The sequence below is a fragment of the Pseudomonas sp. P4_C8 genome (assembly GCF_056401975.1).
On record NZ_JBFUIH010000044.1, the window covers coordinates 1 to 45,216 of the forward strand.

The 45,216-nt window shown below is 57.3% G+C and carries 38 protein-coding genes and 3 pseudogenes; 18 read left to right on the forward strand and 23 right to left on the reverse strand.

Annotation, left to right across the window (positions count from 1 at the left end):
- Positions 1 to 137 precede the first annotated feature (137 nt).
- The gene (locus AC1DWM_RS23795) at positions 138 to 767 is read right to left on the reverse strand and encodes a DUF2238 domain-containing protein (RefSeq protein WP_223517589.1); all 630 of its coding nucleotides are present in this window, start codon (positions 765 to 767) and stop codon (positions 138 to 140) included.
- 480 nt (positions 768 to 1,247) lie between these two features.
- Here AC1DWM_RS23795 and katG point away from each other — a divergent pair, with 480 nt between their 5' ends.
- Both katG and AC1DWM_RS23805 read left to right on the forward strand, forming a co-directional pair.
- Positions 1,248 to 3,503, forward strand: coding sequence for a catalase/peroxidase HPI (gene katG / locus AC1DWM_RS23800; protein ID WP_477796280.1), 2,256 nt, complete (start codon positions 1,248 to 1,250; stop codon positions 3,501 to 3,503).
- 166 nt (positions 3,504 to 3,669) lie between these two features.
- Positions 3,670 to 3,939, forward strand: coding sequence for a hypothetical protein (locus AC1DWM_RS23805; RefSeq protein ID WP_223517586.1), 270 nt, complete (start codon positions 3,670 to 3,672; stop codon positions 3,937 to 3,939).
- A gap of 60 nt (positions 3,940 to 3,999) precedes the next feature.
- Here the strand turns inward: AC1DWM_RS23805 and AC1DWM_RS23810 are convergent, their stop codons facing one another.
- On the reverse strand, positions 4,000 to 4,884 hold the full coding sequence (locus tag AC1DWM_RS23810) for a LysR family transcriptional regulator (RefSeq protein WP_223517584.1): 885 nt from the start codon (positions 4,882 to 4,884) through the stop codon (positions 4,000 to 4,002).
- A gap of 147 nt (positions 4,885 to 5,031) precedes the next feature.
- Here AC1DWM_RS23810 and AC1DWM_RS23815 point away from each other — a divergent pair, with 147 nt between their 5' ends.
- The 5 genes from AC1DWM_RS23815 to AC1DWM_RS23835 all read left to right on the forward strand — a co-directional run bounded on the left by AC1DWM_RS23815 (position 5,032) and on the right by AC1DWM_RS23835 (position 9,810).
- A complete protein-coding gene (locus AC1DWM_RS23815; RefSeq protein ID WP_223517582.1) occupies positions 5,032 to 6,132 on the forward strand; it encodes an alkene reductase in 1,101 nt (366 codons plus the stop codon).
- Between the two features lie 160 nt (positions 6,133 to 6,292).
- The gene (locus AC1DWM_RS23820) at positions 6,293 to 7,195 is read left to right on the forward strand and encodes a LysR family transcriptional regulator (RefSeq protein WP_223517580.1); all 903 of its coding nucleotides are present in this window, start codon (positions 6,293 to 6,295) and stop codon (positions 7,193 to 7,195) included.
- 179 nt (positions 7,196 to 7,374) lie between these two features.
- On the forward strand, positions 7,375 to 8,133 hold the full coding sequence (locus AC1DWM_RS23825; protein WP_477796281.1) for an SDR family oxidoreductase: 759 nt from the start codon (positions 7,375 to 7,377) through the stop codon (positions 8,131 to 8,133).
- 77 nt (positions 8,134 to 8,210) lie between these two features.
- The gene (locus tag AC1DWM_RS23830) at positions 8,211 to 9,332 is read left to right on the forward strand and encodes an alkene reductase (RefSeq protein ID WP_223517577.1); all 1,122 of its coding nucleotides are present in this window, start codon (positions 8,211 to 8,213) and stop codon (positions 9,330 to 9,332) included.
- A 67-nt stretch (positions 9,333 to 9,399) separates the two neighbouring features.
- Entirely contained in the window at positions 9,400 to 9,810 is a 411-nt protein-coding gene (locus tag AC1DWM_RS23835) for a nuclear transport factor 2 family protein (protein ID WP_223517576.1), read from the forward strand.
- Between the two features lie 26 nt (positions 9,811 to 9,836).
- Here the strand turns inward: AC1DWM_RS23835 and AC1DWM_RS23840 are convergent.
- Positions 9,837 to 9,953, reverse strand: a pseudogene (locus AC1DWM_RS23840) (metallophosphoesterase family protein); the annotation flags it as partial.
- A gap of 34 nt (positions 9,954 to 9,987) precedes the next feature.
- A complete protein-coding gene (locus tag AC1DWM_RS23845) occupies positions 9,988 to 10,986 on the reverse strand; it encodes a bile acid:sodium symporter family protein (RefSeq protein WP_477796282.1) in 999 nt (332 codons plus the stop codon).
- 195 nt (positions 10,987 to 11,181) lie between these two features.
- Here AC1DWM_RS23845 and AC1DWM_RS23850 point away from each other — a divergent pair, with 195 nt between their 5' ends.
- Entirely contained in the window at positions 11,182 to 12,201 is a 1,020-nt protein-coding gene (locus AC1DWM_RS23850) for an AbrB family transcriptional regulator (protein WP_223517574.1), read from the forward strand.
- A gap of 282 nt (positions 12,202 to 12,483) precedes the next feature.
- Here the strand turns inward: AC1DWM_RS23850 and AC1DWM_RS23855 are convergent, their stop codons facing one another.
- The 10 genes from AC1DWM_RS23855 to AC1DWM_RS23900 form a co-directional block, all read right to left on the reverse strand.
- Positions 12,484 to 13,893 (reverse strand): MFS transporter, encoded by a 1,410-nt coding sequence (locus AC1DWM_RS23855; RefSeq protein ID WP_477796283.1) that lies wholly within the window; start codon positions 13,891 to 13,893, stop codon positions 12,484 to 12,486.
- Positions 13,894 to 14,559: 666 nt separating this feature from the next.
- Complete coding sequence (locus AC1DWM_RS23860) at positions 14,560 to 15,942, reverse strand: LLM class flavin-dependent oxidoreductase (RefSeq protein WP_223517566.1); 1,383 nt, start codon at positions 15,940 to 15,942, stop codon at positions 14,560 to 14,562.
- Between the two features lie 59 nt (positions 15,943 to 16,001).
- Entirely contained in the window at positions 16,002 to 16,766 is a 765-nt protein-coding gene (locus tag AC1DWM_RS23865; RefSeq protein ID WP_477796284.1) for an ABC transporter ATP-binding protein, read from the reverse strand.
- A 25-nt stretch (positions 16,767 to 16,791) separates the two neighbouring features.
- Positions 16,792 to 17,577 carry an ABC transporter permease gene (locus AC1DWM_RS23870; protein WP_477796285.1) on the reverse strand — a complete coding sequence of 262 codons (786 nt, stop codon included), beginning with the start codon at positions 17,575 to 17,577 and terminating at the stop codon, positions 16,792 to 16,794.
- Entirely contained in the window at positions 17,574 to 18,479 is a 906-nt protein-coding gene (locus AC1DWM_RS23875) for an ABC transporter permease (RefSeq protein WP_223517561.1), read from the reverse strand. The genes AC1DWM_RS23870 and AC1DWM_RS23875 overlap by 4 nt, the downstream gene beginning before the upstream one ends.
- Before the next feature lie 4 nt (positions 18,480 to 18,483).
- Positions 18,484 to 19,593 carry an ABC transporter substrate-binding protein gene (locus tag AC1DWM_RS23880; RefSeq protein ID WP_477796286.1) on the reverse strand — a complete coding sequence of 370 codons (1,110 nt, stop codon included), beginning with the start codon at positions 19,591 to 19,593 and terminating at the stop codon, positions 18,484 to 18,486.
- 34 nt (positions 19,594 to 19,627) lie between these two features.
- Positions 19,628 to 20,539: a TauD/TfdA dioxygenase family protein gene (locus AC1DWM_RS23885; protein ID WP_477796287.1), complete on the reverse strand. Its 912-nt coding sequence runs from the start codon at positions 20,537 to 20,539 to the stop codon at positions 19,628 to 19,630.
- Positions 20,540 to 21,085: 546 nt separating this feature from the next.
- Positions 21,086 to 21,583, reverse strand: coding sequence for an RES family NAD+ phosphorylase (locus AC1DWM_RS23890; protein WP_477796288.1), 498 nt, complete (start codon positions 21,581 to 21,583; stop codon positions 21,086 to 21,088).
- Positions 21,583 to 22,158 carry a type II RES/Xre toxin-antitoxin system antitoxin gene (gene parS, locus AC1DWM_RS23895; protein ID WP_477796289.1) on the reverse strand — a complete coding sequence of 192 codons (576 nt, stop codon included), beginning with the start codon at positions 22,156 to 22,158 and terminating at the stop codon, positions 21,583 to 21,585. Before parS ends, AC1DWM_RS23890 begins: the two co-directional genes overlap by 1 nt.
- Before the next feature lie 237 nt (positions 22,159 to 22,395).
- Positions 22,396 to 22,755: a DUF6124 family protein gene (locus tag AC1DWM_RS23900; RefSeq protein WP_477796303.1), complete on the reverse strand. Its 360-nt coding sequence runs from the start codon at positions 22,753 to 22,755 to the stop codon at positions 22,396 to 22,398.
- A 674-nt stretch (positions 22,756 to 23,429) separates the two neighbouring features.
- On the opposite strand from AC1DWM_RS23900, the gene AC1DWM_RS23905 reads away from it, so the two are divergent.
- From AC1DWM_RS23905 to AC1DWM_RS23935, 7 genes are all read left to right on the forward strand, one after another.
- Entirely contained in the window at positions 23,430 to 27,455 is a 4,026-nt protein-coding gene (locus AC1DWM_RS23905) for an NACHT domain-containing protein (RefSeq protein ID WP_477796290.1), read from the forward strand.
- 928 nt (positions 27,456 to 28,383) lie between these two features.
- Entirely contained in the window at positions 28,384 to 29,160 is a 777-nt protein-coding gene (locus AC1DWM_RS23910) for an ABC transporter substrate-binding protein (protein ID WP_477796291.1), read from the forward strand.
- 105 nt (positions 29,161 to 29,265) lie between these two features.
- On the forward strand, positions 29,266 to 29,955 hold the full coding sequence (locus AC1DWM_RS23915; protein WP_223466891.1) for an ABC transporter permease: 690 nt from the start codon (positions 29,266 to 29,268) through the stop codon (positions 29,953 to 29,955).
- A 13-nt stretch (positions 29,956 to 29,968) separates the two neighbouring features.
- The gene (locus tag AC1DWM_RS23920; protein WP_477796292.1) at positions 29,969 to 30,667 is read left to right on the forward strand and encodes an ABC transporter permease; all 699 of its coding nucleotides are present in this window, start codon (positions 29,969 to 29,971) and stop codon (positions 30,665 to 30,667) included.
- 9 nt (positions 30,668 to 30,676) lie between these two features.
- The gene (locus AC1DWM_RS23925; RefSeq protein ID WP_477796293.1) at positions 30,677 to 31,789 is read left to right on the forward strand and encodes a succinylglutamate desuccinylase/aspartoacylase family protein; all 1,113 of its coding nucleotides are present in this window, start codon (positions 30,677 to 30,679) and stop codon (positions 31,787 to 31,789) included.
- 18 nt (positions 31,790 to 31,807) lie between these two features.
- Positions 31,808 to 32,572, forward strand: coding sequence for an ABC transporter ATP-binding protein (locus AC1DWM_RS23930; RefSeq protein ID WP_223517537.1), 765 nt, complete (start codon positions 31,808 to 31,810; stop codon positions 32,570 to 32,572).
- A gap of 127 nt (positions 32,573 to 32,699) precedes the next feature.
- Positions 32,700 to 33,608 (forward strand): MurR/RpiR family transcriptional regulator, encoded by a 909-nt coding sequence (locus tag AC1DWM_RS23935; RefSeq protein WP_223517535.1) that lies wholly within the window; start codon positions 32,700 to 32,702, stop codon positions 33,606 to 33,608.
- 33 nt (positions 33,609 to 33,641) lie between these two features.
- Here the strand turns inward: AC1DWM_RS23935 and AC1DWM_RS23940 are convergent, their stop codons facing one another.
- The 6 genes from AC1DWM_RS23940 to AC1DWM_RS23965 all read right to left on the reverse strand — a co-directional run bounded on the left by AC1DWM_RS23940 (position 33,642) and on the right by AC1DWM_RS23965 (position 40,037).
- The gene (locus tag AC1DWM_RS23940) at positions 33,642 to 34,406 is read right to left on the reverse strand and encodes a tetratricopeptide repeat protein (RefSeq protein ID WP_477796294.1); all 765 of its coding nucleotides are present in this window, start codon (positions 34,404 to 34,406) and stop codon (positions 33,642 to 33,644) included.
- A 141-nt stretch (positions 34,407 to 34,547) separates the two neighbouring features.
- Positions 34,548 to 35,171, reverse strand: a complete 624-nt coding sequence (locus AC1DWM_RS23945) for an NIPSNAP family protein (protein WP_477796295.1) — start codon at positions 35,169 to 35,171, stop codon at positions 34,548 to 34,550.
- Between the two features lie 222 nt (positions 35,172 to 35,393).
- Entirely contained in the window at positions 35,394 to 36,221 is an 828-nt protein-coding gene (locus AC1DWM_RS23950) for an Nmad3 family putative nucleotide modification protein (protein ID WP_477796296.1), read from the reverse strand.
- 126 nt (positions 36,222 to 36,347) lie between these two features.
- Entirely contained in the window at positions 36,348 to 38,348 is a 2,001-nt protein-coding gene (locus AC1DWM_RS23955; protein ID WP_477796297.1) for a peptidase U32 family protein, read from the reverse strand.
- Between the two features lie 147 nt (positions 38,349 to 38,495).
- Entirely contained in the window at positions 38,496 to 39,092 is a 597-nt protein-coding gene (locus tag AC1DWM_RS23960; protein WP_477796298.1) for a LysE family translocator, read from the reverse strand.
- 108 nt (positions 39,093 to 39,200) lie between these two features.
- Entirely contained in the window at positions 39,201 to 40,037 is an 837-nt protein-coding gene (locus AC1DWM_RS23965) for an AraC family ligand binding domain-containing protein (protein ID WP_477796299.1), read from the reverse strand.
- 367 nt (positions 40,038 to 40,404) lie between these two features.
- Between AC1DWM_RS23965 and AC1DWM_RS23970 the strand changes: the two genes are divergently transcribed.
- Positions 40,405 to 41,727, forward strand: coding sequence for a DUF1329 domain-containing protein (locus AC1DWM_RS23970; RefSeq protein ID WP_477796300.1), 1,323 nt, complete (start codon positions 40,405 to 40,407; stop codon positions 41,725 to 41,727).
- A gap of 201 nt (positions 41,728 to 41,928) precedes the next feature.
- On the opposite strand, the pseudogene AC1DWM_RS23975 reads toward AC1DWM_RS23970, so the two are convergent.
- From AC1DWM_RS23975 to merR, 3 genes and pseudogenes are all read right to left on the reverse strand, one after another.
- A pseudogene (locus AC1DWM_RS23975) lies at positions 41,929 to 42,165 on the reverse strand (transposase); the annotation flags it as partial.
- A 172-nt stretch (positions 42,166 to 42,337) separates the two neighbouring features.
- Entirely contained in the window at positions 42,338 to 43,768 is a 1,431-nt protein-coding gene (locus AC1DWM_RS23980; protein WP_477796301.1) for an IS1182 family transposase, read from the reverse strand.
- A gap of 169 nt (positions 43,769 to 43,937) precedes the next feature.
- Positions 43,938 to 44,336 (reverse strand): Hg(II)-responsive transcriptional regulator, encoded by a 399-nt coding sequence (gene merR, locus AC1DWM_RS23985; RefSeq protein ID WP_223517523.1) that lies wholly within the window; start codon positions 44,334 to 44,336, stop codon positions 43,938 to 43,940.
- A gap of 165 nt (positions 44,337 to 44,501) precedes the next feature.
- Here merR and AC1DWM_RS23990 point away from each other — a divergent pair, with 165 nt between their 5' ends.
- The gene (locus AC1DWM_RS23990) at positions 44,502 to 44,720 is read left to right on the forward strand and encodes a GDCCVxC domain-containing (seleno)protein (protein WP_477796302.1); all 219 of its coding nucleotides are present in this window, start codon (positions 44,502 to 44,504) and stop codon (positions 44,718 to 44,720) included.
- A gap of 268 nt (positions 44,721 to 44,988) precedes the next feature.
- Positions 44,989 to 45,216 (forward strand): annotated as a pseudogene (locus tag AC1DWM_RS23995) (hypothetical protein); the annotation flags it as partial.

A 45,216-nucleotide genomic window follows, 5' to 3' on the forward strand; every position in this document is an offset into this window, starting at 1 on the left:
ATGCAGTGTTTCAGGAAGACCGATGCAGTGTTTCAGGAAGACCGCAAACTCAGGTTTTACGACTGCTGCGCAGCCGAACGCAGGCTTCGCCAGCTGCTACGGATCGCGTTATGGCTTAACTGATCGGCATTACGCGCTCATGCCTTCTTTAGTTTGATCAGGAACATCACCGACAGACTGACACAGGCGCCGGTGACCGCCAGCGCCATGTCTTTCTGCGAATCCCACGGGTCGTTTTGTGCGCCGATAAACGCGCGTGAAGTGTCGTCTCCCAGATACGCCCCGCCGATCCATTCCACCAGTTCATATATAGCCGACGTCGACAGCATGATGTTCAACGCGATAAAAACCACCCAAAAACCCCGCAATGGGGTTAGTCGCAACAGCACTTCCCGCACGGGATAAACCATAAACAGCCCGTAACTCAAATGGACCAGTCGATCAAAGTGATTGCGATGCAGCCCGAGTGCCTTATTGAGGCCGACCCCGGTCAAGGCTGAGCACCAACGGTCATAAGGCACTTCGGCATAGGTGTAGTGAGCACCCAATTCGTGAATACACAGGAACACGAAAATCAGGGTGATGGACACAGCAGACAAACGAAACCAGCGTGCGACCGCCACCAACGTGCCGACGAGCAATAGCGCCAACAGGTTTTCCAGCGCCCAATCGATCCGGCTGTGCGGCGAATAGCCCAGCACCACGGCGATCAATACCAGCAGACTCAACAACGTCAGGTCGTATCGCGCATCTGCCTTGGGCTGCATGCTCTGGTCTCCTGGCCTGACGCGTTTCCTTCCAGCCTCAGGGTGATTCGGGTTGTCGACACTCCGGGCAAATGATGTCCCTACAAATCAAATTGATTCGCCTGGGCGGCAGGGGTTCCGAAGTCGTGGCGGCCGGCGGGGCAACTCAAGGGCTGCGGCAAAAGCTTTTGCCTATGAGCCCCGAATACTCCACCTATTAGCTGACTTGCGGATAGGCGTCTAACCTTATCCCTGCGCTGGCGTCAGCCGGCCGGATTTGAGCTGATAAGGAGACAGGAATGAGTCAGAAACATGACTAAGCCTGCCGTGGGCCACCGTGATTGCACCTCGTTTTCTGCTGTACCGATTTCCGTGTAATCAAAACAATCAGTGAATCGAACTGCTGGCCCAGCAGCCTGTGTCATTGCTTTCGCTCGTCGCTATTTAGAGCCCACAACGGGCCGGATAGCCCGGATGATCACGACCAAAGGTAGCTCGCACATGGCAAATGAATCGAAATGCCCGTTTAACCACGCCGCTGGCGGTGGCACGACGAACCGCGATTGGTGGCCGAACCAACTGAATCTGAAAATCCTGCACCAGCACTCATCCCTGTCCGATCCCCTGGACGAGGGTTTCAACTACACCGAAGCGTACAAAAAACTGGACTTTGCAGCGGTCAAGCGAGACCTCACAGCGCTGATGACCGATTCGCAAGACTGGTGGCCAGCGGACTTTGGTCACTATGGGCCACTCTTCATTCGCATGGCCTGGCACGCCGCAGGCACCTATCGTACCGGTGACGGTCGGGGTGGCGCTGGCTCCGGTCAGCAACGCTTTGCACCGCTCAACAGCTGGCCGGACAACGTCAGCCTCGACAAGGCGCGCCGGCTGCTCTGGCCGATCAAGCAAAAATACGGTCGCAACATTTCCTGGGCTGACCTGATCGTGCTCACCGGCAACGTTGCACTGGAGTCGATGGGCTTTAAAACGTTTGGTTTTTCCGGTGGTCGTCCGGACGTTTGGGAGCCGGACGAAGACGTTTACTGGGGCGCAGAAAACAAATGGCTGGGCGGCGATATCCGCTATGGCAAAGAAAACAAGCCCATGCAAGAGCCCGGCGACGGCCCGCTGGTTGCTGAACCAGGGGCAAACGAGGAGAGCCGCACCGAACAGGGCCGCAATCTGGAAAACCCGCTCGGCGCCGTGCAAATGGGCCTCATCTACGTCAACCCCGAGGGCCCTGAAGGCAATCCCGATCCCGTCGCTGCAGCCACGGACATCCGCGAGACCTTCGCCCGCATGGCGATGAACGACGAAGAAACCGTGGCGCTGATCGCTGGCGGTCACGCGTTCGGTAAAACCCACGGCGCCGGACCTGCCGACAATGTCGGTGCCGAGCCCGAAGCTGCTGGTCTCGAACAGCAAGGCTTGGGCTGGAAAAGCAGTTTTGGTACCGGCAAAGGCGCGGACGCCATCACCAGTGGTCTGGAAGTGACCTGGACCAACACGCCGACAAAATGGAGCAACAACTACCTGGAAAACCTGTTCGGCTTCGACTGGGAACTGAGCAAAAGCCCAGCTGGGGCGCACCAGTGGGTCGCAAAAAACGGCGCCGGTGCCGGCACCATTCCGGATGCCCACGACCCGTCCAAACGGCGTAATCCCACCATGCTGACCACGGACCTGTCCCTGCGCTTCGACCCGATCTATGAGCCGATTTCACGACGCTTCCTGGCCAATCCCGATCAACTGGCCGACGCCTTCGCCCGCGCCTGGTTCAAACTGATCCACCGCGACATGGGCCCCCTCTCCCGCTACCTCGGCCCGGAATTGCCGAACGAAGAACTGCTGTGGCAAGACCCCATCCCGGCGGTCGATCATCCCCTGGTCAACGACAGCGACGTTGCTGCACTCAAGGGCAAAATCCTTGCCTGCGGCCTGTCGGTCTCGCAGCTGGTATCGACTGCCTGGGCAGCCGCTTCCACCTTCCGCGGCTCCGACAAGCGCGGCGGCGCCAACGGCGGACGCCTGCGTCTGGCCCCGCAGAAATCCTGGCAAGCCAACCAGCCTGAACAACTGGCGAACGTACTGGCGAAACTCGAAAGCATCCAGAGCGAGTTCAACGCCGGCGGCAAGAAAATCTCGCTGGCCGACCTGATCGTGCTGGCTGGTAATGCGGGTGTCGAACAAGCGGCAAAAAACGCCGGCCAAAACGTCACAGTGCCGTTCACGCCAGGACGGACGGACGCATCGCAAGAGCAAACGGACGTGGTTTCCTTCGGCTTCCTCGAACCGATTGCCGATGGCTTCCGCAACTACCTGAAAACCCGCTACCGCGTGCCGGCCGAGCAACTGTTGATCGACAAGGCGCAACTGCTGACGCTCACCGCGCCAGAAATGACCGCGCTGATCGGTGGCCTACGCGTGCTGAACACCAACGTCGGACAAACCCGACACGGCGTCTTCACCCAACAACCGGAAGCGCTGACCAACGACTTCTTCACCAACCTGCTCGACATGGGCGTGGAATGGAAACCCACCTCCGAGGCCGCTGAAGAGTTCGAAGGACGTGATCGCAAAACCGGTGCAGTGAAGTGGACCGGGACGCGTGTGGATCTGGTTTTTGGTTCGAATGCGCAGTTGCGGGCGCTGGCTGAGGTTTATGCGAGCAGTGACGCGAAGGAGAAGTTTGTTAAAGACTTCGTGGCGGCATGGACCAAGGTGATGAACCTGGATCGGTTTGATGTGAAGTGATGCGATTGTTGAATCTGTGAGGCATTGAATGGGCCACCTCGACCCGGTTGTAGGGGGTGGGGTTGGGGTGGCCCAATATGCCCCCCCTCCAGGTCAAACTCGAAAAAGTCTTTTTGCTTGGTATGGGCGTGTTGACGCAACATGGTGTCGATGAAGGCAACGTCGATTGAACCCGGATTATCGCTACGTGCGCGACCTGTTGCAGGACGGCTACATCGGGGAACTGCGTTCAGTGCGGCTGCATATCAGCGTTGAATATTTCCAGCGCGAGCGCAAAGCCGCCCTGCACTTCACCATTCCACCGGAGAACTTCTCCAGCCTGCTCTCCATCTATGGCGGTCATTATTTCGATGCGGTGCTGCCTACGCCAAGGATGTGCGCGACGGTACCCACTTGGCACCTACCTTGGCAGATGCCATGCGCATGCATGAATTGATCGATGCCATCGAGATCTCCAACCGCGACGGCGTGCGCCTGAAGCTACAGGCGTAAGCAATCAGATGCGCAAGTGCGCACTCATGTAGTCAATAAAAACGCGCAACTTGGGCGAGGCATAACGGCTGGCTGGCCACAGCATCCAGAAGACGACCTGGCGGTCAATGTAATCGTCCAGCACAGTGACCAGCTGGCCACTTTCCAGCGCTTCGTGCACCAGGAAAGCCGGCAGAAAGGCAATCCCCCTGCCCTGGATTGCGGAGTAGGCAAGAGGCTCGATCGTGTTCGACGTCATCGTGGCGGGCAGCACCAATTCAGCCTCGGATGCTTCGAGCCGCAACGGCCAACGCTCCAGCTTTCCCGTCGCAGGGAATTTGTGCTGCAGGCAAGAATGGCGTTCCAGTTCACGCGGATTAGCAGGTACGCCATACCGCTTGAGATACGTCGGCGACGCCACCAGCACATGTGCACAGGAACCGAGGCGGCGCGCGGTCAAGCGAGAATCGGTTTGCTCGCCGGTCCGAATCACGGCGTCGAACCCTTCCTCGATCACATCGACCATGCGGTCGCAAAAATCGATATCCAGTTCGACTTCCGGATACTGCTCCATGAACCCGTCAAAGGCCGGCATCATCAGGTCGCCCAGTAGAGGTGTGCCCACGCGAAGCCGCCCACGTGGACTGCCGGCCAGGCCTGAAAGCTCGGACTCGGCAGCGGTGACCTCGCTGAGGATGCGGCGGCAGCGCTCAAGGAACAGAGTCCCCTCGGCCGTCAGCGTGATGCTGCGTGTGCTGCGATGAAACAGCCGCACATGCAAGCGTTCCTCCATTCGAGCGATGGTTTTGCCCACTGTCGAGGACGACACCCCCAACTGGCGGGCGGACTCGGTAAAGCTGCGCGTTTCGGCAACCTGCACGAACACTGAGATGCCACTCAGACTTTCCATCACTCTTCCTGCTTGCACCAGTAGAACTCCACCAACAAGGCGGGATTACGGAAAAACCATCCGAAATGTTCGGCATCGCGGGATATTTTTCTCCGCGAATCTTACGCCTACATTGCGCCCATCCCACCACTGATAGGTATCGATGTCATGTCCAAACTGCATACGAGCATCCAGATAGGCCCATACCAGATTTCCCATCGCGTCGTTCTGGCGCCACTTACCCGCATGCGTGCCGAGCCGGGCGCCATCCCTGGCCAGTTGATGGCCGAGTACTACGCCCAACGTACCACCGCCGGTGGCCTGCTGATCGGCGAAGCCACTATCGCCGCAGCCAATGGTAATGGCTACCTCGGTGCTCCCGGTCTGTATGACGACAGCCAGATCGCCGGCTGGAAGCTCGTGACCGACGCCGTTCATGCCAAGGGTGGCAAAATCTTTCTGCAGCTCTATCATGCGGGGCGCCAGTCCAATAGCCTCCTGCAGCCGGGCGGCGCCCAGCCCGTGGCCCCTTCCGTCGTGGAGCACGGCGGCCTTGCCTTCACCGAGACCGGCTGGACCCCGGGCTCCCCGGCGCGCGAACTGACCATCGCTGAAATCCGCGGGCTGGTAGACAGCTTCCGCGCCGCGGCCGAACGCGGTATCGCAGCCGGATTCGACGGTGTGGAATTGCACTCGGCCAACGGCTACCTGTTCGATCAATTCCTCCAGGACGGCAGCAACAAACGTACGGATATCTACGGTGGCTCGTTCGAAAACCGCAGCCGGTTCCTGCTCGAAGCGGTAGGGGCGGTGATCTCCGTCTGGGGCAGCAATCGAGTGGCGGTGCGTCTGGGGCCGAGCGGCAATTTCGGCGACATGTCCGACAGCGACCCCATTGGCCTGTTCACCTATGTCGCGCGCGAACTGAACAAGCTGGACCTCGCCTATCTGCACCTGATCGAGCCACGCATCCTGGGTCTCGTCGAAGACGAGCGCCGGGACCAGAATCCGGTGGCGTCCCAACTCATCCGCCAGCACTACAAGGGCACCCTTATCGCGGCGGGCGGCTTCTCCGGTGAATCGGCCAACGCGATCCTCGAGGCCGGCGATGCAGACCTGGTCGCATTCGGCCGCCACTTCATCGCCAACCCTGACTTGCCAGAGCGCCTGCGCAACGGCTGGCCGCTGAACCCGTACGACCGCGAGTCGTTCTTCGGCGGCACGCAAGTGGGTTACACGGACTATCCTTTCCACACTGAAGTTGCGTGATAATTTTCACCACTGGTAACTGGGGTCATAGTGCCCCAGCTACCTCCCCGCAAAAAAAATCAATCACCCAAGCAGCGATGCGCCAGCTTACTGCCCCGTTTCACCGTAGCTTCTTCCAGCGGACTCAAGGTGCATGCTGGCTGATGGAAGGTGCTAACGCATGAAGGACCTTTTCTCCTACAGGCTTTTCACAAGGGTGGCGCGACTGGGCAGCTTTTCGGCCGCGGCACGCGAAGTGGGTCTTTCTCAATCCCAGGTCTCCAGGATTGTTGCCGAACTCGAAGCCGATCTCGGCACCCTGCTACTGGCGAGATCGACACGTGCAGTCGTTCCCACTGAGGCAGGGGCAGATTTTCTGGCGCGCATGGAGCCCATCCTCGCCGCGGTGGAAGAAGCAGAGCAAAGCGTTCGCGGGGGTGGAGAGCTACGTGGCGTTGTCCGGATCAGCATGCCAACGAGCATCGGCGTACGGGAAATCATTCCGCGTATGGCGTCGTTTGCAGCGATACACCCCAACCTTCATATCCAAGTCCTGCTCGCCGATCATTGGCAGGATCTGGTGCGCGAAAATATCGATGTAGCGATAAGGTTGGGACGGCTGTTGGATTCCAGTGCTACGAGCCGTCAGATCATGACGATCTCCAGATTTATCCTCGCCTCACCGTCCTACTTGCACGCCGCCGGGGAGCCCACTACGCCTGAGGATCTGCAATCGCATCGAATCATCGCGGGGCCAGCCTCGACTGTCCCGAGTGGCTGGATGTTCAAACGCGATGGCGAGACCAGGACAATTCAGCTTGAGGCTCACTTCTCGACCGACGAAAACGAAGGCGCTGTCGCAGCGGCAACTGCTGGTTTAGGGATTACTTCGACAACGGCATGGGCGTGCCGACGGGAGCTTGAAAGCGGTGAACTCGTCGCACTGCTCACCGATTGGGAGACCGAATCCGTACCTGTTCATGCCTACTTCCCCCATGGCTCGCGTACTCGCAGTGCCGGCCGCGCCTTGATCGAGCACCTTATAGCTAGCCTGGCTGGCGAGGGAAGTGGCATTTCAAGCTAGCGTCAGGTCGGCATAGTGCAGCAATGCCTATGCATCCTTTACATAAATGATAGCGAAAAAGAGTGGCTACTCCGTTCATGCCGAAGCTGCCAACTTAGCGCCACTGCCTGCACGACACATCGGTCGACTTGTTCGTTCGTGGCGGGATTTCCTTACTTCATCTCTCCAGGAGAAGTGTGATGCGTATGACCGGCAATACTATTTTCATCACTGGCGGCGGGTCCGGTATCGGCCAGGGCCTGGCCGAAGCCTTCCACAGGCTCGGCAATAAAGTGATCATCTCCGGACGGCGCAAGGAGCGACTGCAGCAGACGCTCGACGCCAACCCCGGCATGGCCGCCATCGAGCTCGACATCACCGACACGGCCAGCATCCAGGCAGCAGCTCAGCACCTCATCGCCAATTACCCTGAGCTCAACGTGCTGATCAACAATGCCGGCATCATGCTGGTTGATCATGCAGAAGGTCCGGTGGACGATGCGCTTGCCCTCTCGACAGTCACCACAAATCTGCTGGGTCCGATCCGGATGACTTCGGTGCTGGTCGAGCATCTGAAGTCCAAACCTGATGCGGTCATCGTCAACGTCTCCTCGGTGCTCGGCTTCGTGCCAATGGCCGTGACGGCGGTCTATTCGGCGACCAAGGCAGCGCTGCACTCCTACACCTTGTCGCAGCGCTATCTGCTACGCGAACACGGCATCCAATTGGTCGAGATCGCACCACCGTGGGTACGCACCGAGCTGCTCAACAGCAGCGAGGAGGAACGCGCCATTCCCCTCGACCAATTCATTACAGAAGCGATGAAACAGTTCGAAAGCGGTGCCAACGAAATCCTCGTCGCTCCGGCCGATGCCATGCGCGCCAATCCTGGTCCGAACGAGCATGCCTGGGTCAACGGGTTCAACGACATGATTGCAAACGGACCGGCTTTTAATTGATCGCGACTGCATCGCAATGGCCGGCCCCCCGTGAAACAAGTGACATTGCAGGCATAATTTTCCAGGAGGCGGGTCTCATGATCGATACCACTTCAAGCAAGGCGCCCTTGTTCCAGCCGACCCTCATGGGCGACCTCGAACTTCCCAACCGCATCGTCATGTCACCACTGACGCGGATGCGGGCTGCCAACCCGGGGTTGGTGCCGACTGAACTGCATGCCGAGTATTACGCGCAGCGTGCATCGGCGGGACTGATCATTTCCGAAGGCGCATCCATCAGTCCGGAGGCTGTTGGCTGGGCCGACACACCTGGCCTGTGGAGCAAGGAGCAACTGCAAGGCTGGTCTCACGTGCTTGAGGCCGTGCATGCAAAAGGTGGTCGCATGGTCGCTCAGCTTTGGCACACAGGGGCGATTTCACATCCCGATTTTGGCGCTGCTCCGATGTCCGCGTCCGATGTGAATATCGGCTATGAAAGCACCACGCCACTTGGTCGAAAACCCACTGTAGCGCCACGTCCGATGACTCTTTCGGACATTCACCGAACCGTCTCCGATTATGCGAAAGCGGCTCGCAACGCCATGAGCGTCGGCTTCGATGGTGTGCAAATTCAGGCCAACTATTTGTATCTCATTGCGCAGTTTCTGAACCGCACAACCAACCTGCGAACCGATGAATATGGTGGAAGCATTGAGAAGCGGGCGCGCTTTTTGTTCGAAGTGATTGAGGCGGTTCTACAAGAGGTCGATCCCCGCCGGGTCGGCGTCCGAATTGGCCCGATGAACGAGGTTGGCGCCTTCGCTGCAAATGACGAAACATTGCCCATGGCCGAATACGCGATTCGCGAACTCAGTGACTACGGTCTTTCCCACGCCTTGATCATGGGAGCAACGACGGATTTCGCTGGCACATCTCTAGAGCCTCTCGCGGGTGATGCCATGTTTCGGCACTTGCGCTCCATTTTCAAGGGGACATTGATCGCCAATGTCGGGATGGATGCTGAACGCGGTAACCGACTCATTGCTGAAGGCAGCGCCGATCTGATCGCCTTCGGGCGGCCCTTCATTTCCAATCCGGATCTGGTTGAACGACTCGCAGTCGGAGCACCGCTCGCGGAGATAGATTGGAACACCGTCTACGCATCCGGAGCCCGGGGCTACACCGATTATCCGCGCCACATTTCTACCGCTGTCGCCTGACACAACAAGGCAACTTTGGGCGGCCCTTCAGCCACCAACCCTTTACATCAATAGCAGGAACCCGACCATGACTTCACGTACCCCCGCCGAGAACAAGGCCATTGTCCTCGAAGGCTTCGCAACCCTTTTCAATCGCAAGGATCTGGCGACGGCCGAACGCTTCTGGTCACCCTCCTATATCCAGCACAGTGCCCATGTGCCGCCCGGTCGCGAGGGTCTGTTCGAGCTGGTCGCCGCAGGATCGCCCGATATGCGCTACGAATGCCAGCTGGCAGTCGCTGAAGATGACTTCGTCATGTTGCACGGTCGGTTCACTGGAATCGGCCAACCGGCAAACTGGGTCGTGGTCGATATCCTGCGTCTTGAGGACGGTGTGATGGTCGAACACTGGGATGTAATCCAGGATGAGGCGACGCTCGAAGGTTCCGCCGGCGGGTACCCTATGTTTGGGGATCAGTTCCCGGATCGACGTTCCTGAGCCACTCATTCGGTCGCATTTGATTAGAGTAGCAACGCTGCAGTAACGCTCTGCGCATGAATGATCCGCTCACACCCCTCCAGCGCCGCAAGGGCTTCGGCGCGGAGCAAGCCATGGGTATCGGAAATCACGCCAACCTTCATGCATCACTCCAGATGAGGTTCGGAACTCAGGCGATCAAGGATCTACTTGCGCCATCAGTTCAGCAACCGATTCCTGGCGATTGGCGTAGCGCTGGGCCAGCACGGCACAGACCATCAACTGAATTTGATGGAACAGCATGAGCGGCAGGATCAACACGCCAATGGTGCTGCCGGCGAACAGTACCTGGGCCATCGGCACACCGGTGGCCAGGCTTTTCTTCGAACCGCAGAACAGGATGGTGATGCGGTCTTCCACATTAAAACCAAAGGCTTTGCCCAGCACCGTAGAGGCCACCAACACCAACCCCAGCAATACGCAGCACGCCACCACCAGCCCGGCCAGTTCCCACAACGGGATTTGATGCCAGATTCCTTCATTCACCGCTTCGCTGAACGCGCCGAAGACTACCAACAGAATCGAGCCCTGATCCACGAACTTCAGCCAACTTTTGTTGCGCCCGACCCAGGCGCCGATCCAGCGCCGCGCGATCTGCCCGGCAATGAACGGCAGCAGCAGTTGCACACTGATCTTCACAATCGCATCAAGGGTCGAACCGCCATCGCCCTGCACATTCAGCAGCAGCGTCACCAGCAAGGGCGTGATGAAGATCCCGAACAGACTGGACGCCGCCGCACTGCAAATCGCCGCCGGAATGTTGCCTCGCGCCAGAGAGGTAAAGGCAATGGCCGACTGCACTGTTGCGGGCAACGCGCAGAGGTAGAGCATGCCCATGTACAGATCGTCACCGATCAGCGGCGACAACACCGGTTTGAGTGCCAGGCCGAGCAGCGGAAACAGTACAAAGGTCAGACTGAACACCAGCACATGCAGGCGCCAATGCCCGGCACCGGCAATGATCGACTCGCGTGACAGTTTGGCGCCATGCAGAAAAAACAGCAGGGCGATGGCGATGTTAGTCAGCCACCCGAAGCCCACTGCGACCTGACCACTGACCGGCAACACGCTGGCAAGCAGCACGACGCCGATCAGGGTCAGGGTGAAGTTGTCGGGTAAGAAACGAGGGCGCGTCATCAGGGTCATCCGGGTTTGCCAGGAACGTGATCACGACTCTAACCCGTCCGCAGATTACCGACTAACGCTAGTAAGCCAGGAGATGTCGCCTAAAGGACAGGATGACCAGCGTTGTTGACGCATCATGCCGTTAGGTGGGAAAACAGGGGCGGCCCGGATTTAAGCGTCGGGGAATTCAAGAATCAAGGAAGGCTCATGAAAACCCTACTGTGTTTACTGATCGCCACCGGCGTCGGCGCCGCGTTGCAATACGCCGGCATCCCCCACGGCCTGTTGCTGGGCTCGATACTCGCGAGCGCAATGATCGCCAGTAACCTGCGCTTCTCCCCTACCCTGCGCTTCGGCCTCGGCTATGTGCAAATCGTCTTGGGGATCGCGACCGGTTTGATGTTTACGTCGTGGGACAGCCACACGGTCGCTGCCATCTTGCCCAGCCTGGGCGTCATGCTGTTGTGCCTGATGGTTCAAAGCACGGTGGCCGGTTTTGCGCTGCTGAAAATCGCCGGATGGAACCGCAAGGATACCCTGCTGGCCGTCTACCCCGGCGCACTCGCGGCGGTATTCGACTTGCTCGAATCCGAACGCGCGTCCAGCAAGGTGATCGTCGTGCATCTGGTGCGACTGCTCTCCATCACCCTCCTCGTCAGCTTTTGCATTCCCGGACAGGCAGACGTGGCGATTGCCCAAAGCAGCCCGTTGGACTTGAGCCTGGCGCCGAGCCTGCTGTCGCTGATCGCCCTGTGCCTGTTGCTCGGTCGTTTGCTGTTGAACGTTGGCGTGCCGGCACCGTTCATGCTCACCGCCATCGTGCTCACCGGCGTCTACGTCAAGTCCGGCTACTTGCAGGGCTTTCACATGCCGTCATGGAGTGTCGACTCCGCGGCCATCCTGCTCGGTGTACTGATCGGCTCGAAATTCAAGGACATCCGCTTCGCCGAACTTGTTCGCCACGGGCGTGCTGCGCTGATGTCCGTTGGCCTGATGCTGCTGATCGCCGCAGCGTTTGCCAGCGTGGCCGGGCGGGTTGGGGGCAGCGATCCTTGGTCGTTATGGCTGGCCTACATGCCGGGCGCCATCGAGACCATCTCCATGGTCGCCTTCAGTGGCGGGCTGAACGTTGTGTTCATCCTGACTCATCATCTGGTGCGCATGGTTGTGCTGCACTTTGCGCCGGCATTGGTGGTTCAGGCGCGGCGGTGGCGGGAAGATGTTTGATCGGCATTAAGCATCGGCGTATCGGAGGAAAGGATTAAACGGGAGAGATCGTGGCCAGGGCACCAATCAAAATGGTCAGCACCAGAAATCCACCCAGGAAAATTGCCATCTTGCCCATTGGGGCCTCCTACATTATGAGTTCGCTGTGTGCCGCCATTGTGAGCCTCCATCTGAGTGCATTACAGAGGCAGATAGCACGCGAAAATACGGATCAGATGCTTGAAACGAAAAAGCCCCGCCCCACTCAAGTGGGACGGGGCTTTCTACTGCATTGACCGTTGTTTACAGATCAGTGATTTCCTTGTGGCGTGGCACCAGCATCTTCATCACGCTCCATGCCACCAGATAGGCTACCGAACAGATAGCGAACATGATCATGTAGCCGGTGTGAATATCGTTGATCGATTTGTAGTAGTCGAACACATAACCGCCAACCTTGGTCATCACGACACCACCCAAACCACCCGCCATGCCGCCAATGCCGACCACCGAAGCGATGGTTTTTTGCGGGAACATATCGGACACCGTCGTGAAAATATTGCACGACCACGCCTGGTGCGCCGATGCGCCAACGCCAATCAGCAACACAGGGACCCAAAAGCTGATGTAACCGAATGGCTGAGCCAGCAGCACCACCAACGGGAACAGCGCGATCACCAGCATGGCTTTCATGCGACCGTCGTATGGCTTGTCGCCGCGGGACATGAAGTAGCTCGGGAACCAGCCGCCACCAATACTGCCGATCATAGTCAAGCTGTACAACACGGCCAGCGGCGCCACGATGGCCGCTCCCTTCATGCCGTATTGCGCCGACAGGTAGGTCGGAAGCCAGAACAGGAAGAACCACCACACGCCATCGGTCATGAACTTGCCGAAGGCAAACGCCCAAGTCTGGCGGTAAGTCAGCAACTTGAACCACGATACTTTTTTGGCAGCGACACCCGACACTTCCGGGGTGGCTACTTGCACAGGTTCATCGCTACGGATGTATGCCAGTTCCTCTGCCGACAGACGCTTTTGATGATCCGGCTTCTGGTAGAGCGCAATCCATACGGCGACCCAGACGAAGCCCAGCATACCGATCGCGATAAAGGCCGCTTCCCAGCCCCAAATACCGGCAATCAGCGGTACGCAGATCGGCGCCAGGACCGCGCCCACGTTGGCACCGGAGTTGAAGATGCCGGTAGCGAAGGAGCGTTCCTTCTTCGGGAAGTACTCCGCGGTGGCCTTGATCGCAATCGGGAAGTTACCCGCTTCACCAATCGCCAGAACCGCGCGAGACAGCATGAAACCGGCAATCGAGACCGGAATGACGGCAAGGCCGAGCGCGCTGCTCAGGGCGCCAATGCCCTCACCCATCGGCACCGCGAAGGCGTGCATGACCGCACCGGTGGACCAGATGCCAATCGCCCAGATATACGCTTTCTTGGTGCCGATCTTGTCGACGAAGCGACCGGCGAACAGCATGGAAATCGCGTACACAAACTGGAAAACCGAGGCGATGTTGGCGTAGTCAGTGTTACTCCAGCCAAACTGCGTCGACAGTTGCGGCGCCAACAGACTCAGTACCTGGCGGTCCAGGTAGTTGACGGTAGTGGCGAAAAACAACAGCGCACAGATCGTCCAGCGGTATTTGCCGACCGTTTGGCCGACGCGTTGCGCGTTCGCATTGATGGGCTCGTTCAGATTCATGGCATCACTTTATTATTGGATTATGGTGATGATCTCTCGGTTTCAAGCGAGATCAATTGTGTCGTAGAGCATTGCCAAGACGCAAAGAGTCCGCGTCAAGGCTGGTCAGATTCAGCCGGGTCTTGCGATCAACTTATGCTGTACCCCGCCGCCGGTTGCATCACGCGCAGTGCGATTGCTGGTGGCTGGAGCTGGGCGTGTAGCGAGTACTAGCAGGGGTTTGGCGGGACCGTCGCCTGCGACGGAACTGACTGTGCGGGCGCGCAAGCAGACAAGATCAGGCCAGAGGAAGCGACGTTGAGGGGGATGAGTTCGCAAGTTGAATTCATGATGGGGCCGACACTCTTTTTATTTTTTGGCATGAACAGTCGATGCATCGTCTGTCGTCGTACAACTGTGCCTTTTATATCGAGTTCGAGGGTGGGCTGTCAATATCAAAGATAGCCGTTGGTCTTGACGAAGATTGCTTGGGAAAATTTCGGTTTGTTATAGAACTCGCTGGGTACAGCGATCATTAGCCGTGTGAATTGTCGGGCATTGACGAGGGGATGTGGGGACTCGGAGCGATGAACCATGTTGTACGACGACGCATGTTTACATGTACAAAAGCGAGTCAGATAGTCGGTGTATGGACCGCCTGCCTGACTCGAATCGCCCTGAATGAGATCAAACAGGGTCTGGAATCGATTGCACTGCGCTGCGCAATGGCAAGGTCGCTGAAGCGGACTTCAGGGCAAAACGCGACACCGGGCGACTCAGACCATAATGCTCGCGTAGCGTACTGCCCGCATATTCATGGCGGAACAGCCCGCGCTTGCGCAGGATCGGCAGCACTTCATCGAGGAACACTTCAAAGCCCTCGGGGAACGCTGGCGGCATCACATTGAAACCATCGGCAGCGCTACTGCGGAACCACTGTTCAATCAGGTCGGCAATCTGCACCGGCGTACCGACCGGTACCCAATGCCCTCGAGCACCGGCCAGGCGATTAATCAGCTGACGCAGCGTCGGTTTCTCGCGGTCGACGATGTCGAGGATCAATTTGAAGCGACTGGACTGGCTCTCGCTGCTGTCGAAATTGACCAGGTGGCGCGGGAATGGCGCATCCAGATCGTGACCGGACAGGTCGACACCCAACATGCGGCGCAGTTGGCCTAGTGAAACATGCGGCAGCACCAAGTCGTTGAGTTCATCGAACTTGCGCTGGGCTTCGGCTTCGGTGCTGCCAATGTACGGGCTGATGCCCGGGAGGATTTTCAGCTGGCGAGGATCGCGCCCCACCGCTTTCACCCGAGCACGGATATCGTTGGCGAATTCGGTCGCGCTTTGCAGGGTCTGGTGCGCGGTGAAAATCGCTTCGGCATGCCTGGAGGCGAAATCACGGCCATCTTCGGAAGACCCGGCCTGCACCTGCACCGGTCGCCCCTGTGGGGAGCGTGGCGAGTTGAATGGGCCTTTGACTTTGTAGTGAGTGCCCACATGGTTGATCGAATGCACTTTGTCACTGTCGGCAAACACCCCGGAATTCTTGTCCAGCACCAGCGCGTCGTCCTCCCAGCTGTCCCACAGGTCACCGACCACCTGCACGAATTCTTCGGCCTGGGCATAGCGATCATGAGCCGACGGATGTTGGTCCAGGCCAAAATTGGCGGCTGCAGCCGCCATGGAAGTGGTGACGATGTTCCAACCGGCGCGACCCTTGCTGAGGTGATCCAGCGCACTGAACGAGCGGGCCAGATTGTAAGGCTCGCTGTAGGTCGTGCTGGCCGTGGCGATCAGGCCTATGCGTTGGGTCACCGCAGCAATTCCCGCCAGCCAGGTAACGGGTTCGAAACGAATGCGCAGACCTTCACGCCCGCTTTCGGCCAGTGATGGCGAATCAGCGAAGAAAATCGCATCAAGCTTCTCGCGTTCAGCGCGTAGCGCCAGTTGCTGGTAATAGCCGATATCCATGGAAGCTTCCGGCACCGACTGCGGGTGACGCCAGGCGGCTTCGTGATGGCCGTTCGGGTAGATGAATAGGTTGAGGCTGAGCTGACGTTCGGACATTTCCCGTTCCCTGAAAAAAACAAGCATGAAAAATATGTGCTTGCGCGCGGTGCAGAGGCTCAGTGCAGCTCGGCGAAATCGCTCAGCACATCGTCGCGCAGGGCGATGAAGCAGCCGTCACTGCGGTTGCGCGGGCGCGGCAGATCGATGTCGAGAATGCGCCGGATGCGGCCAGGATTCGGTTGCATCACCACCACTCGATCACCGAGGAATACCGCCTCATCAACATCGTGGGTGACCAGGATCATGGTGATTTTTTCCTTGGCCCAGATGTTTTGCAGCTCGCCTTGCAGGCGCGCACGGGTCAAGGCATCGAGCGCACCCAGCGGTTCATCCAGCAAGAGCACGCTCGGTCGATTGACCAGGCCGCGGGCTATCGCCACGCGTTGCGCCATGCCGCCGGATATCTGATGCGGGTAGGCATCGATAAAGTCTTGCAGGCCGACCAGTTCAATGTGCTCGCGCACGGTCTCGCGTTTCTGCGCAGCGCTCAGGGGTGAATTCTTGAGCCCGACAGCGACGTTCTGCTCGACGTTGAGCCAAGGGAACAAACGGTGATCCTGAAACACGATGCCGCGTTCCAGACCAGTGCCTTCGATGGGTTTGCCATCCAGCAGGATGCGCCCGTCGTATTCTTCGTCCAGGCCAAGAATCAGGCGCAGCAGCGTGGATTTGCCGCAGCCGCTGGCGCCGACGATGCTGATGAACTCGCCAGGCGCAATGTCGAGCTGGATGTTGTCGAGTACTTGCAGTTGCGTCGAACTGCCCGGTCGGGAAGCGAAACGCTTGCTGATGTTTTCCAGGGTCAGGCTGTTGTTGAGCATGTCGCAATCCTTTTGAAAGTGCCAATCAACGAGGAGCGATGCCATATAGGCGCTGCATCCGCCGCTCAAGTGTCCGGGCCACTGCGTTGAGGCCCCATCCCACCAGGCCGATAATCACCATTCCAAACAACACCAGGTCCATCATGAAATGTTCGCTGCCATCAATCAGCGTGTTGCCGATCCCCTCCCCCGATACCAGCAAGTATTCAGCGCCGATGGTCGCCAGCCAGGAATAGACCAGCGCCAGGTAAAGCCCGGTAAAAATCGACGGCAAGGCGGCGGGCAGCATCACCCCGACGATGGTTTGCCAACGGGTGAAGCCGTACACCCGCGCCACTTCCAACAGGTTGGGCGGGACGTTGCGCAAACCGTCACAGGTATTGACCACCACAGGCACCAGTGCTGCCAATGACAGGAACACCACCTTGGCCACATCGCCCAGGCCGAACCACACCGAGATCAACGGAATCCAGGCGAACAGCGATATTTGCTTGAAGGTATTGAAGCTCGACCCGACCACGCGTTCGAAATTCCGCGACAGGCCCAGCAGGCAACCCAGTACCAGGCCGAGCGTAGTACCGATAAAAAAACCACTGAGGTTGCGCGCCAGGCTGGCAGAAATGGCCCGCCAGAATTTGCCCGAGGCGATTTGATCCCAGGCCGTTGCAGCCACTTTTTCTGGCGAAACGAACAACCCCGAATGACTCCAGCCCTGGTTCGAAGCCAACCACCACACGGCAATGACCGAAATGGGCAAGACCCAACCGCGATATCGGCGGCTACCGCTACCGACTGACAAGATCGCGCTCATGACAGACGCCCCCCGGCAGTTGGCCGACCACGATTGAGGCGTTTCTCCGCGTAATCAAAACCGCGGTCTATCAGCAGACCGAGCGCACCCACCACCACAACGGCTGCCATCACCAAGTCCAGTTGAAACAGCTGACGGCCATAGACGATCAGGTAACCCAACCCCTCACTCGATGCCACCAGCTCGACCACCACCAGCGATAACCAGGCTTTGGTGAACCCCAGACGCAAACCGGTAAACAGCGTCGGGATAGCCGCAGGCAAGACGATGGAAGTGACGCTTTGCCGACGACTGAAACCGTAGGCCCGGCCGACTTCCAACAACCCTTTGGGCGCCTGGCGGAAAGCTTGCAAGGTGCACAGCGTGATCGGCACCAAGGCTGCCTTGGCAATCAGCACATACTTGAGCGTCTCGCCGATGCCGAACAGCAACAGGGCAAACGGTAACCAGCCCAGTACCGGTATTTGCACCAGTGCGTTGAAGGTGGGTAAGAGATAATCCTCTAGCGTCCTGGACAGTCCCATGGCCAGGCCCAGCGCTATGCCGGTGAAGGCGCCCAATGTAAATCCGACGACAACCCGCTGCAGGCTGGCGGACGCGTTCAGCCAGAGATCACCGCTGGTGACCAGGTCCGACAAGGTCTGGTAGACGTAGACTGGCGGGGGTAGCACCTGCTCTGAAAGCCAGCCGCGTTCCACCCCCAGGTACCATAAGCCCAGCAATACCAGCGGCAACAGCCAGGGCAAGGCCTTGTCAACCAGACTGACGGGCCAGGCTGACTGGCGCGACACTTCAATCTTGCGAACTGGGCGGGCCGGTGACGGTGGAAAACGTTTGACGTTATCGCCCGCAAATCCCGGTGCCGCGTACTGCTCTAGTTTGACGGTCTGTGCCCTGGCCATTTGCCTAGCTCCCTTGCTTGCTGGTCGCGGCCGCTACTGCATTACCCGCCGGCTGTTTGCCATCCGGACCGTAGGGCGTCCAGTAGTTCTCAAGGCCCTTGGTTTTGAGGGATTTTTGCAAATAGCTGGTCTCGAACCAGCCATCGATACTGACGGGGCGACGGATCAGCTTTTCTTCCTTGGCTTGATCCGCCACGGCCTGATAGCGGCCAAGCAGGAAGTTGTCGACCAGAGGCGAGGCTCTGTCCCTGATGCTGACCCCGGTAAAGTCGGCGCGTAGTGATTCTGCCGGTTCATTACTCTTGGCCCATTCAGTGAAGACCGCGTCACGATTGCTCTCTTCCGACGCCCATTTCGCCGCGTCCACCAGCGTGTCGACGACTTTTTGCACGTTGTCCGGATGTTCTTTTTCATAGGCACCCCGAACGACCAGTGCGGTCTGTCGGGTGTAGCGCACATCCTGAGTGGGATTGTCGTAAACGATGTCGATCAGGCCTTTATCGCGCAGCTTGAACAACTCGCGACCGCCGAATGCGGCATCTACCCCATTGGATACCAATGCAGCCTGAGTGCTGCCGGTATCGAGGTTGATGACCTTGATATCGCGTTCGGTAAGACCCTGCTCCGCCAAAAGATTGATCGTCACCAGATGGCCGTTGGTTCCACGAAAGATCGCCACCTTCTTGCCTTTCAGTTCAGCGATGCCTTTGACGTCAGATCCCTTGGGAACGGCCAGGTAAAGATTGGCACGTACGCCCAGTGCGGCCAGCAGTTTGGTGTCCAGTCCATTGGAGCGCCCGACGACGGCGGGCAGATCGCCCTGGTAGGCGAAGTCAAGTTGCTGGTTTGACAAGGCTTCGTTTACCGCGGGACCAGCCCCCTTGAAAAAGAACCATTGCACTTCGGTCCCGGTCCCGGCGAAGGCTTTTTCCAGCAGTTGCTGATTGCGCACGATGCCCAGGGGCGACCCACTGAACGTCACCGGGTCACCGCCGCCAGCTGTCGCTACACCAATGCGCAATACATCGGCCTGGGCCAGGGGTATTGCAAAAAACGCCGCCAGTGCTGCAGCGATGCTGCGTTTGTGAAACAGGGCAATACCTTTGAGTTCCATATGCAACCTTCCTTGTGTCCGTGAGACTCGCTTGTCAGGCGGCGCGATGTTTTTTGTCGGCTTCGGTTTTCGGCGAGCGGGTATCCGGGCTTGGCTTGAGCGCTTGACTCAAGCGACCATCCACCCCGACCGGCACATCACCGTCGATGGTGGTTCGGCGCACGATGCGCGGGGCATCGCCGTAGTCGTTGATCGCGATGTGCTGCGTGGCGCGGTTATCCCAGATCACCACATCGCCCTCCTCCCAGCGCCAGCGCACGGTGTTGTCGACATGGGTAATACGGTCGTGGAACAGGCGAATCAGTTGTTTCGAATCGCTATTGCTTACTCCCTGTATCTGTTTGACAAAGTGCCCCAACAACAAACTTCTTTCACCCGACTCCGGGTGCACCCGCACTAAGGGATGTTCGGTTTCGTAGACTTCAGCGGTAAACTGTTCGCGATAACGTTTGAGACCTGACTCATTGGTATTACGCGGCGCCGCATAGTCATATAAGTTGGTATGCAAGGCGCGTAGATTATCGGCCAGTTGTTTTAATGGCTCGGGCAAATCGGCGTAGGCCGCCGCAGTATTGGCCCACACCGTATCACCGCCATAAGGTGGAATAACCACACCGCGCAAGATGGATATTTTCGGGTAATTGGCAACAAAGGTGACATCGGTGTGCCAGGAATTGGCTCGGGTTTCCTTGGCGTCCAGATGCAATATGGCGGCGCTTTGTTCAGCAGAACGCACGGTCGGATGCGGCACCTGATCCCCGAAGTGCCGGGAAAAAGCTTCGTGCCCGGCGTCATCCAGATGTTGGTTGCGAAAGAACAGCACTTTATATTTCAACAGTGCTTGATTAATAAATTCGAAATGCTCAGCACTGATGTCTCCACCTAATTTCACGCCTTCCAGTTGCGCACCAATTCGACCAGCGACCGGTTTAATTTGAATGGCCATCGAGCTACCTCCTGTCTCACGAGTAGTTGTGGGACAGATCATAAAGACATAAAAGCGGCCCTGACCAATCACAAATTATTCTAAAGATATAAGAACAGCCATATAGCAAATTTTTTACGAAGCCCGAAGAAAAGCTATAAGCCAAGTGTTATTAGCTCATAACTTTTTAGTTGGTTTAACGAACGAGTTTGATCCACATCGAAACAGACGTAGACGAGGTGGCTAAAATCCATTAAACATTCAGCCTGAGCGCTTCAGTGATTTTCTGGAATTAAGCTCTTTCGATAAAATTGGCTGAAAGGCTGCACAGCAGATGTCTTCAGCATTCGACAGAGAGTGCGGATCATTGGCCTGTTTTTCTACTTTCGCGGCGGCGGGGTTTTCTTTTCCAGCAGGAAAGTTTATTGACCTTCAGATTGGCCACCTGCAAGCGCTGGTCAGTGCCTTCTCATCGAAAACAAACTGTCTGTAGCTAATGGCAAAAGGCATTAAGCAGCCAGACATTCGAAGGTAGGCGGACACAGATCCAGAGGGGCTGAACCATCTTCAGGGCAACGGCTTATTAAGCCGCCCATCAAGGGCGAAACGCTCCTGCAACACCAGCTCGTACAACCCAAGAGCCAGTTGCGGGTTCATCAGCAAATTCCAGCTATGCGGCGAAACACTAGAAGGGACCAGCACAAAGGGATGCTGGCTCAACAAGTCCGCACCGAACTGCTGCTGGCTGCGGCTTGGGGTACCCGGTACCAGCCAATTCGGGTTCGCAATACTCTCCGGCTGCACCACATAAATCTTCGACGGGTCCAGCACCCGGGCCTGCGTCAGACAATGGGGCTTGCAATCCAGTGCATCGAAATCCTTATGCACCGCCACCTCAAGGATGGCCGTAGAGGCGTCCAGGGCGGCATAAACCGTGGCCATACCCCTAGGGTTCCAGCGCCCGCCCACCTTTTCAGCCCCCACGCCCGAATTCCAGGTGGTGGCATACTCAGCAGGATCAAGGCGCCAGAAATGAATCTCACTGTTCAAAGGGTCTTTAGCCATCAATAGACCCCGTATTCAATGCGCGTCAGGAAGTCAGTCACCAACTCATACCCGACCGAATTTGAAATCAGGTCGATAGGCGTCTCACCATCCAGACCCCGCGCAGGTTTGACCATCCACTGTTCGGCAAGCTCACGTGAACCCAGCACATCCGTGGCCTTTTCCAACACCTCGGCATAGTTGAGCGCTCGCGTGCTTTGCTCCGGGGTCAACGCTTCATTGGGCGTTTTCAGTCGCCGCGCAAGCGTACGATCAGACGCACCTACGATCTTCGACAACACCCCGCATTGCTTATACACAGTGCTGTTTTCGATCATATCCAGCACCGACTGCAGCGGGAAACCGTGTTTAACGGCCCTATAGATCGCCATACGATCATCACCCAAATCTCCTGCGAGCAGGATCGTAACCAGTTGTGGTGCAGCAATCGAATCCTTCCCTGTCACTGTAAGCGCCTGCCGACCGTCTTCCAAAACGGTGACGGAAACCTTGGGGGCGCGTGATTTAACCGTTCTCTTAAGGCTGTCAACTTTGACAAGCTCACCACCTACAACATCTTTTTTCTTGGCGCTCATGGCCGCCTCCGTCGCTCCGACATATGGCATTGAATATAGTGCCAAATGGCAGAAAACCCAACCCGACAGTTTTTGAGTTCGAACACCCTGACGTTCAAGCCAAAATACCAGCCAGCGAGCAGATACAAACACCGAGAAACCTGTGGCGAGGGAGCTTGTCGGAACGCCGCATCGGCCCCAAAAAAGGCACCACTGCACAGCCCAACTCTATTACTCACTCACCACAGCAGAGCGCACCTACGCAGGTGGATCAATCGTATCCAACACCCGGTTCGCCGTGATCTCGGCCACCATGATGCTGTTGGAAATACCCAGCAGGGCGTAGCGCGACTCACCCTCCAGATGATCCACCAACTGATGGACCATCACATCGACCGAGGCCAGCGTCTCGACCAAAAAAACCGCCAGGGTTTCGGTCGTGGCTTCTGGGTCCACGGAAAACAGGGTACTGCGTGTTCGCTTGGTTGCCTTGATGTCGGCATTCGACGGGAAGTGGAAGTTCAGAGCCCGCTCGGCGGCCTCATTGAGCTTTTTTGAATCGGGTTCGTACGGGGATACCGGATCGGTGTCCGGCGGATTTGGCGTTACCTTGAACATCATTTGGGTCCTTAAAGTGAGAGCTACGACCGCTTCTCTACTAATAAGGAGAGGTGGTAGCTGTGCGCAGGTTAGTAGACCGGGGACCCAAGGAGCCGGCGCGCCCGAGGGCGCCCTACGCACAGCCACCATAAAGTGCAGGGACGAGATCCCCGACTGTTTGATGCGCTATGCGCCTTGAGTAAACCACGGGCTACTAAACCCGATCACTGATGGGCAGTGACACGAATCAAGTTACCGAGTGGCCCCAAGGCGCACAAGCCGGCGGATTCTGGCGCAGCCGTAGGCAACGGCGCAAGGTTTTGTAGCTTTCAGGACGTAACCTTGATGGTTTTTAAACAAGCCACTTTGGCGATGTTGAACGTGCTGGGAGTGCATGTGATGCACGGTGTGATACGTTGAGCAATCATGGAGGTTTCTAATGGTATTAAACGTCGTAAACGTGCTGGGAATTGAGCACTAACAAGGACTCGGTGCGATTGACTATCACCACTCTGGAATGAGCTGACTAGGTCAATGATCATCCACTGCCAGAATCGTTGGAAAGACACCCCCGTCTGATAGTGAAATGGCGTACTATCGCCAGAAGGAAGAGCCAGTGAAGCGGTCTGACTCAAATAAAATGGCGCCGAAAATCCGGTGCAGTTCATCACACAATATTTTGATTTTTCCCTATGAGTTCAACTTTCTATCTTCCACGCAGACTCTCCAGCAATGACAGCATCTACACTGAAGAAGCGCTGCTGGCCGCTTCGAATTACGTCGTTGTCTTGGCTGAACCAGGGGGAGGTAAAACTGAACTTATGGGAAGCATTGCCCAACGGTTGGGCACTACTACTGTAACCGCGAACAAATTTAGGTACGTGGGTGCCGATGTAGAGAATTGTCCACTCGTGATAGATGCGTTTGATGAGCTGTCAAAAATAGATCAAACGGGCATTCACAGCCTTCTCGCTAACGCTAAAAAAGCTAAACCTACGCATGTCATTATTTCGAGTCGGTCCAGTGAGTGGAATAGCGCAGCTACAAACTCATTTAACGACTTCCTCGGACGCCCACCTCTGGTGGTTAGGCTGAGCGAGTTTGACGAGACGGAACAGCGGACGATCTTTGATCATCATGTGCACGGTGAGAATTTCTCAGCGTTCCAGGCCGAAGTCGCTCGATTTGATTTAGTGGCGCTACTTCCAAATCCTCAGTTTCTGAAACTGTTTGCTGATGCCTATATCGAGAGCGAAAGACACTTCACTGACAAACGATCTATTTTTTCACTAGCCGTCGATCGTTTGGCCAAGGAAGCAAACGTTAATGTAGTAAAAACCAATCTGACGCTTTCAGTCACTCAAAAAGTTGACTTGTCATCAGAAGTTTTTGCCAAACTCTTGTTGTCTGGTACTGAAGGCATTGGCACGAACGAAGCCATTGAAGACCGATTGTATCCTTTGCTGGCATCACTATTCCGCGACAACACAGTGGCTGAAGGTATCCTAGCAACTCGACTTTTCAAGCCCGGCGACACTGCAGATCAACATCGTCCGGTACATAAAATCGTCGTTGAATACTGTGCGGCGGACTACCTTACCAAGCGAATAGCCGATCCGGCGGACCCTCTGACATTTCCGAAATGTCTACCTATCATCGCCCCGAACTCCACAGTACGAGATGAACTCCGGGGCCTGCTGGGCTGGCTAGCCGCGCTAGGCAACAGGTCCACTCAGGAATCCGCAATACAACTTGATCCCTATGCAGTGCTAGCGAACGGCGACCCTTCTCAGCTTGAACATTCGTCAAAGCGCCTGCTTATCAAGCGCTTAAAAGACGTTGAAACGAAAGACCCCTATTTTCGACGAGGAGATTCCTGGCGCAGGTTCAGTGTTGCGGGTTTCTTCACCCAAGATGTCATGGAAGAAATCAAACCTCTTCTTGCTACCGCAAGTGATGGGCACTTGCGAGATCTGATTCTTGAACTTTTGACGGGGTCCCCAGCAGTTGAGCATTTGAAAGACGAGTTGCGTCAACTCGCTTTGAATCCTGACGAAAGCGAAAACACCCGCTTGTTGGCGAGCACATGCCTGCTCGACCTATTGGGACATGACCATCGAGTTGACTTGGCGGCTCTGGTTTCTGAAGCCAGTCAAACATCGCTGAAGGTCGCAGTAAAAATCATAACCGCTCTGGGCCCGGAAACATTTGATCTGGAGTATCTTGCGGATTTTTTTCGCACCTGTTMAAAGCTTTACCCTGACCATAAAAAACATTATGAGCGAACAATAGGAACGCGCTACTTTCTGAAGCGTTTCATAGGCGGATTAGGCTTAACGCTGATCGAGTGGCTTTTGGATAATTTATCCAAAGACTTTGCCTGCAAATGCAGCAAGGAGTATTTCGAATGTGACTGTCGAACTGGCATGAGCAAGATTATTGGCCTCATGTTGGACCGTTACTTCGAATTGGCAACACCTCCTTTTTTCCCAGCCTGCATTTGGCAATGGATCGAAAACCTCCACTTTCATGAGCAAAAAAGCCCAAGTCAGAGCAAAGCAGTTCAAGCGTTTCAAAATGACGATAGCCTGCGTCAAGGAATTATGGCTCATGCCTTCGGAAAACTTACTAACGGCGACCAGATTTTCGAAACAAAAATAGAAAAATTCGATTTTTACTCCCATTCAGGCCTTAATTTTCAGACTGGCGATTACAGTTTTATTGTTGATTTGGCGTTTGAGATCGGCAATCCAGTTTTGTGGGCCAGCTACATCTCTATGCATCAATACCATCGAAATAAAGCAGAACGAGGCCCAAACAGCTTACGACGGCACATGCGTGAGCAAGCATCGGAGAAACCCTCACTAATGCRCGAGTGGGCAAAATTCAACAGAGCTGCCGCGCAATCTGCACGAGAAAATCGAAAGCGCATGTTTAGGCATGCCCGAAGGATGACGCGCCGTGACCGACAACAAGACGACATCGATAAAGCTAATATCCAGTACTTCCAAGACAATCGTGAGCTCATCGAAAGCGGACGCCACTGGAGTTCTCTTGTCCTTTTTGCTGAGTTGGTGCTGTTGAGTCCAGACGAAATTCAGCAAAAGGTGGGCGATGAGACGCTCGTACGCAACGCACTTAGAAACTGCCTCGACTTCATTGCTCCGGAAATCCCCGACCTGCTTAGACTCGCAGAATTACAGTGTGCGTCACAGGGCTTGAACTCTGTAACGGTTCTTTTTGCGGCTTGCTTGGAGATCATGCGTGTTGAAGGCGACTTGGAGAGTGTTGATCTACGGCTACTGAAGGCGCTGCGAACTAATATTGACATGGGCTACAGTGCAGTCACCGACGAAGAGCGCGACGCACTAAAGGCCGAAGTTGACCGCCTGGCTTTCGCAGATGCTGCGAGTGCAGAGAATTTTCTCCGGCAGTACGTTGAGCCACAACTGGCACAGTCGGGATGTTTACATCCCGACATTTGGTTATTACGTGGAGCAGAGGTCTTCAGCCATTTACGCGCGGCGCTTTCAATTGAATGGCTTAGACGTTTTCGTGGGTTGGCTCTTGGGTCGCTAGATACGCTTTTTGAGATTGCTGCACAGTTTGGTGATCGTGATGACTTGCAAGAAATCATTATAGAGCGTTGCGCAGGGTTCATGTCTGACTGGCCCAATCCGACTGACGATGAGGAGCTAGAACAAAAGCGAAATTTTTGGTTCGTGCGTGCGTTGTACTTCCTGAAAGACACACCTGAAATATACTGGAACTGGCTCAAAGCTGATAAGGAAACAATATTTTCACTTAACAATCGGTCTGGGCGAATCAGGCAAGACGATCATCCCTATTGGCCCAAGCTCTCATTAAGCAAAGTGGAGGCCATTCTAAATGCCTTCATAGACAAATGGCCTAAGGTAGATCTGCCGAGTCACTGGGGGTCGGAAAGCCCCAACGATGAAAACGCATACCGCTTTTTGACCGAAGTGATCTGGTCAATCAATTCAGATGATTCCGATGAAGCAATTCTTGTTCTTGACCGACTTCTTGCCGATCGGCGTTTCGCAGACTTGCACAAGGACTTGAAGAGCATACATGCCGGTAAAATCAGGCAGAAAGCACTGAGGGATTTCGAACCGCCAACGCCGCAGGAAATCGTCAATCGGCTGGACCACGACACAGTGGTGACTGTGGAAGGCTTGCGCCAACTGGTGATCCAAGAGCTTCAAGACTTTCAGAAAGCCATAGATGGTGGGGAATTCAACCCCGCAAGTCGCTTTTACGAGAAAGGTGAGCGGCTGGGCGAAGTCCGAGCTACAGAGATTATTGCTGAGCGTCTCAACCTTAGGCTTGAGCCGCAGGGCATCTCGATCACACCGGAGCATCAGCTAAAGAATGCAAACCGAAGTGATTTCACGGCGACCAAGTTGATTGGCGGTAAAAGACGACTGCTTGTTACAGAAGTAAAAGGACAGTGGCATAACGAGCTATATACCGCCGCGTCCGCGCAACTCTATGAACGCTACTCCATCCACCCAGATGCAGCGCAACAAGGCATTTTCCTTGCCATTTGGTTTGGCGGCGATGAAAAGGTTGCAGGGCTTAAAAGACACGGTATCAAAACCGCTTTGGAACTAAAAAACAGCATCGAAAAAACGCTACCGCCAGAACTCATTGGGCTGATTGATGTGTTCGTTCTGGATGTGTCCAAGCCAAAATAGAGCCGAGCCTGGTACTAGGATCCGAAGGCCGTACACAGTCGACTTAGACGGCACGAATCACGGCACGCTGCGCGACCGTTCAAGGTTGCGCGGAGAACACGCTGTAAATGCTTTATAAAGCCAGCCTGCCGCAATGCGCAGCAGTAGCGTTCCACCACTTCATCAACTACCCGTCTCATCGACCGCTTTAAACCCGATTAAAAGCCAAAGCCCATCTTCAAGTCCAAGTTCTGCAGATCTCCCCTGCGTAGCGCTTAACGATGAACCCCCTCCTCATCTTCAAACCCGGCACCCACACCGCCATGTGCGGTACCACCCTCAACTTCACCGAATCCGACCTGACCGCCACCGTCGCCGCCTACAACCCAACCCTCCACGCTCCCCCATCGTCATCGGCCACCCCAAACACGACGCCCCAGCCGCCGGGGCTGGATCAAATCCCTGTCCGCCACCGCCCAAGGCCTGATCGCCGAGCCCAAACAAGTTGACGCAACCTTCGCCGAGCAAGTCGCCAAAGGCCGCTACAAAAAAATCTCCGCCTCCTTCTACCACCCAGACGCCGCCAACAACCCCGTGCCTGGCGTCTACTACCTACGCCACGTCGGCTTCCTCGGCGCCCAGCCGCCGGCCATCAAAGGCCTACGCCCCATCGAACTCGCCGACGACGAGTGAGGCTTCATCAAGTTCAGCGACCACGGCCACGACCTCAGCGCTGACCTTTGGCGCCGATTCCGCACATGGCTCACCGACCAACCCCATCCCCCCCCGCGCTTTGCCACGCCCAAAACTGATATGATTTTTTTCATCTATATTGCAAACGGATTTTTATTGTGTCATTTATAGCCTCGCCGATCACAGGACTGATCCACCGCGCCAACCCGGATGGCGGGCACCCGTTTCCCCCAAATGCCCTCCAGGAGTCAACAATATGAACAAGACAGAACTTCTAGGTGCTCTGGCGCTGTGCGCTTTCAGCTTCCTGGCACATGCCGACGAAGACAGCCTGCGTATCGGTATCGAAGCCGCCTACCCTCCCTTCTCCTTCAAGACACCAGAGGGCAACGTCAGCGGGTTCGATTACGACATCGGCAACGCCTTGTGCGAAGAAATGAAGGTCAAATGCGAGTGGGTCATTCAGGAGTTCGACGGCATGATCCCGTCGCTCAAAGTGCGCAAGATCGATGCCGTGCTGTCGTCGATGTCAATCACCGAAGACCGGATGAAGTCCGTGGACTTCAGCAAAAAGTACTACCACACACCGGGCAAGTTCGCGATGAAGGCCGGCAACGTGATCAACGACCCGTTGGTGGACCTCAAGGGTAAGAAAGTCGGCGTGCAACGCTCCTCGACTTACGATCGTTTTGCCACCGAGCAACTGGAAAAAGCCGGCGTCGTCGTGGTGCGTTACGGCTCACAGAATGAGGCTTTCCTCGACCTGGCCTCGGGTCGTCTGGACGCCACCCTCGCCGACATCGTCAACACCGATGAGAGCTTCATCAAGACACCGGCTGGCCAGGGCTTCGCGCTGACAGGACCCGACATCAACGACCCGAAATATTTTGGCCGGGGCGCCGGGATTGCCGTGCGCAAAGGCGACAGTGTCAACGTTGCGCGCCTGAGTGCCGCGATTGACGCCATTCGCGCCAATGGCAAGTACGGGCAAGTGATGGCCAAGTACTTCGCGTTCGATATCTACGGCGAGTAAGCCTTACCCCTGCCCCCCTGACCCAAGACCCGGCGACGGCCCGTTGCAGGCGTCTGTCGGGGCTTGTCTTGCGCGCCTCGCGGCGCTCGCTTGAGGAACTTCATCATGCTTCACGGCTACGGATCGAGCATTCTCGATGGCGCCTGGCTGACCATAAACCTGGCCCTGACGTCCATGTCCCTGGCGATTGCCCTGGGCTTGATCGGCGCGGCATTTCGACTGTCACCGCTCAAATGGCTGGCCATGCTCGGGGAAAGTTACACCACCCTGATTCGCGGCATTCCAGACCTGGTGCTGATCCTGCTGATCTTCTACGGTGGCCAGGATCTGGTGAACCGCATTGCCCTGGCGCTCGGTTACACCCGCTATATCGACATCAACCCCTTTATCGCTGGCGTCTGCACCATGGGCTTCATTTTTGGCGCCTACCTCTCGGAAACCTTTCGCGGCGCCTTCATGGCGATCCCCAAAGGTCAGGCCGAGGCCGGCGTGGCCTATGGCATGGGCGGTGCGCAGGTGTTCTGGCGAATTCTGGTACCGCAGATGATTCGTTTCGCCATTCCCGGGTTCACCAACAATTGGTTGGTACTGACCAAATCCACCGCGCTGATCTCGGTGATCGGCTTGCAGGACATGATGTTCAAAGCCAAGAACGCAGCGGATGCCACACACGAGCCCTTCACGTTTTTCCTCGCGGTGGCGGCGCTGTATCTGATGCTCACCAGCCTGTCCTTGCTGGTGCTGCGCTATCTGGAAAAACACTACTCGGTCGGCATCAAAGCCGCCGAATTGTGAGGGGGAGCCGCCCATGATTCTCGACTACAACCTGATTTGGGAAAACCTGCCGCTGTACTTCAATGGCGCTTTGTTGACCCTCAAAGTCCTGCTCATTTCCCTGGCCCTGGGTTTGGTATTGGCGATTCCACTGGCGCTGATGCGGGTGTCGCGATCACCGCTGATCAATTTCCCGGCCTGGCTCTATACCTACGTAATTCGCGGCACGCCGATGCTGGTGCAATTGTTCCTGATCTATTACGGCCTGGCGCAGTTCGAAGCCGTGCGCCAAAGCGTGCTCTGGCCTTACCTCTCCAGCGCCACCTTTTGCGCCTGCCTGGCCTTCGCGATCAACACCAGTGCCTATAGCGCAGAGTTGCTGGCCGGCAGTTTGAAATCCACCCCCCATGGTGAGATCGAAGCCGCCAAGGCCATGGGTATGTCACGCCTGACCCTGTATCGCCGCATTCTCATGCCGTCGGCCCTGCGCCGGGCATTGCCGCAGTACAGCAACGAAGTGTTGATGATGCTGCAAACCACGAGTCTGGCCTCCATCGTCACCCTCGTCGACATCACCGGGGCTGCGCGGACTGTCAGCTCACGGTTCTATCTGCCGTTCGAGGCGTTTATCACCGCCGGCCTCATCTACCTCGCCCTGACCTTCATTCTGGTGCGTCTGTTCAAGTTGGCCGAGCGCCGCTGGCTGGCGTATCTGGCACCACGCAAGCACTAAGGAGCTGCTATGGAGCACATTCAATACCTCTTGCCGTGGAGTGCATCGGGCACCGAACGCACGCTGACTCTGTTTCGTTTTGGCAGTGGACCACGCAAAGCGTACATCCAGGCGTCATTGCATGCCGACGAGTTGCCGGGGATGCGCGTCGCCGTCGAGCTCAAGCGCCGTCTTCTGGAACTGGAAACACAAGGCCGCCTGACCGGGGTGATCGAGTTGGTGCCAATGGCCAATCCGATCGGTATCGCCCAGATGTTCCAGGCCACCCATCAGGGGCGCTTTGAGTTCTCCAGCGGCAAGAACTTCAATCGCGACTTCCCGGAGTTGGTCGATGCTGTTGCACCGCTGCTGGAAGGCCAATTGGGAGACGATGCCGACGCCAACATCGCACTCATCCGCCGCGCCATGGGCGATGCCCTGGCCGCCATGCCGGCACCGACCTCGGAACTCGACGGCCTGCGCCGCCTGTTGCTGCAGCATGCCTGTGACGCCGATGTAGTGCTGGACCTGCACTGTGATTTCGAATCGATCATGTTGCTGTATGCGATGCCGCAACACTGGCCACGCTTGCAGTCACTGGCCGCTCGCCTCGGTGCCGGGGTCACGTTATTGGCCGAAGATGCGGGCGGCAGTGCCTTCGACGAAGCCTGCGCCATTGCATGGTTACGCCTGGCTGAGCGGTTTCCTGAAGCCAATATTCCCCTGGCGTGCGCGGCGACCACCATCGAATTGCGTGGCATGGCAGACACCGAACGCGAGCAATGCGTCGACAGTGCGCACGCCATTCTCGGCTATCTCGCCGATCAAGGACTGATCAGCGGTGACTGGCCAGCGGCACCGCCGAGCCATTGTCAGGCCGTGCCATTCTCAGGCGCGCAGTACGCCTGTGCGCCCCATCCGGGTGTAGTGAGTTTTCTGCAACCGCTGGGCGCGCAGGTCAAGGTCGGCGACCCGCTGTTCGAGGTCATCGACCCGCTGACCGAACGCCATAGCGTGGTGCGCGCCAGCACCGACGGCATTCTCTATGCCCGCGAACGGCTGCGCTTTGCCCAGCCCGGATTGTGGTTGGCCAAAGTGGCCGGTTCTACCCCCATTCGCCAGGGTCGCTTGCTCAGCGACTGATTCCAGAGAGTTCAAACCATGTACAAACTTGAAGTTCAGGACCTGCATAAAAGTTACGGCGCGCACCAGGTGCTCAACGGCGTGTCCCTGCAAGCACAGGCCGGTGACGTGATCAGCATCATCGGTTCCAGCGGCTCTGGCAAAAGTACGTTCCTGCGTTGCATCAACCTGCTGGAACAACCCAATGCGGGCAATATCGTGCTCAATGGCGAACCGCTCAAGCTGGTGACCAACAAGCTTGGCGGGCTGAAGGCGGCCGAACCCAAGCAGTTACAACGCATGCGTTCGCAGCTATCGATGGTGTTTCAACACTTCAACCTCTGGTCACACATGAGCGCTCTGGAAAACGTCATGGAAGCCCCGGTGCATGTGCTGGGCCTGGGCAAGAAAGAGGCACGGGAAAAGGCCGAGCACTACCTGAACAAAGTCGGTGTGGCGCACCGCATGAACGCCTGGCCGGCGCATATGTCCGGTGGCGAGCAGCAGCGCGTGGCCATTGCCCGCGCACTGGCGATGGAACCGCAAGTGATGCTGTTTGATGAGCCGACGTCGGCGCTCGACCCCGAACTGGTCGGCGAAGTGCTTAAAGTCATGCAGGATCTGGCGCAGGAAGGCCGCACCATGGTGGTGGTGACTCACGAAATGGGCTTTGCCCGCGAGGTTTCGAACCAACTGGTGTTCCTGCACAAAGGCGTTGTTGAAGAACGCGGCGACCCGCGGCAGGTGCTGGTCAACCCGCAGTCCGAACGCCTCCAGCAGTTTCTGGCCGGGAGCTTGAAGTAAGACCGCCGCCTACCCATCCACTGCTCGGCGCTGCCCTGACAAGGTTGGCTTCGGATACACTCCAGCCAACCTTGTCAGGGCATCAGGCACAGCCCTTCTCTCACCTTCAGGAATTGTTGAGCTGGATATGCCCACCCCATCGAAAGACACCACTGTCTATGCCGCGCCAGTCATGCGCAAACTGACGGAAATCGTTTCCGAACTGCCGCCGTCATTGCGCAAGGTGGCGGACTTTATCCTGCGTCACCCGCTCAAAGCCGCGACGCTGACCATCGAGGAGATGGCTCACGAAACATTGACCTCGCCCGCCGCCGTCAACCGTCTGGCCAAAGCGCTGGACCTCGGTGGTTACAGCGGCATGAAGGCCGAGCTGGTCGCAACGTTGCAGCAAATGGTGTCGCCGGTCGACAAACTGCGCAACGAACTTGCCCATCGCCCGGGCGGCGCGTTTGGCCTGCATGAGCAACTCCAGAGCGCCAGCAGCAACCTGACTACGGCGACGAGCAACAACCACGCCGACACCTTTGAAGCGTTCGTCACTCGCCTGACCACGGCACGCAAAATCTACATTCTGGGGTTCGGCAACAGTGTTTACTTCGCCGGCCTCGCCGCCTCGACCCTGATGCCCTTCTGTGCCGACGCCACGGCCATCAGCATGGAGGGTGGCAACGAAAATGCCGCCTACCGACTGGCCGCGATCACTGATCAGGACGTGTTGCTGGCGATCTCCCTGCCGCGCTACTCCCTCGACACCCTGCAACTGGCACGCTTCGCCAATGAACGTGGCGCATCGGTGCTGGCAATTACCGACTCACCCGCCTCACCGCTCACCGGCATCGCCGAGCACACGCTGTTTGCGCCGTGCGATCACCCGGTGCTGACCAGTTCCAACATCGCCGTGCTCGCCTTGATCGAAGGCTTGGTCGCCGGCGTGATGGCGCGCAATAAAGAAGCGGTGAAGCTGGCAACAGAACTGACAGAAAGCGTGATGTCGTACCTGCATATTCCTAACAGCGGTAAACCGGCGAAAAAGTGATTTCGTTCTGGTTTTTACCTGATAGACAGCAACTCAACCGCGCACCAGGTAAGCGCCTGACGGAACCCGATGTCGCAGCTTCTTGCATTTACCGGGTGGGGGCTGATGCCCGGGCGGGCGATCGGGAAACCAGATGCGGCATTTACCCGGAGGCGGCCAATGGCCGCGGGGAATTTCAACCTCCCCGTACGCGGGCTCTGGCTCGACCGAAGCCACTTGCAACTCTCCTTCGGGATTGGGCCTGCCAGCCGTTGGCGAATCCGATACCCACTTTTCATTTGCGCGAGCGAAGTTGCCAGCCTGAGGTGCGGCGTCCGGAGTAGATTGTTCAGCAGTGGCCATTTCTGCTTCGCGACGTCTTTGGGCCTCCTCTGCGAGCCCTTTCTGTACTGCGACCAGGTCCTCCCTGGCGTTGGGTGAAGTACCCGAAGCCTTGGCCTGCTGCGCCGCCTGGATCAATTGGAGGTTGCGGTTGCGTAACTCGACGTTGCGACCAACCCGCATGTTCGAGCGCGCCGCCAACGTTTCAGCCTGCTGGTACTGCCCCTGCTGAAGACGCAACACGCCGAGGTAATGCAGCGTCGCGGGATTGTTCGGCTGGATATGCAGGGCACGCTCCAGCGTGGCAGCGGCTTGGTCCAACTGGCCATTTTCATACTGCCGCGAGGCGGTTTCGATCAGGGTGGTCGATGCGCTGTTACTTTGCGAGGGCACTCTTCGCTCGGCAGCAACCGAGCCAAGCGACGCGACGGCGCAGAACGCCAGGATGAGACCCGGCAGAAAACTCTTGTTTGGCATCAGGGGCGGACTCGGCTGATCTGAGACGGCGCTGCCGTAAAACAGGCACCATCGCTGCTCGGCATCTCCAACACAGCGCCCGTACTGACCTGGCCAGCGCCCTGAAGTTCCCACTGCAACGGCCACTGCGCCTTCACACGTTCATTGCAATGGCGAAAAAGCCGCTGGCAGGTAAATCGTCGAGCGCATGTCACGCAGTTGCGGACCGGAGTTCTCGGGTGGCCAGACACCGTCTGCCACGGCTTGAGTCCGCACTTGCAGGCGCTGCTCCAGGGTCGACCACGGCCAGATGTGCAGGTAGCGCGGCAAGGCACCGTCGGTGGCATAAAACGCCGCATACACCGGCGAATACTGCTCGGCGGTACGCGGTTCCACGGCCTTGCTCCAGCCATCGAGTGTCGGTTGCAACCCGGAACTGACCAGGTCGTACACGCGCATTTCGTAATACGGCCCGTGTTTTCCGGCGCTCAAGGGAGTGAGGAACGGGAACAAGCTGTAATTTTCGATTCGCAGGTCGGTGATAAAGGCGTTGATACCGAACGCTTCGCCCTCCAACAGAAAGCGCTCGCGCTCCGCTTGCCGCAGGCCTTCGTCGGCATAACCGCGCAGCACGGCAATTTGATTCAGCTGGCCGATTTCCGACGCCCAGCACCCCATCAGCGTGCCCCCCACTCCGGGCTTGGCCAGCGCGGCCTCGATTCGGACCAGTGCATCTGCAACGGTCCGCACACGCACCGTAAAAGTAATCAGTTCAAACAATCGCATAACGTGCTCCGCTCATTCGTTGCCCTAGCCTAAACCAGAGCCTCAAAGGCGAGATATTGAGACGAACCCCTTGGTGGACGGCGATCACCTTAGTGTTCTAGGTAGTTTCTTTATGTAGTTTCTTTATGTAGTTCCTTTATGTAGTTCCTTTATGGCAACCGTCAGCAGGTAAACCCATGCAAGTCCGCTCGCCTGTATGCCAGGTTTCGAGGACTCACTTCATCATGCCTCCTGCGCAAAGAGCTGATCGAGCCACGCGAGCGCATCGGCACGATTCGAGATGTCTGCGACGAATTCCTGACCACGTGCGGCGGCCTCCAGAGTCCCGGACGACGACCAGCGTTGCGATGGGTGATAGGTCAGACCAACTCCGCCGCGTGCTGGGTTCAACCAGTCAGGTACCGACCAAATGGACGGACGCGGCGCACGACTCTCGGTCAGTCGAAAGCCCGTCTTGAACAGGCCAAACCCCGGGCGATCGGTTATACGACCGTCCAGCATCAGATGCTCGGCAGCAATGTAAAGCGTGTTGTTTTCCTTCCAGCCGGCCCGGGTGTGCGGGTGTTCTTCGAGCCAGGGGTAACACTCAGCCGCGTGTGTTCCATCGACACCCAAAGAGAAAACCTCGCCGATTTGCAGCCACCCAAATACGCGATGTTCGCGTTGCCCCGTGTATGACCAGCGGCCCTGGATTTGCGTCACCGGCCGGAACAACCCCCAGAAGAGGAACAAATCGCCGACGCCGACACCTTGCCCGGCGAGATGACTCTGAGCTGCGGCAAGCTGACCGAGCGCCCCGCGCCATCCGGACGCGCGAGGGCGCACGCTGGAATCAAGATCTGGATCGAGGTGGCATGGAGTTGCTCTGGAGTGGCGGCCTCGGGTGAGTTGTTCGATGAGGGTCGGGATCGGTTCGGTCAGGTCGCCGAAGGTGATGGGCGTTGGCATGCGAGTGGGGATGGGGAGCGAGATTGGCCGCCCCTCCACGAGCGGGCTAGGAAATCCGCCAGCGCTGGAGTCGAAACCTTTGCGCGAGAGTATGAGTTTCATAAGCCGCCGCCAGTGGTGAGGTACCGCTTGAAGTTGTGGTGTCCTGAGTTGGCCAGCGCAGACAAATCCAGCAAAAAAGCCTGAGAAGGCGAACGCAGCACAGGATGCTGCGTATACGCCTGTCACTCAATGCGGCGCGCGAGGGATCGTCTTGAGCAGGTCTTCGGGACTGATGTGACCCACGATCGGCTCCGAGACACTGCCCGGCAGCGGCAGGTCAAGGATGTGGCCCTTGATCTTGCCGATGACGTGCATTTCGCAAGGTTTGCAGTCGAACTTCAGCGTCAGCACCTCGTCACCGTGCACCAGTTGCATCGGCGCGACCTTGGTGCGGACACCGGTGACGCCTTTGGCTTGCTTGGGGCAGAGGTTGAAGGAGAAACGCAGGCAGTGCTTGGTGATCATCACCGGCACTTCCCCGGTTTCTTCATGGGCCTCAAACGCTGCGTCGATCAGCTTGACGCCGTGGCGGTGATAAAAGTCCCGAGCCTTCTGGTTGTAGACGTTGGCCAGGAATGACAAGTGCGACTCCGGATACACCGGCGGCGGAGTGGTTTCAGCCTTGCGATGACCTCTTGGGTGGGCGAGCAGACGGGCCACGGTCAGCGCGTCAATCACTTCGCGGCGCAAGGCTTTGAGCTGCGAGTTGGGAATGAAGAACGCCTGGGGTGCATCCAGCTCAATGGCGGTGGCGTGATAGTCAGTGGTGCCCAGTTGACCGAGCAGATCGCGCAGTTGCTCCAATGCCTGCTCCGGCTTGTTGGCCAGACCGAACGGACCGTCCAGAGACAAGCTGGCGCTCACGCCCTCTTCGCTCGTGGCGGTCAGTTGCAGGCGCTGCTCGTCAAGACGTGCAACCCAACTCAAACCGATACGACGCTCGGCGGAGGTCTTCTGCAAGGCTTGCTGCCAGTTATGGTCAAGGTTGCGGCTCAATGGATGGTTAGGCCGCAACTTGAACATCCCATCCGGCATCTCGTTGGGTTCGACACGGTAGCGATAGCGCTTCTGACCCTCTTCGAGGAATTCACCCTTGGGCTCGGCGATGTTGGCGCGAAAGCCCACCACCTCGCGCTTGATCTGCACGTTAAGGCCATCACCATTGGATAGCGGTTCAAAGGTCACCACCTGTAAATCACGCTTGCCCACCTTCTCCACCACGCCCACCGACAAGCCAGTGAAGGTCGGTGAGTCGAAGGCGCCGATGTCGATCTTGCGCTCACTGACGAAGTAGTCGGTGCTGCCACGGTGGAAGGTCTTGTCCGGGTCGGGCACGAAGAAGTGTGCGGTGCGGCCACTGGATGCCCGAGCCAGATCCGGACGATCTTCAAGCACGTCGTCCAGACGCTGACGGTAATAGGCCGTGATGTTCTTCACATACCCCATGTCCTTGTAGCGCCCTTCGATCTTGAACGAGCGAACGCCGGCTTCGACCAACGCACGGATGTTGGCGCTCTGATTGTTGTCTTTCATCGAGAGCAGGTGTTTTTCGTAGGCGACGACGCGGCCCTGGTCGTCCTTGAGGGTATAAGGCAAACGACAGGCCTGGGAGCAGTCGCCACGGTTGGCGCTACGACCGTTCTGTGCGTGGGAAATATTGCACTGCCCGGAGAACGCCACACACAACGCGCCGTGGATGAAGAATTCGATCGCGGCATCGGTCTCGTCGGCGATGGCGCGAATCTCTTGCAGGTTCAGCTCGCGGGCCAGTACCAGTTGGGAGAAGCCAGCCTGGTCAAGGAACTTTGCCCGCGCCAGTGTCCGGATGTCGGTCTGGGTGCTGGCGTGCAGCTCGATCGGCGGGATATCCAGCTCCATCACGCCCAGATCCTGAACGATCAACGCGTCGACGCCAGCATCGTACAGCTGGTGGATCAGCTTGCGCGCCGGCTCCAGTTCGTTGTCATGCAGAATCGTGTTGATAGTGGTGAACACTCGGGCGTGGTAGCGACGGGCGAACTCCACGAGTCGGGCAATATCGCTGACTTCGTTGCAGGCGTTGTGCCGGGCGCCGAAGCTCGGGCCACCGATGTACACGGCGTCGGCACCATGCAGAATGGCCTCGCGAGCGATGCTCACGTCACGGGCGGGGCTGAGCAATTCCAGGTGATGTTTGGGAAGAGACATATTTTTTATCTGGTTATCACGGTCGAGGTGCGCATTGTAGCGGGCAAAAACGTGATGGGCACGTGGGGCGACGGAATGGATCCTGTCACTCACCCGTGACATCCAGAGTGTCAAGGGTCTCGGTCCTGACAGGCAGCTTTGTTCGACCTACACCACCAAGGTCAACCAGGCCGACACCAGCAGCAAAAAAGCCAGTGCATGGTTCATGCGTTTGAACGCCTGTGGCGAACCAAAAACCCGGGCACTGCCCACGCCGAGCAACGCCCACAGGGTCATGCACGGCAAGGAGACCAACAGAAACACCAGCGACAACACCACCAGCCGCTTGGTCTTGTCGCCGCCACCGACAAATACGCTAACCACCGCCACCGCCATCATCCAGACCTTGGGGTTGACCAATTGCAGGGTGGCGGCGCCGAACACGCTGAGACCCTCGTCGCGCGAGGTGGCCGGGTCCAAGGATGGCGGCGCGCTTTGAAAAATCTGCCAGGCCAGCCAACTCAACCAGAGCACACCGGCCCAGGCCATTGCCTGCTGCACACGCGGAAACCGCAGCAGCGTCTCGCCCACGCCGAGCCCGACTGCAAACACAATCAGTGCCGCCGCCACGCATGCGCCAAAAATGATGGGCAGTGTGGCACCCAGCCCCCACCGCGAACTGTGACTCAACACCAGAATATTGGTCGGTCCCGGGGTAATCGAGGCAACGAACGCAAACAGCAGGAAAGGCAGCAACGATTCCATGGCTCAGACTCCCTGAAGGCGTATCGAAGGGGCGGAAAAGAACAGCGAAAAAGACATGGCATGGACTCCTTGATCAAATAGGAAACCATGGTCGCGAGTCGGCGGGATTCAGTCTGGAAGGTTTGAGCAGCGCTTGCGGTAATCCGCGGGTGTGAGCTGGTAGGCACGGCGAAACCAGCGCCCCATATGGCTTTGATCGGCGAACCCGAGAGCACTGGCCACCTGTGCCGGCGACTCGCCCCGCGCCAGCAACTGCCGTGCCTTGGCCAGCCGCAGCTGGATCAAATAAGCATGAGGCGCCAGCCCAAAGGCTGCCTTGAAGGCCCGCGTCAGACGAAAGCGATCAACACCACAGGCTTGGGCCAGATCATCCAGTCCGATGTCCTCGTAGGCATGGGTATGCAGATAGTCACGCGCAACCTGGGCCACCAACGGCAGGCGCGGATCAAAGGTCTGACGCTTGCGCCAATCAAGGTGGCAAGTGAGCGAACCCAACAAGGTGTCGATGGCACTCTGGCGCACGATGCGCAAGTCACCCTCATGGAGCGCGTGGAAGGCTAGATAAATGGCAGTGGCCAGGCCCGGATCCTGGCTCAGGGTGTCGGCAAAACCCGGCTGACTGTTGCTCGGCGCGTGCTCAAACAACGCGAGCAACTCCCGTTCCAGCCAGTGCGGATCGAGGTAGAGCATGGAATAGGTAAACCCCTCCTCGGTCGGCGCATGCCCATCGTGTATCTCCCCCGGCTCCAGCATGAATACCTTGCCCGGCGTACTGAGGTGGCGAACGCGCCGGCAATTGAACTGCTGCACGCCCTGCTCGGTGACCCCCACCAGATAACTGTCATGCCAGTGCGGATCGTAGGCATGTCCCTGAAAATGGGCACGAATCGATTCAATCCCGGTATCGGCATCCTGGGACAGCTCAATCCAGTTGCGTTTATCCACGCAAGGCTCCAGAGGTAATGGTTCAGCTTTGAACGGTGCGGACGGCTAAATTACCGCGCTTTGGAAAAGGGCGTTTAGAAGATTTGTGCAGGTGGGTGCTGAGCCATAACTGCCGGTTGTGACCGACAAGGCGTTGCTGGCCCTGACTGAACCAACCACAGCCGCCATGCCCGCGGAATATTTTGGGTCTGTCATGAATAGCCAAGCGATTGTCGCAAAATGAAAAGCACCCCCTTTTCGGGGGCTCTTTAATGTCAGCCATAAAAAAGCATCTGGCGATTTAGCCAGTCTGGTCGCCCACAAGGCGAACGCGACTGCTGCGCCTGCGTCACGAATTGCTTGGTACGCCAAGCAGGAGAACAACAATATGAACTTCGTGAAAAGTTTTCTGGCTGCTCCACTCCTCATGGCCCTGACCATCGATGCACAGGCCTATGTATCGAGTCAGGAAGCTGCCCAACTGGGCACCAGCCTGACGCTGGTAGGCGCTGAAAAGGCCGGTAATGCCGATGGCACCATTCCGCCTTATAGCGGTGGCCTGACCAATGCCCCGGCCAGCTTCAAGGCCGGTGACAGCATGCGCCCGGATCCCTATGCGCACGAGAAACCACTGCTGGTGATCAATGGAAAGAACGTTGAGCAGTACAAAGGCATGCTAACTGCCACCACCGTCGAGTTGGCCAAGCGCCACCCCGGCTACCGCATCGACGTGTATCCGACCCACCGCACCGCAGCGCTGCCGCAGGCGGTACTGAACAATAGCCGCCGCAATGCCACTGCCGCCCGGTCCCTCGAAGGCGGGTTAGCCATCGACAACGTAATGCCGGGGGTACCGTTCCCCATCCCGCAATCGGGCGCCGAGGCAATGTGGAATTTCCTGCTGCGTTACCAGGGCGTCAACATCCATTCCAAGTACGACTCCTGGAACGTCGACTCGGCAGGAGTGGCGAGCCTGGCTATCACCGGGGAGGCATACATCTCCTTCCCGATTTACGAAAACCTGTCGAAGCCCTTCAACAACTCCGACATCTACTATCAGATGAAACTGTCCTATACCGGACCTGCGCGGCGAGCCGGCGAGTCGATCATGCTCAAGAACGCCACCAACCCGCTGCAGCGTCCTGGCCGTGCCTGGCAGTACATGCCGGCCCAGCGCCGGGTCAAACAGATTTCGATCCTGGCCTATGACACTCCGAACCCCGGTACCGCCCGTGCACTCGAACTGTACGACTGGACGCTGGTGGGCAAGCAAGAAATGATCGTGCCCTATAACACCTACAAACTGACCTATGCCCGGGATGCCAAGTCGCTGACTACCCCAAACTTCATTTCCCCGGACTTCGTACGCTGGGAAAAACACCGCGTCTACGTCGTCGAGGGCAACCTCAAGCCCGGTGCAAAGCACATTTACCAGAAACGCCGCTTTTACCTGGATGAAGACACCTGGGCCGCTCTGGCCTCCGATCAGTACGACACAAGTGGCCAGCTATACCGTGGCTCCTTCGCTTTCCTCAGCCAGAGCTATGACCAGCAGGTCCCGGATGCCACCCCGTTCATGACGTACGATCTGTCGCGCGGCACCTACAACATCAATGGCGTGGTAGGTCCTCATGGTGGAATTCGGTATACGGAAGCGCTATCGACGGCGCAGTGGGTGCCAGAATCCATGGCGGGTGCCGGTATTCGCTAGGCCCGGGATGATACCGCACAGACAATGAGCCTTAGCTCAGGACGGGACACTGAAACGCATAAAGCCCCCGCCCCTTCAAAGGGGACGGGGCTTTTTACTGCACACCCGTTTGAAACAACGCCCTCGCCGACCCTTGTGGATCTACGTGATCAAGCACTCGGTTTAGCGACAGCCCTGCCAGGGAAATCATCTGCCGGATGGCTAGGCTCTGTACGAAAAGTAATGTCGTAAACACTGCATGGCACAGGCCAGTGAGACCATCGCCGCATAACCTTTCGCGAGCTTGTCGAAGCGCGTAACGATGCGGCGGTTCTCCTTCAACCAGCCAAACATACGCTCGATGATGTTGCGCTGCCGGTACTTGGGGCGGTCAAACAGTCTCGGTAAACCCGGCTTGGGTTTGCGCTTCATGCTGCGTAGCGGGATTACCGTTTGCATTCAAGAGTGTGTAAAAAACGCTTTGGATGCAGAGGATTGGGTAATCGGTGGTTTTTCGCTGCGCTGGAGGTCTCTAGGGACCTCATCCAAGCCAAATCAATGTTGCTGTATTGATCGGAACTTGTGCCAGCGGGTACCTGCTAGATGCGGTTATCGCACCGCTCAAAAGGCTTCAGGCCTTCATTGCCGCCATCATGGCATCACTGCCCAACAGCCGTAGCACGCGTTTGAAGTTGTAGGCGAGCACATGCAGGCTTATCTCCGTGCTCACCCGGGTAAGAGTTCTGGTGAGGAAATGCGTGGCCCCCATCCAGGACTTCAGTGTGCCGAAGGGATGCTCCACTGTTTGGCGGCGGATCCGCATCATTTCTGGTGCTTGATCAAGACGACTCTGCATCGCCTCGACGACCGACTCATGTTCCCAACGGCTAACTCGCCGCTCAGAGCTGGGCGTGCAACGCTCCTTCAAGGCACAATTCCGGCAGTTCGAACTCCAGTAGCGATGTAGTTTTAACCCCTTCTCGACACTTGAGTAACGCCAGATCAAGCTTTGCCCGGCTGGGCATCGGTATTCATTCGTTGAGGTGTCATAGATGAAATCATCTTTGCCGAATCGACCAGCCGCTGTCGCTCCCGACGTCAGTATTTTGGGCACGAAAACGGTAATTCCAGCTTCATGGCACGCCAGTATTTCTTCGCCTTTGAAATACCCTCTGTCTGCGACTGCCGACAGTTCTTCGACACCCATGGCCTCTCGTGCGTGCTTTGCCATCGAACTCAGTTGGTCTCGATCAACGCCATCATTCGTTACCTCGTGTGCCACGATCAGGTGGTGCTTCGCATCAACTGCAGTCTGGACGTTGTAGCCGACCATTCCTGTTCCGCGCGTCTTCATCGAGCGAGCATCAGGATCGGTTAGGGAGATCTGTTTATCCGGCGTTTCGTTTAGCTGTACCTCGATTTGCTTGAGCTCTTGCATCTTGGCTTTCAGGGCCGAGACCTTGTCATGGAGGCGCTCGGCTTTGGCCTGAGCTACGGAAGGTTCCTGACGGTCTGCGGTATCAAGTGCTGTCAGATAGCGATTGATACTGGACTCAATTTCCTCCATTCGCCGTCGAAGCTTGGCGCTGGTGAAGTTCCGATCCCGATTGTTGACCGCCTTGAACTTACTGCCGTCGATGGCAACGAGCGCTTCGGAAAATAACCCCAGTTGTTGGCACAGCACCACAAATTGGCGGCACACACCGCGGATGGCCTTGCCGTTGTCTTTGCGGAAATTGGCGATGGTTTTGAAGTCCGGCATCAAGCGACCAGTCAGCCACATCAACTCGATGTTGCGCTGGGCTTCTCGCTCCAGGCGCTGGCTTGACTGAATGCGGTTGAGATAGCCGTAGATGTAAATCTTCAACAGGATCGCGGGGTGGTAAGCAGGCCGCCCAGTATCGGCAGGAATAACGCCTTCAAAACCCAGCTTGACCAGGTCAAGCTCGTCGACAAAGACGTCGACCACACGCACCGGATTGGTATCGCTGACATAGTCGTCAAGGTTTTCGGGAAGCAACGTGCCTTGACCTCGGTGTTCACCTTGAATAAAGCGCGTCATGGGCAATCCCTGCGATGTAATCCTCAGAAATCATAGCAAGGGTTCGCGGAGGCGTTTTTACACACTCTGGGCCACAAGCGGTCATTCCTGACCGCTAGCAAGCGGCCTTACGATTGCACTGCATGGGTTGCTGGCCTGACGCCTGTGCACGATGCCCTGCAACCAGGCATCACTCCCTGTTCAGCACATCGATGATAGGGCAAGCAGCCCCGCCGTCGCCTGCATCGCACTCCTGCACCAGTCCGCCCAGCACCTGCCGAATTGCGGCAAGGTCGGCCATCTTTTGCTCGATCAGGGCCAGTTTGCGCACGGCCAGTGCTCGAGTCTCGCGACAAGTGCAGGCCGCATCAAGTGTCAGCAGTGCACCCACCTCATCCAGCGTGAATCCCAGCGCCTGCGCCCTCTTGATGAAGCGCAACCGTTTGACCTGCTCCGGTAGATAGCACCGATAACCGCTGAGCGGCTTTGGCGGCTCATCCAGCAAGCCGCGTCGCTGGTAATAGCGAATAGTCTCGATATTCACCCCGGCAGCTTCCGCCAACTTTCCGATACTCAACCCTGTCGCCATCACACGCCCCTTGATTCTGTACCGGGGTACGGAGTGTAGAGTGACTCTAGGTTAGATCGATTCAATGGAGAAAACGATGGCTCAGCAGATCGGCGGATCCTGAGGCGTTGACCAAGGCGACGACGAATGCGGGTTATCCCTCCACCATGCACAAATGAGGCAACCATGAACACCGTCATCCTCGAATCCGTGTTGACCTGCCCGCATTGCGGTTTCGCCAAGCAGGAGGCCATGCCCACGGATGCCTGCCAGTTCTTCTACGAGTGTGGCAGTTGCAAAACCCTGCTACGCCCGAACCCCGGTGACTGCTGTGTGTTCTGTTCGTTTGGCACGGTGAAGTGCCCGCCGTTTCAGGAGCAACGCGGATGCTGCGGTACGGCCTAACCTATGTTTATTCCGTTTATCAGACGCCCCTGACGCGCCTCCAACGGTGGTTATGGGAGGTTAGTGACATGTGGAATCACGCTCTGATGCTCGTGATGGTCTACCTGACTATCACCCTCAGCATCGGCTGGTTGTATACCATGGCTCTCATGTATTGGCTTTGACCCAATTGGTGACGATCGGTCGGTCCGCTAAGCTTTTAATATCTCGAATGGATTCTGGAATCACTCACAAAACTCAGTTGAGGTTGCGAAACGTGAGAGCCAGATTGATTGGGGCCACCACCATCATCATCGCGGTGATTGGAGTGACGACGCATAAGTTCATGGAATGGACATCTATCGAGAACGAGCGAAAGGATACGGTGTGCAAGGCAGCACAGCAGCATTTGAAAACCCTGGAAAGTCGAGCGCGAGCGATGGCTGCGGGACTGTCTATCGAAGCTTACGCAGAGGCCGAGAATACTGAGGTGGACAAATTGGTCAGCGCCCTGGAT

What these genes read in the sequence shown, in the direction of transcription:
- AC1DWM_RS23795 (WP_223517589.1), bottom strand. Translation starts at nt 767, where the DNA reads ATGCAGCCCAAGGCAGATGCGCGATACGACCTGACGTTGTTGAGTCTG.
- katG (WP_477796280.1), top strand. Translation starts at nt 1,248, where the DNA reads ATGGCAAATGAATCGAAATGCCCGTTTAACCACGCCGCTGGCGGTGGC.
- AC1DWM_RS23810 (WP_223517584.1), bottom strand. Translation starts at nt 4,884, where the DNA reads ATGGAAAGTCTGAGTGGCATCTCAGTGTTCGTGCAGGTTGCCGAAACG.
- AC1DWM_RS23815 (WP_223517582.1), top strand. Translation starts at nt 5,032, where the DNA reads ATGTCCAAACTGCATACGAGCATCCAGATAGGCCCATACCAGATTTCC.
- AC1DWM_RS23820 (WP_223517580.1), top strand. Translation starts at nt 6,293, where the DNA reads ATGAAGGACCTTTTCTCCTACAGGCTTTTCACAAGGGTGGCGCGACTG.
- AC1DWM_RS23825 (WP_477796281.1), top strand. Translation starts at nt 7,375, where the DNA reads ATGCGTATGACCGGCAATACTATTTTCATCACTGGCGGCGGGTCCGGT.
- AC1DWM_RS23830 (WP_223517577.1), top strand. Translation starts at nt 8,211, where the DNA reads ATGATCGATACCACTTCAAGCAAGGCGCCCTTGTTCCAGCCGACCCTC.
- AC1DWM_RS23835 (WP_223517576.1), top strand. Translation starts at nt 9,400, where the DNA reads ATGACTTCACGTACCCCCGCCGAGAACAAGGCCATTGTCCTCGAAGGC.
- AC1DWM_RS23845 (WP_477796282.1), bottom strand. Translation starts at nt 10,986, where the DNA reads ATGACGCGCCCTCGTTTCTTACCCGACAACTTCACCCTGACCCTGATC.
- AC1DWM_RS23850 (WP_223517574.1), top strand. Translation starts at nt 11,182, where the DNA reads ATGAAAACCCTACTGTGTTTACTGATCGCCACCGGCGTCGGCGCCGCG.
- AC1DWM_RS23855 (WP_477796283.1), bottom strand. Translation starts at nt 13,893, where the DNA reads ATGAATCTGAACGAGCCCATCAATGCGAACGCGCAACGCGTCGGCCAA.
- AC1DWM_RS23860 (WP_223517566.1), bottom strand. Translation starts at nt 15,942, where the DNA reads ATGTCCGAACGTCAGCTCAGCCTCAACCTATTCATCTACCCGAACGGC.
- AC1DWM_RS23865 (WP_477796284.1), bottom strand. Translation starts at nt 16,766, where the DNA reads ATGCTCAACAACAGCCTGACCCTGGAAAACATCAGCAAGCGTTTCGCT.
- AC1DWM_RS23870 (WP_477796285.1), bottom strand. Translation starts at nt 17,577, where the DNA reads ATGAGCGCGATCTTGTCAGTCGGTAGCGGTAGCCGCCGATATCGCGGT.
- AC1DWM_RS23875 (WP_223517561.1), bottom strand. Translation starts at nt 18,479, where the DNA reads ATGGCCAGGGCACAGACCGTCAAACTAGAGCAGTACGCGGCACCGGGA.
- AC1DWM_RS23880 (WP_477796286.1), bottom strand. Translation starts at nt 19,593, where the DNA reads ATGGAACTCAAAGGTATTGCCCTGTTTCACAAACGCAGCATCGCTGCA.
- AC1DWM_RS23885 (WP_477796287.1), bottom strand. Translation starts at nt 20,539, where the DNA reads ATGGCCATTCAAATTAAACCGGTCGCTGGTCGAATTGGTGCGCAACTG.
- AC1DWM_RS23890 (WP_477796288.1), bottom strand. Translation starts at nt 21,583, where the DNA reads ATGGCTAAAGACCCTTTGAACAGTGAGATTCATTTCTGGCGCCTTGAT.
- parS (WP_477796289.1), bottom strand. Translation starts at nt 22,158, where the DNA reads ATGAGCGCCAAGAAAAAAGATGTTGTAGGTGGTGAGCTTGTCAAAGTT.
- AC1DWM_RS23900 (WP_477796303.1), bottom strand. Translation starts at nt 22,755, where the DNA reads ATGTTCAAGGTAACGCCAAATCCGCCGGACACCGATCCGGTATCCCCG.
- AC1DWM_RS23910 (WP_477796291.1), top strand. Translation starts at nt 28,384, where the DNA reads ATGAACAAGACAGAACTTCTAGGTGCTCTGGCGCTGTGCGCTTTCAGC.
- AC1DWM_RS23915 (WP_223466891.1), top strand. Translation starts at nt 29,266, where the DNA reads ATGCTTCACGGCTACGGATCGAGCATTCTCGATGGCGCCTGGCTGACC.
- AC1DWM_RS23920 (WP_477796292.1), top strand. Translation starts at nt 29,969, where the DNA reads ATGATTCTCGACTACAACCTGATTTGGGAAAACCTGCCGCTGTACTTC.
- AC1DWM_RS23925 (WP_477796293.1), top strand. Translation starts at nt 30,677, where the DNA reads ATGGAGCACATTCAATACCTCTTGCCGTGGAGTGCATCGGGCACCGAA.
- AC1DWM_RS23930 (WP_223517537.1), top strand. Translation starts at nt 31,808, where the DNA reads ATGTACAAACTTGAAGTTCAGGACCTGCATAAAAGTTACGGCGCGCAC.
- AC1DWM_RS23935 (WP_223517535.1), top strand. Translation starts at nt 32,700, where the DNA reads ATGCCCACCCCATCGAAAGACACCACTGTCTATGCCGCGCCAGTCATG.
- AC1DWM_RS23940 (WP_477796294.1), bottom strand. Translation starts at nt 34,406, where the DNA reads ATGCCAAACAAGAGTTTTCTGCCGGGTCTCATCCTGGCGTTCTGCGCC.
- AC1DWM_RS23945 (WP_477796295.1), bottom strand. Translation starts at nt 35,171, where the DNA reads ATGCGATTGTTTGAACTGATTACTTTTACGGTGCGTGTGCGGACCGTT.
- AC1DWM_RS23950 (WP_477796296.1), bottom strand. Translation starts at nt 36,221, where the DNA reads ATGAAACTCATACTCTCGCGCAAAGGTTTCGACTCCAGCGCTGGCGGA.
- AC1DWM_RS23955 (WP_477796297.1), bottom strand. Translation starts at nt 38,348, where the DNA reads ATGTCTCTTCCCAAACATCACCTGGAATTGCTCAGCCCCGCCCGTGAC.
- AC1DWM_RS23960 (WP_477796298.1), bottom strand. Translation starts at nt 39,092, where the DNA reads ATGGAATCGTTGCTGCCTTTCCTGCTGTTTGCGTTCGTTGCCTCGATT.
- AC1DWM_RS23970 (WP_477796300.1), top strand. Translation starts at nt 40,405, where the DNA reads ATGAACTTCGTGAAAAGTTTTCTGGCTGCTCCACTCCTCATGGCCCTG.
- AC1DWM_RS23980 (WP_477796301.1), bottom strand. Translation starts at nt 43,768, where the DNA reads ATGACGCGCTTTATTCAAGGTGAACACCGAGGTCAAGGCACGTTGCTT.
- merR (WP_223517523.1), bottom strand. Translation starts at nt 44,336, where the DNA reads ATGGCGACAGGGTTGAGTATCGGAAAGTTGGCGGAAGCTGCCGGGGTG.
- AC1DWM_RS23990 (WP_477796302.1), top strand. Translation starts at nt 44,502, where the DNA reads ATGAACACCGTCATCCTCGAATCCGTGTTGACCTGCCCGCATTGCGGT.